This is a genomic window from Natrinema pellirubrum DSM 15624 (assembly GCF_000230735.2).
In the GTDB taxonomy this organism is placed as follows: Archaea; Halobacteriota; Halobacteria; order Halobacteriales; family Natrialbaceae; genus Natrinema; species Natrinema pellirubrum.
In genome coordinates this window covers 1,792,541-1,850,211 of sequence record NC_019962.1, presented here as the reverse complement: position 1 = coordinate 1,850,211, position 57,671 = coordinate 1,792,541, and the positions used below count along the sequence as shown (strand labels likewise).

Genomic DNA, 57,671 nt, shown 5'->3' with positions numbered 1-57,671 from the left:
AAACAGATCCGAAAACGTCGCCCCGTCCCTATTGGCTGGCTGCGGGAAACTCGAAGCCGGCGGTGTCGGTTAGTGACTCTCCAAGTCGGTAGTTTCTGATTGGACTGCCAGGTGAGCGTCTTCCAGTTCCTCACAGCGGTCTTCGTTGTCCTGGTGGACACGGACACAAATATATCCAAAAATAAGTAATGTATGAGTTAGTATATTGGGAATGTTTAATTAACAAAATCTCGCCCATTTGGCATCTATGTGCGATCTGGTTGAACAATCAGACAGTCCCTCGTCGATATTTTACGTACAATTGTCCGTAAATTATAGTGGTGGAGTCAAAACTGTTATTACATTCTCAAACCAACCTACTTTCAATTGGTAGCCAATGATAGCCTCGATGAAGAATCGAGAGGCACGAGCAATCCTACAATTAGCCACTTCGGCATTAGCACTAGCCCGTCCATTCCGTAACCATAGAATCGACTGTGTAAAGGTGATGTCAGGCCCTACCACTGTGTTCAGCTGTTAGAAATAATATGTCCGATCACACCTCGATTCCGATACGTAACGTCAGCGAATTACCTACTCTAAGTTCGGCAGTGACACACAGCCCAGTCAAGACTCCGTCATACGACATTTTGGTTCTGATTCCCGGAGACAAAGATATTGACCCCGATCTAGTGAATATACCACGGTTACTTCAAACACCACTTGCGGTTGCTGAAGATCGTGACGAGACTGTGACGATCGCCAGTATCTTGATTGCTCCGAGTGATATTGAACCTGAGGAGTTAGCTAACAACGAGAACGGAACGGGAATAATGGCGTCTGTGATCCAGACAGCAAAGCAGAAGTTGGCAATCTTCCTTGATATCGCCAACGACATCGGTGAGGACGTATCTGTACAGGGCTTCGTCGGTGTGGTTAAGGCTCTCGAAGCGGGACTAAATGAACCCACTACCGGCGATCAATATGATGCCATTTTTCTTGCACAAACCAACACGGATAGCCTCAAACTCTGGGATGAGCCCACTATCAGCTCCGTGCTTGACACTGTTCATTGTGCTGTTTATGTTGAAAATATAGGGGCGGACGAGGATCTGGTTTTTCAAGAATCCAGTAGAGGGACCGCACCAGACAGTGAGCCGCCATTCAATCAACCCACGGATATCCTGCTTGCAGTAGGGACCGGGCCTCATTCGGTTCTAGGGGCCGAAACTGCACGTGCGGTCGCCAAAGCGTCCGGTGCGAGCGTTCACGCTCTTCATCTAATCACAAGCTCCGACGATGGACCAGCTCGACAGAAGGGGAGAAAGGCCCTTTCCCTCGCTGAATACGTCCTCTCCGATCTCCCAAATGTAGAATGTGAAACGCGTGAAGTTGAGACCGCCACCGATGAACTCCTCACTGAGATAGACAATTACGACCTTTCCCTCATTGGTACACCCACTAAGTCCTCGCTTCTCAGCCGTCTGTTTGCACAACCAACTTCAGAGAAGGTAATAACACAATCCACAACATCTGTGATTACAGTACGCCAGCCTGCAGAAGCAATGGACTCGGTATACTATCGCTGGAAACGCGCAGTTGAACGGACTACAGATGTAGATATTTCACCAGCGGAGAAGGGGGAAGAGCTATGACAGACATTCCTAGGTCTGTGGCCGAGTCAGCCACGGATGTCCCGTTGGCTAACATTGTTGATGACTCAGAGGCAGATTATCAGCTGTTCCGAAATCTACTTACAACAGCTGACTCGGTCGGTGTCCTCTGTCATAATAACCCGGACCCCGATAGTTTCTCGAGTGCGCTCGCCTTGGCGATGATCGCAGAGGAGTGGGGCATCTCTAATGTCGAAATCCTATACGCTGGGGCGGTTACGCATCAGCAGAACCGTGCGATGATCAACGTCCTTGATATAGACCCCGTCCACATCGATGACCACTCATTAGAGCAGTTCGACCTGATAGCGTTCGTCGACCACAGTATTGCTGGCCGAAACAATTCTGTTCCTGAAGATTTTATTCCAGACATAGTCATCGATCATCACCCTACAGATGGGATTCGTGCCAAGTACATCGACCAACGGGCTGGCGTAGGAGCGACTGCTACGCTGTTGACACGCTACCTCCAGGCGTACGATATCGAACTGACGGAGAGGCTGGCGACCGCCTTACTGTTCGGAGTCCACAGAGAGACACTCAATTTCACTCGTGGAACGACGCCTGCAGAACATGCGGCCGCATGCTTCCTGCACCCTGCCGTAGATCATTCGACTATCGAGACATTATCCAATTCCGTCTTCACACCGGAGACGCTCGGTGGAATCGGCGATGCAATCATCAACCGAGAGGTCCGGGGATCGTGTCTGGTTTCCTCACTGGGCCGGGTCAGCGAGCGTGATATCCTACCACAGGCGGCAGATTATCTCCTGAAACTAGAGGGGATCAGCACCACTATCGTCTTTGGCATCGTCGAAAGTGAGATCCATCTGAGTGCTCGAACAAGCAACGCAAATCTTCATATTGGCAACTTGATGCGGGAGACGTTCGACGAGGTTGGAAGTGCCGGTGGCCATCACGATATGGCAGGTGGACAGGTTCCACTTGGACTATTAGGGGCAACCAATGACAGTGAGGATGTCGCAGTAGACTTGATTAATAAATCAGTTACCACTCGTCTGTTCGAAGCCTTATCCAGCTGGACGGACATATGACAGGGACAGCACCACCGCACGAGGGAGATCACGACGAGAGCGTCCACGATCTTGATGATGTCGACCGTCAGATCCTCGCTGACCTCGCGACCGATGCAAGAAATACCTCCTGCCCTGATATCGCCAACAAGGTTGACGTCACTCCCGCAACGATTCGGAATCGGATCGAGAATCTCGTTTCTAATGATGTAATCGAAGCCCATCGATCGGAGATCAATTACCGACAACTGGGGTTTCTCAAGGTTCTATTCATATGTTCAGTCAACTCGGGCCGATTCGGCGAACTCACGGTAGCGTGTCATAGAATACGTCTCATACCCTCAACTTGGCGATTATACAGCTTCCAATTCGCGTGTAATCCTATGAATTTCGTCAGCCATGGGTTTTGCTCAAGGGCGAAACCGTGAACAACGCCTCCTGAGAACTATTCTATGACACGCTCCACGGATCAACTGGATGCATTCCCTGAGGTGATAGAAATACGTGAACTTCTCAGTGGGAGTCATAATTTTCACGTTCTCGTAGTTGTAGACTCACAAGACCAAGCCGAGTCCGTCGAACATCGTCTTATTGACTGGGGTCTCGAAATTGAGGGGATTTCGCTGGTTAGCAACGACCAGCGCACTCCGTCGAGCATTTTCGATAAGGGGTGAGGCTCGGAAACCGACGATGCCTGATACTGTACTTTCCGAGTTAGTACTCCCCCTGAACGCCGATTATCCACGTCGTCTCACGGAACGAGAGCCAGACAAATCGCTCCGAAGCTAATCGCTTGCTCGCTGCCGTTGATGAGATACTGGTTGACGTTACAGAGACGTCTACCATCGTAGAGGCCGACGATATGAGCAATCAGATCCTCGAGATGTCGGGAGCATACGACCTCACTGGACTCGTAGCACCGACGACGAGTCTATGTCGTCGGTCTCCATTCCAGAGTGTACCCGATACTCTCATTGAGTCTGGTGACCACCTGATCCCGATCGTGAAACAAGCCGGAGATAGAGAACCGTTGTGATATCTCAAACCGAGCCGATGATACCAGGCCGAGGAAACTATTGCTGTGGCGACGGTGGAACTGGCTTGTCCGTAAACACCTCACGTCGGAGAACGAGATAGATGCCTACCAGTAGCAGGAGAACAGCGATGGGAAGCCCGAGAACGCCTTGGACGAGTGAGGTGACGATACCAACGACGACGAATGCGAGCGCACCTTTCCACGCCCACGAACGGGTTTTCCAAAGGCCGACACCCACCGCGACGTATGCAATAGAAAGGGTGATAATGAGAGTTATCGGCATCAACAGATCTGCTGAAAGAGATATCGATGTCAGTACCTGGCCCAGTTGAACCAGATTGAGGAGTGCAAACAGTATCCAGATGGCACAAATGACTTTGATGCTGAGAGGCGTAGCTGGTCGATCCATGCTCATTGTAGAAACTGGGCATGTATAACTGTTAAGACACTACGAGATAGGACCAGGTTGTTCATCCTACAAGCAGCAGGAAAGTAGAAATCCAATTGCCTGTGAAAGGGTGATTCGCAGTATTGCTCCACCAAACCCGAGAGCGATGAACCCAGAAAGTACTGCAAGACGATTTCTTTGGGACCCGAATCCGGTCAGAAACTGGTACAGTAAAAGCGAACCTGCGGACTGTACGAGCAATAGCCCCAGTCCCGTTAGTAAATTATAAAATATCGGGTCGTCGTCGAGAGAGAAAACTCGCCGAGGCAACCGAGCTCTCGGCGAGTAGAAGACCACCGCCGATAAGCAGATATGCAGCAAATAGCCCTGACACTAGAAGAAGTATGCGGAAGCTGAGAAGTACTGATCTTCGTAGAGCTGTTTCGAGTGTACCAGCTAAACCGGTGACACGCGAACGGGACAGTTCTAGTTCAGAGTCGTCTGATTTCATTGTTCTATGGATCACCGCGGGATTAGTATGGCAAGGATTACGACGACGATGCCAGCGATAACGAGCCGAACCGCATTCACTCTCCGGGAACTGTTATCGTGACCTAGCCGCCACCCTGTAGCGAAGAGAAGTGTGATTCCGATGAGCGTAGCCCAGTCCGTCGCCTGACGCATCGAGAGTAGTATCGACTCGAGCGTATACGGTCCAATAACTAGAGCGAGACCAATCGACATCCCCACTGCACGAGGGATCGCTTGTGACTTCGCCAGCTCGGCAGCCTCCGTGGCTGCGCTGGTGCGGTTTGGTGTAACTACTTCACCGACGGCAAGTCCTGCGAGCGTCGCGTACGCGAGCTTGATGACCGCACGACCGCTTTCGACGCCAATCAGGTGTGCCGCGATTACGAGTCCGATTCCCACAAACACACCTCGACAAAGCCCAGTCAGGGCCGTTTGCCTCGTTTCCGAGTCATCGAGTATCGAAACGCTCCGTTCGACGCCACTTCCGCCCATCGTTTCAGCTTCCCCGTCGGTTGGAGCGTTGCGATTGGTAACCGGTGTCCACAGTGAGGGTCCGAATGTCTCTCTCGTTCACGACACATTCACCGGCGAGCTTTGACTCCGTGGATCGATGGCGGCGTACACCTCCCCCGCTGACAAACGAACACAGATAGCTCTGCCAGGCAGGTTTCAAACGCGCTTGCTTTTGAGACACCGATTTGGAACACAGGACGGTATCGGATTCGTACTCCATCAGTGGTCACCTGCGATCGCGGAGGTCAACTGCGACGGTTCGGTCAACTGTTATCCATCGATCTTCCTGTTCGAGATCTGCGAGTACGTACTTGTCGCTGTCGAAAGCGCCCATCACGGAGCGAGCTGGATCGACAGTAGCGTCATTCGCCTTGGTAATATACATTGGTCTGAAACCATTCGGTTGATGTTGTTGTGCGCTCTGCGTCTACTCGACGGGTCCGGATCGCTCATCTGGGGGTGGCGACCACCCGGAAGCAGGAAGGTGGTTTACTGTGCCAGGCGTCCTTTAGTTATCTGGCGGCACCTCCCCCTGCCACTTATGCATCAGTATCGAACACTGTGCTTCACTGGCGATTTTATCAGTTTTGCGACCGAACAGGCTCTGCCGGAGCCACCACCCACGAGACGTTCCGATTACCATGATATCGTGGTCGGCAGACAACTCACCGAGCTTCTCTACGGGGCCTACCGAACTTGCGAGTTGCGTTTCGGCCTGCACGCCGTACTCACCGAGTCGCTCAACGGACCGGTCAAGGAGTTCTCGCCCGTCCGCCTCACTCCCCTCGTCGCCAGCGATATACGCGAACGTCACCGACGCCTCGGTTCGCTGGCTCATGATAGCGAGCATCTGGAGACGGTTCTCGTCGGGAGGTACGACGACTGGAACCAGAATCGAATCTGTATCGATTGGGTCCCGGTCGGCACTGAAGACGATGACGTCGCAGTTCGCCTTGCGGAGCAACCTGTCGACGAGGTTCGAGACGGAGTCCTTGTCAGTCCACCCGATGAGGATGGCGTCGGCGTCGTACTCTTCGAACTCTTCCAGGATTCCGTCCAGTGCTGACGAGGCCGTCCGGATCGTCCCTGTACTCTCAATACCCTCCTCACGGAGTGTATGCTGACTCTCGGCCACGCTCTCAGACCCGGTTCGCCAGTTCTCCTGTGACCCGACGAAGCTCCGGTCTGTGGTCACGTGTGTGAATCGAACGGCCCCGCGCCGCGGATCAACGAGAATGCTCGACAACTGCGTGAGCATGTTCGGATCCGACTTGTCACCGACTGGAACGAGTACCCGCTCGTATCCGATGTCATTATTCGCTACCATTAGCCGTCACCTTTGATTGTTGATTGCGTATCGACATCGCTGTTCTGGTCGGTGGCGTTTTGCTGCTGTTGGAGTTCCTCCCTAACCATGATGTTGAGTTCGAGCACGTTTACGCGTTCGTGACCCCAGACGCCGAGCCAGGGCTCTTCAGTCGCCTGCCCGATCATCTCGTGGAGCCGGTCTTCGGAGATACCAGTCTGGTTTGCGACACGAGGAACCTGATACCTCGCAGCTTCTAGTGAGATGTGGGCGTCGTAGGCGGATCCGGACTCAGCGACCAAGTTGGCCGGAACCGAGTCATCCGGCGTCTCGTACTGTGAGATACACCGGAGATCCTTACGGACACGCTCGGAGAGTTCGGGGTTATTCGGTGCGAGGTTTGTACTCCCCGACGTCATTGCGTTGTAGTCGATCGAGGACGGCCGTGACCAGAAGTATACGGCATCCTCTGGGTTCCCACACTGGAAGTTCTGACCGATCATCTGCGAGCCGACCGGGGCTTCCTGTCCGCCGACGTAGACGGGACTCCCGGCCGCGTTATTCGAGAATGCTACGGAACCAATGGCCATCAACGACCCCTGGTAGAGCAGCCCGCAGACGAGCAGGCCCACACCGAGGAGCCGGAGTGGCACGATGATGTCATTACGATTCATTATTGGAACACCCCCAGCGCGACGAACAGCATGTCGATCATCTTAATGAAGATGAACGGAGCGATGAGTCCGCCGCCACCGTAGACGATGAGGTTCTTTCGCAAGAGCTGTGCACCGCTCTGAGCCTCATAGTCGACACCACGCAGCGCGAGCGGGATGAGTAGCGGGATGATGAACGCGTTGTACACCAGCGTCGCCGTCACCGCACTCGCAGGGGTCGACAGGTTCAGGATGTCCATCGCAGCCAGTCCCGGGATCGCAGCCGCGAGGATCGCAGGCAGCAACACGAAGTACTTCGCCACGTCGTTGGCGACTGAGAATGTGGTCAGTGCACCACGGGTCATTAGGAGCTGTTTGCCGATCCCGACGACCTCGATAATCTTCGAAGGGTTCGAGTCGAGGTCGACCATATTGCCCGCCTCCTTCGCCGCGTTGGTCCCCGCATTCATTGCGAGACCGACGTCTGCCTTCGCGAGTGCCGGAGCGTCGTTCGTGCCGTCTCCGGTCATCCCGACGAGTTTCCCGTCGGCTTGGATATCTTCGACGAGTTCAATTTTCTCCTCGGGACCGAATTCGGCGTGGAACTCATCGATGCCAACTTGGTCGGCAACCCAACGAGCCGTCCGTTGGTTGTCCCCAGTCGCCATAATCGTCTCGACACCCATCTTCTGGATTTCGGCGATTCGGTCGGCAATACCGGGTTTCAGTTCGTCCTGCAGCTCGATGATTCCGACGACCTGCTTGTCGACCGCAACCGCAAGCGGAGTCCCACCACTTTCACTGATATCGTTGGAGGGTTGCCGTAGTTTTCCGGGAGCGCTATCGGCGTACTTCTCGACCGCATCGACGGCGCCCTTCCGAATTTCGGTTCCGTCAGGAAGGTTGATACCGCTCATCCGTGTTTCTGCTGAGAACGGGACAAAGTTCTCCTCAGAGAGGCTCTCAGTGCCCAGAGAGACGTCGACATCACGGGGTGCTTCCACAGCAGCTCCTGGTTCATCGACGGCATCGCCATCCGGTTGGCCACCGTCAGCCTTCGTCCCGTTCATCTTCTCTGCGAGGTCGATAATCGAACGGCCTTCCGTCGTCTCGTCGAACAGTGACGACTGGTAGCTCGCACGAATAACGTCCTCATCGTTCGCGTCACCGAGCGAGTGGAAATCCTGAGCGACACGCTCGCCGGTCGTGATCGTCCCTGTTTTGTCGAGGATGAGTGCGTCCAAGTCACCGGCCGCCTCAACCGCGCGACCGGACTTCGCGATGACGTTGCGGCGCGTAACACGCGTCATCCCCGCAACACGAATCGCGGCCAGTAACGCACCGATCGTGGTCGGCATGAGCGCAATCAACAGCGCCACGAGCTCAGCGATGTCCAGGCCAGCGAACCCAACTGTAAACGAAGCCAGATACTCACCGAAGAAGAACATCGTCGCGACTGCGACGACGAACACCAATGTCAGACCACTCAACAGGATCGTCATAGCGACCTCATTGGGCGTCTTCTGCCGCTGGGCGTTCTCAACGAGACCGATCATCTCGTCGAGGAACGACTCGCCCTGCTCCGAGGTCACTTCGACCTTGAGACAGTCTGAGAGAACTTCCGTTCCACCGACGACCGAAGTCCGATCCCCGCCGGACTGTCGAATGACCGGGTCGGACTCACCGGTAATCGCAGACTCGTCGACCGATGCGCTCCCCTCAATAACGGTCCCGTCGCGGGGTATGACGTCACCTTCATCGACGAAGACGACTTCGCCGGCCTCGATTTCATTGCTGTCTGCAATCTCGATGTCGCCATCGTCAATCTCTTCGATGGGGGTATCGGGTTCTATGAGCTGCTTCGCCTTGGTCTCGGTCTGCAAAGCGCGCAGACTATCCGCCTGGGCCTCGCCTTCGAGCTCAGCGTACGCCTCAGCGTAGTTCGCGAACAGCACGGTGAACGCGAGCAGTGCGGTGATCACGCCGTAGTAGACGCGCGAACCCGTCGCATCGAACAGTCCGGGAGCGATCGTTAACAGCAGACTGACGATCGTCCCCAGCTCGACTACGAACAGCACCGGGTTCCGAACTAAGTGCCGCGGATCGAGCTTGACGAACGAGTCTCTGAATGCCTGCTTCTGTTGTTCCGTATCTATTGTTATCGTGACTTCTGTCATGTTAGATGCCTCCACTCAGCAGTTCCCCGATCGGACCGAATACCAGCGCCGGCAGGAACACCAACGCGCTGACGATAATGATAATGCCGATCAGTAACCCCACGAATGCGGGCGTCTCAGTATCAAGGGATCCACGTGACTCGGGGCTGATTTTTTTGTTAGCCAGCAAGCCGGCAATGGCGAGTTGGGCCGTGATAGGCACATACCGAGCCAACAGGACCTGCATTCCATCTACCAGATTGTAGTAGATGGTGTTGTCAGCCAGTCCCTCGAATCCGCTCCCGTTGTTCGCGGACGCCGAGAAGAACTCGTAGAGGATTTCTGAGAACCCTCGGAACCCAGGATTAGCCATCGCGTCGACCGCCGGCTGGTACACGACTGCGTGCGCCAGTGGCAACAATACGATTATCGGAAGCGTTAGGATGACGACAAACACGTATCGCATCTCCTGCCACTCAAGTTTCTTTCCGAGATACTGGGGCCGACGGCCAATCATCAATGCCCCGACAAAGGCCGTGAGGATGACGAACATCAGGATGTTTAACAGGCCGGTTCCGACCCCGTTACTGATGTTGTTGGTTGCGAATGCGAACAGCAAGGAGAATGCACCGAGTGCGGTCCAGCTGTTGTGCATACTGTTGACCCCACCGTTCGTCGTCCCGGTAGTCGCGAGTCCCCAGATTGCACTTGCCGTGGGTCCGAATCTGGTCTCCTTACTCTCCAGGTTTCCGACGGATTGGTCGACCGTCAGGCCATTTTCCTGAACTTGCATCGCGGCGTTGGGCCCGGTCTCGCCTACGATCGCGACACCAGTCAGCGTCATGTAAATGACAATGAATGCCGCGACAATGGCGACTCCGTGTTTTCGGTTACCGACCCACGCACCCCACGCGTAGATGGCGCTGAACGTGCCCATCGGCATCGCGAGCGTCAGGACCAATGTACTGAGCGGCGTTGGGTTCTCGAACGCTGTTGCAGCGTTCGCTGCGTTGATCCCGCCGCCGTTAGTGCCGAACATTTTGATCGCCTCGATGCCAGCGTGGGGACCGACGCGGATGTTCTGGACACCCATCGTGAACGTCTCTGCAGTGAATTTCCCGCTCAGGATGGTCTGGACGGATCCTTCCGCCATCAGGATAATAGCGATCAGGAACGAGATGGGCAGGAGAAATCGGACCAACCCGCGCACGAGGTTGGCGAAGAAGTTCCCAAGTCGTGGGTCTTTCTCGTTGTTGAACGCCCGGGCAAACGCAGGCATGAGAGCCAGCCCGGTCGCGGGTGTCAGGAACATTGCGATTCCGATCCCGAACGTGTGAGTGAACACGGAGAGGTTCTCTCCGCTGTAGTGTTGCTGGTTCGTATTTGAGGTGAACGAACTCGCGGTATGGAACGCAAGATCCCAGCTTTGCCCGGCCACGTCAACGAAATTCATCGGTAAGCCGTTCTGGAAGTACAGGACGACGTACAGTAGCGCCCAGATGAACGCGTTGAACACGAAGACTGCTTTGACGTATCCCTTCCAGGTCATCTCCCGTCTAGGGTTGATCCCCGATAACCGGTAGATGCCATTTTCGATAGGTGTGAATACGCTATCAAGCCGTTTTAATCCCGTTAGGAAACGAGGCAGGTCATAGTCACTGTTCGCCTGATCGCGGTATATCCACGCGAGGTACTCGCCAAGCAGGTAAATGAGGATGGCGAGTATCACGAAGAATACCGTGTATTGCACAATTGGTGGTGGACTTCCCATTGTTAGAACCTCGTTGGGTACACCATGACGTACGTCAAGTACGCCATGACCACTACAGTCGTTACTGCCAGTACCGCTTCGCCGATTAGCATGTGCAATTTCTCCCGAATACTCTGGAGTATTAAAACGTTCCTGTTCTGAGCCCGATTTTTACATTCAATTGGTTGTAAGGCAGTTCCAAATCCAGGCCGAGTATGAGGGGATAACAAAGTCGATCAGCCACATATTGAGGGTGTCATAGAAGTCTTCTCACACGGAGATCACTGTACTTCCTGGATTGTCTCCACGTTCATAATTGGTGATCGCAACGACGAGACAGGGACATAGAGCAAGAAACACTTGCGCTCGTGCATGGACGCGGCCTCGGGCTCGAACGTGCCCGAGGCCGCAGTCCTTGACTGCATTGTTGGTTCGTTCAACTCTTGTACGGCGGTTGTACGTCTCGTCTAACGTCGACTGCTTCAGCTGAACATCCTTACTGTACCCGGTGATGCGGTCTTCGACCCTGTACTCGATATCTTTCGGGTCGTCAGTGTTTCGTGCGTTGTATGGAGCGACTGGTACGACCCCTGCGGCGAGTAGGTGGTTGTGCCAGTCAAGCGTGTCGTAGGCACTATCACCGACCATCCAGATCGGCTGTTCGACGGCGAGCGCGTCACGCGTGACGCATCGCCGTCTCTTCTGGTGCTTGTTTGCTCCCGGTGAATTCCGCAGCGATAGGGATCTTTTGTCCGGTCGAGACGATCGTACAGCCGTAACCGTAGTAGTATTCTTCAGCGGGTGGATCGTAGCATTTCGACGCATCTTGATCGGCTGGCATTGTTCTCACATCAGTCGAACCGATGCAGTAGGTCAAGTCAATCAGGCCGCCCGCCGCGGCCTGCTCGACGAGGTGGCCGAAGATTTCGTCAACGACGTGTTCGAGATCGGTGAGAAAGCGATCGACCGCGTCTCTTGACGGTGGTCGATCGAAGCCACAACTGAGCCAGACAACAGTATTCTGAAGCTCTCGTTCAACGGGACGGATGCCGTAGATGTCTTTGTAGTAGCAATGGAGGAAGCCACGCATCAGCTCTGGTGGCTCGTGATCTCGTGTTCGCCCCGTCTCCGCCGGGGCGAACACGTCGAACTCTTTGAGAAACTCGAAGGAGAGATGCTCAAACAACGCTAGCGTCTCTGTCTCCACGACATTAAAGAACGTCTCTACTGAAGAAGGCTCTTGCAGGGTCACTGGGCTCATCCACCACAGCGTTCACCCTGCTCTTTGGTGTGCTACTCGTTCTATGACACCCTCACATATTATCAGGGCGAACCAAGAGTCGTCCAACCGATTGTAGCGACGAGACCTAGACCTACTGGGAGACCTCCAATCACTGAAGATGGCAAATAACCGGCAGAGGGGACTGATAGCTTAGTTTCGGATCGTAGCTTGTCGTTCCGATGGATTATAATGCCCTGGGAGTGAGACGTATCATATGCCCACAGTTATCGTCGGAGCCGGCCGCATAGGGTCAAGTGTATTGGAAATGGCGATAGAGGCTGATATCGACCTGACGGTTATTGAGCGAGAGCCAAAGCGTGCTCACGAGTTGGACTCGTCCGATAACTTCCGGGTCATCAACGATGACGCCACAGAGCGGGACACACTGCACAAAGCTCAGGTCGACGGGGCTAACGCGATCATCGCGACGACAGAAGAGGACGCTACCAACCTGATGGTGCTAATGTTGGCTCGTGATATGGGATGTCAGACGTTAGTCAGCGTGGTCCACGAGGAGACGAATATCCCATTATTCGAGCAACTCGGAGCAACTATCATCGAAAACCCTCAACGACTCATCGCTGAGTATCTATTTAGGGGGATTCAGGATCCCGGTATTCAGGACTTCATGCATGTCGGTGATGCCGATAGCGACGCTGAAGTGTTCGAACTTGTAGTGGAGGAAGGAGCGCCAATTATCGGAAAAACGCTCGAGGAAGCTGATGTAGCTGGACTTCTTCCGCCGAGTATGATCGTAGTCGCAGTCGAACGGGATGGGGAGGTCATTATCCCACGCGGCCATACACGGGTCGAACCTGGTGATTTCATCACTATATTCTCGAAGGATGGAATCAGTCAAGAAGTCACTTCTCCGTTCGGGCCACATGCCGGCAGTATCTCAGAAGGAGACGATTTTGGGGAGTGACTTTACAACCAATATTTTGTAAAATATTCCGGCTTCAGTGTGGCGTGTTCAGGAAAAGATAGTCTCAGCAGGGACGTGCGTATACTCGTCTGACAATGCCTCGGCGTCTTCCGGAAGCAGTGCTACGATCAGATATGGGACAAATTCGGCGAAATAGTTGACGAGCGCCGCAATACGCTTCGAGTCGATAGCTTCCAAAGAGTCGAGAAGCATCAATGGGACGACTTGGTGGACGTCGTGAACCACATAACCTGCCAAGGCTACAACGAGACCAACGACGTTTCGCTCGCTTTCGCTCAGATGTTCCACGGTATCCTCATACCCTTTCCCGTCATCCGTTTCGCGAATGAGATGTAGTTCGAATCGAGTTGCTGACCCCCCACGATACCCACCGTGACTGGATTCGAACTCCGCACCTGTTTTGCGTTCGATCCACACCCGAGTGATGTTACGGTAATCAAGAATATCTAAGATATCGTCCATATGATCGTTGAACGCCGAAATAGCGTTTTCTTCGAGGTCCCGAATCTGAGTTCGCTGGTTCTCCAACTCCTCCCGAACTTCGTCCTGTTGGGCTTCCAGTTGTTCGTGTTCTTCTTCAAGACGATCCAGTTCTGCGAGATCCTCACGAACCGTCGATAGTTCTTCTTCAAGCTGTCCGCGTTCGTATTCGAGTTCGCTCAACTGTTGATATTGGTCGGTGAGTTCACTCTTCTGCAACGATTCATGTTCGGAAACGAACTCCTCAAGCTCAGCAAGTCGCTCTCTGATATCCTCTCGCTCCTCCTGTAGAGCGTTTAATTTCGTCTCTCTGCGTTGCAGTTCGGTATCGATTTCGTCGAGACGTCGTTCGATCTCTTGGCGTCGGTCACGTTGGTTCTGAAGCTCACGTTGCGTCTCACGGAGGTCCTCAATCTCCGATTGCACGTCGGACCGCTCTTGCCGTTTCTCTTCGACTACATTCCGGAGTTCGTCGAGCCGGTCGGCAATTTCACCCCGTTGAATTTCGCTCCCACAGGTCCAGCACTGCACGGTCTCGGCCATCGGGTCGAGTTGTGCTGTCGGAGAGTTCGTGGAATTCTCGGTTCCGAGAAGCTCCGGATCGGCATCCGAAACGAGATCTTCATTGAATTCCACGATGGCAGACAGGTCGTTAATCGTCGTAGCAAGCGATCGTTCACGTGATGTGAGTTCCGAGAGTCGAGTCTCCACTCGATTCAGTTCTGTCTCCGAGGTCTCCAGACTATCGAGTTCGGTCCGAAGTTCGTTTTGCTCGTCCCGGAGTGCCTCGGACGTGTCTTCCTGTGTCCGGATACGGTTCTGTACCGAGTCCAACTCTTGCTTCCGTTCTTCGAGAGACGTCAGCGCCTCCTCCACGGCTTCAGCTTGCTCTGGTTCGGCGTCGTACTCTTTCAGGCGCTCCCGGAGGTCATCGATCTCTTGATCCTTTTCTTCGAGTTCCTGTTCCACCGTTTGCTTTCGTGAGGCGAGAGTTGTTCGCCGGTCAAGTTCGCTTTCGATGGTCCGTATGCGTTGGCCGAGACGATTCCGTTCGGACTGGAGTTCCTCGATACGTCGCTGGATGGCGTCCGTATCGACAGGTCGCATAATGATGTCTCGTAAATCCCCATCCTGCATAATGGATCGACGGGTGGGATTGGATTCTGTGAGAGAGACGAACAGATCGATGAGATCGCTGCGGTCTGAGAAGGATTGGCCAGTGCGCCGTATCTCGTTTCCCTCTCGTTCGAATTCCTGTCGATAGGTCTCTCCATCAATGTCCAGCTGGATGAACCCTTCATCGGCATCGGCTTTGAGTGCTGGCGGAGAGCCGCCCAGTATTCCAGTTATTGCAGTAAGCAATGAGGTACGGCCAGTGGCATTTCGGCCCTCCAAAATAGTGACCCCCTGATAAAAATCCACCTCGCAGTCGCTGAGACCCCCAATATTTTCTGCGTGTACCGTGACAACATCTTTCGGGCTACATTTGTTCATACCCTCTTTACTGTATAGGAGTAAATAAGCAAACCGACCTCTGGACTGATTCAACTCGGTTCGTTGCTGGTCTGACAATCACATCCTCCTTGGTCAAGATAATCCTCAATTCTATACGTCGACCCACAGGCTGAACAGCCGACTCGAACTGATTGAGTTACTTCTGTTGGGACATCCGAGATTTCGTCTGCGTTGCGGAGCCGTTCAAGCGTTTCTTCAATTACTCCTTCAGATCGTGCTTGCGCCCATTCGATCGTCTTGCGTGCACCATCAATATCAGCTGTGGACTCCCTTCCTGTATCAATACCCTCACAATCGTGAAGGTGGTTGCGGACCGTCTGATGAGACACGAAATCCTCCTCGATACTGTCTATATCCACATCGTTCCGTGACAGCTTTGAGCGTAACTCAGCTCGTCGACTGCGGCTCACACCGTCACCACGCAAGACATCATAGATGCTGTCAGCATCTCCAATCACTTCACGAGTAGCCGAACTAAGCGCTACCGAGAGAATCTGTTTATTCAGATATGTCGCCAGATCCCGAAGGCTATCTCCCTGATCGCGACGCTTTAGAAGTTCTCTGTCCAGATTTGGGATGTGATAGTCCTGGGTGATACGACCGATTTTACAACAGGGCTGGGAATCTGAATTCATTATCGTAACCGACGTTATCCTCTTTTAGGAGTGTATCGGTTGTCTCCACCCGACATCTGTCGTGGGAACTCCGGAACCGGGTCAAATTGAGGAGCTTCTAGAATGTGGAGTCCTCTGAATACGCGATGACACGGGAAAACAACAATTGGCTCTGGTGAATCGCATGACTGCGTAGACCTTGATCGTCAGAACTAGGGAGTTGAAGCGGGAAACGGCGGATGATCTATGTCCAAAATCTCCCGCTTCACTGGGAAAGTGGTGACGTTAGCTAAAAATGCTGTTGGTGGTCGAGGCGGATCCGCCGCCCCGCAGGGTGGCGGCGGATTCGCCGACTACGCCGTTGTTTCGCTCCATTGTCTCCGAATTTACCTGGAGAAATCCTACCGCGAAGCGCTCGATCTCTTGAGCGAGATGCCGCAAATACTCGCCAAGATAGGCCTTGACGCGGCTGATCTCCCTGATCATTCGACGCTAGTGAAGGGGTTTGACAGGACCAAAATGGCGGTCTGGCGAGTGGTGCTGCGCCTGTCGGCGCAGCTCCACGAGCCATCTGGTCATACAGCGATGGATGCGATGTTTTTCGACCGCGAAAACGCGAGCAAGCACTACTGTCGTCGCACGAATTATCGCGTTCAGACGCTCAAAACAACCGCGCTCGTCGATACAGCGTCACAAGCTGTCCTCGACGTTCACTGCACGATCAGGAAACGTCACGACACGCAGATCGGCTGGCAACTCGCCCGCCGCAACGCGGGCGAGTTGCACAGCCTCGCCGCCGACAAAGGGTACGACTGGCAGCGGTTACGTGATAAGCTCCGGGAAGAGGACGTAAGACCGCTGATTAAGCATCGAGAGTTCCGTCCCATCGATCACGCGCACAACGCGCGGATCGATGGGTCTCTATGGCCAGAGAGCGTTATCTGAGACCGTATTCTCGGTGATCAAGCGCACGCTCGGCGACGCCGTGCGTGCGCGAAGCTGGTACCGTGAGTTCCGTGAAATCGTCCTGATGTGTGTCGTCTACAACATCAAGCGTGCCGTCAACTAGCGAAATCAAGCGCCGTATGGCGATTTACCACGGCCCTCATCTGGATTGACCGGGCCTTTGTATTTCGATCTCACTTTTTCTCCTTCCCTCCACTGCCAGTAGTAGTAACGGTTGTCGTTGATTTCTTTGATCGTGATCGTCGCCTTTGCGGGGACATCGTCCGGTAGGTCGTCTGGTCGTTCCCCCACCTGGTCTCGATCTGCTTCCTCCTCGAGACGAGCCTCACGTTCCTTGTGTTCGGCTAGCTCTTCGGTATACGTGGCAACATCACGGAGGCGCTCTGGAGTAGATTCATTGAGCGTGGAGACTATCTCCGTTGGGAGGTTCGCCGGCGGGGTCGGTGACTCGTAGGACATCAGCTGTTTTCGTGTTAACCAACATGGAACGCCAATCTATAGTTTTGTTGGTTAAGACCGCAATGTTGGTTCCCCATCCGCTTTGGAAAAGACCTCACGAGTGATCTTCGAGTCAGAGATGGACACCGTCAGATGTTGTGTGACCGGGAAGGGTACGACCCGGTCTCAACTCGGGCCGTCTAGGAGTTCCTCGCAGAGCTCGAAACACTAGGGATTATTTCGCCGACCGAGACTAACCGCGGCAAATCCGGTGGGAAGCTCAAAGAATATGAACCCGAACAACCTCGTTCGTCCGAAAGAAGAACATAGAGAGGTTAAGTAACACTCGCCATATTGACGATTCCGATTTCCGAAAGTCGGTAGTTGTGGATACACCCACCCCATCGTGTCCAGTGTCTTTACGCGCCGGTTTGATCGGAAAGCTGTTGTAGTCACTTCAGCCCAAGAAATTAATCCACTTACTGCTGCGCTAGCTATCGTTCAGACTGGTTCATGGATTGGGAAGTTAAACCTTTCCTTTTAGAGTTCTTCGTCAGCGGGTCTCCCTTGCTATTCCGGGAAGACACTGGACACGATGGGGTGGGGGAGAGGGGGAGAAAACGCGACACTAGACACACTGGACACACTCGACACGATGGTTTTATGTTGGTTCCCAAATACGCTAAGGCAAGACCACTATGGGCTTGTTCCAGCCTGACACGGATATCTTTCAGGAGCGAGATGTCCTTCGGGAAGATTATCAACCAGAAGAGATTGTCGGTCGCGATGAAGAGCTACAGCAGTATATTTCGGCCCTGCAGCCCGTTATCAACGGCGATCAGCCTGCGAATATCTTTCTCTATGGCAAAGCCGGCGTCGGGAAGACCGCCTGTACGCGCTATCTTCTTCGGGAACTCAAAGACGACGCGGCTGAATACGATGTCGATCTCACGACTATTCGTACGAACTGTGAGGATCTGAGTACGAGCTATCAAGTCGCGATTCAACTAATCAACGATCTCCGCGACCCAGAGGATCATTTGAAGCCGACCGGATATCCCCGACGACAAGTCAACGAATGGCTTTGGGAGGAACTCGACGCGATCGGCGGCGCCGTCATCATCGTATTTGACGAGGTTGATCACATCGACGATGATTCGATTCTGTACCAGATCCCACGCGCTCGAGCTAACGGCAATCTAGAGGAATCGAAGGTCGGAATCATCGGTATCTCAAACGACTTCAAGTTCCGTGAGTCGCTGAGTTCGAAAGTCCAGTCGAGCCTGTGCGAAAAGGAACTCCAGTTCCCTGCCTACAATGCAAATGAACTCCGTGATATCCTTCGCCAACGCGCTGATATCGCGTTTTTCGACGATGTCGTGCCGCATGAAGTCATCGCGAAGTGTGCGGCGTTCGGTGCGAAAGACGCCGGAGACGCCCGACAGAGTCTGGATCTGCTTATGGAAGCAGGGGACGTAGCTGTTGAACAGGACGCCACGCAGGTAACCGTCGACCATGTTGACCAGGCTCGAGAGTCCCTCGAGCGGAGTCGGATCGTCGACGGCGTTGCTGGTCTCACCCAGCAGGGACATCTCGTGCTGTACGCCCTCCTGATGTTACACGAAGAGGGTGATACACCGATTCGAGCGCGTGACGTGCAGGATCGATACGAGATTATCTGTGGTCGAGCTGCAGTTGACCCGCTCGTTCCCCGAAGGATGCGTGACCATCTCGGTGAACTTTCGATGTTAGGGATTGCAAGTCGTACAGAGCGGAACAGAGGTGAATCAGGTGGTCGGTACTACGAATATGCTCTCGACACAAATCCTGATCTCCTACTCGAAGCACTCGACGAGACAGTGGACATGGTGGGGGTAACTGACGCTGTTCAGCAGCGTCTCGATCAGGACCTCTGACACCCGAAAGACACTGGACACAATGGGGTGTATTCTGTCGCCTGCTGGTGATTTGGACACTGGACAGAGTGGGGTGTCCTGCTACTCTCGAACTATCCAAGACACTGGACGTAGTGGGGTGGGGGTGCAGTTCAATTCGCAGATTGTGAGAAGACACTGGACACGATGGGGTGTGGACACTGGATTAGGACTCGAGATCCAGATAGTCGGTAAGCGTCACGTTCGGCACTGGATCTCGAGCGCTGTTCTCGGCGACCGTCTTCTCGTTGTGACAGTCCGCACAGAGCGTCTTGGGGTTCGATTCCTCAAGTGGGTGACCGCTGTCCGCGATTCGTTCGATGTGATCAACCTCCATCATTCGATAATCGAGATTACTGTACTGCTCCCAGAGATCGGTCCAGTTGTCTTCATCGCCGTTCCGTTCATTGTCAGGGTCCTCGGCTTACCCTCGATCGTGCTGTATATTTCGTCGTGACGGGTTTCACCATCCACTCTGACAACCTCGACTCTCACTCTTCAGCGTCTTGAGTGACTATGCTCAGAGACTTACAACTCGAAAACGGGGGTGTGGCATACGATTCTCTCGTTGTTAGTACCATCAATTATGAGGACGTCATGGAGAAACGATGGAAACGCGGGGTGTGATGAAGGGGGCTCACACTACGTCGGACACGACGGAAATCCGGGGTGGGTTACGGAAACGGTTTCAGCAGGACCGTTGTAGGGTTGAAGCGGCGGGCCCGACGGTGGCACGACGCAGCTGACCATCCGTTTCAGCAGGACCATTGTAGGGTTGAAACTACCCAGACTTATCGGGGTTCAATGCGACGGCTATTGTTTCAGCAGGACTGTTGTAGGGCCGAAGAAATAGGTACAGTAGGTAGAATAGGTACAGTAGGTAGGGCTTTAGCAGGACCATTGTAAAGGAAGCTGTCTGATCATTTGATACCGATAACACGGATATAGAATCGGACTCGAACGATTATTCGATGGTCTATAGCAAATCAACTCTCGAGAGCAGGCCACTATCTCTTCCTCTAATGGACTCTGGAATCAGCTAGTACTGTTTATCGCCCCAGAAGCGGTGAAGGGGCTGATCAGTTGTCCCTTCGGAGCTACTGATGGCAACGAGAGACATCTCCACGATTGCGTTCGATGAAGACGTCCAGACGACTGCAACTGACTGCCGGACTGTGGCGGCAGCGTTCGAACGACTGACCGGGAGACGATCTGCGAGGATTGTAGCCTCATCCTCGAGGACACTCAACTCGATCGAGGACCTGACTGGGGTCGACATGACGAGCAAGGATCCAAGAGGCGGACCGGCGCACCGCTAACACCGACACGTCACGACCGAGGCCTCTCCACCGAGATCGGATACAAGCGAGACGCGAACGGAAACACCCTCTCGAGTACGAAGCGTCGACAACAGACCCGGCTGCGTCGCGAACAGTCCCGTGTTCGGTGGCAGTCGAAAGGCGAAGGGAACCTCGTGTATGGACTCAGTGAAATCCGGCGGATCATCGCGAGTCTCGGCCTCGCACAGAGTATCCGAGATCAGGCGTGTTCGCTGTTTCGAACGGCACAGTCCGAACAGCTCTGTCGCGGACGATCGCTCGAGGCGGTGGCTGCAGCCAGTGTCTACGCAACCACTCGGTGTAACGGACTCGGACGATCACGGGGCCTGTGCGCGCTGTGATCAGAACAGACTCACCAACGCCTACACCGCGATGAACGTCGAACTCGAGTTACCGACACAGCCGGTTGCAGCAACAGACTGGATCCCGAGGCTTGCGACAGGACTCAAGGTCCCGAACCACATCCGTCGACGGGCACTCAAGCTCGCACAGCAGGCACGCGAACGCGGACTGACGATCGGCTGTCAGCCGAGTGGTATCGCAGCGGGCTGTCTATATCTCGCTGCCCAGCGAGTCGGCTTGTGTCTCTCGCAGCAGCAGATCGCCGATATCGCAGGGACATCGCCGAACACGCTCCGAAGTCGGCGAGACGAGTTACTCAAGATTGAAGCCGAAGCCTGATCGATGCAACACAGATGAGACGCTTGTAACGGAGTCGATCGAGCGCTCCCTCGAGTGTGTGTTTTTCTCCCCCTGAAGGGGTGAGGGGCGTTCCAGACTGGAGCGTCCGTCGTCAAAAAACGATGACTCCGAGTGACTGTTCGCAGGTGTCCTTCGACGACTCGGACACCAGACGTGAGGAGATGCAGAGCACAATGGCAGCATGGGTCGAAGACCTCGTCGACGAGGTCGAGGACGCAGTCTCGAGCGACGAATTTCAGCGGTGGCTCAATGTACAGAGTCGCTTTCACGACTATTCACATCGAAATACGCTGCTGATCAATCGCCAGTATCCGAACGCGACCCGCGTCGCCGGCTATCGGACGTGGCAAGACGAGTTCGATCGGCATGTCAAAGAAGGCGAGAGCGCGATTTGGATCTGGGCACCGATCATCGCAAAGCAGTGCCCGGAGTGCGAGAACTCACCATCGTACCACAATCGAAGCGACTGCGAATACGATGAGACACCTCCTGAGGAATGGTCGAAAGGACTCGTCGGCTTTCGGCCAGCGGCAGTCTTCGATATTTCGCAGACGGAAAGAGAGCCCTTGCCCGAACTCGAGACCGAAGCGACTGGAACTGCCGGTGAGCTCCTGCCAGCGCTTCTCGAGGCAGCCTCGTCACTCACGGTGGAGGTGGCGGTCGTCTCCCGAGACGACTGGCCTCACGGCGATGCCAAGGGCGTCTGTCAGTATCGCTCGCCTCCAGAACGACCACTCGTCGAAGTACGTGACCGTGAGAACAACGCTGATCTCGCCGTGACGCTCGTCCACGAGTACGCGCATGCACTCTTGCATAGTGGCATCGGCGACGAGACTGAACGGTCGAAACGCGAACTCGAGGCGGAAGCAGTCGGCTACATCGTCGGACGGTACTTCGGGCTGGATACGAGCGGTTCGGCATTCTACCTCGCTGCGTGGCGGGGCGACGAGCCGGAAGTGATCTTCGACCGACTCGAGCGGATCAGTTCGACCGCTGCGGAGATTATCGACACCGTCGGCGAGGCGCTCTCAGATGAGTGATCAGGACCTCCTCTTCGAAATCGTCGACACGCTCGAGACGGTGGGACTCAATCGCGACGAGTACCAGCTCCACCGGGTGATCGATATCGAAGCACTCGAGCAACTCGTGAACTCGGCCGACTCACACGCTGGGCTCGAGATCAGATTCTCAGTGGGTGAGTTTCGGCTCTGCGTGACGCAGTCCGATGTGCGGGTTCTTACTTCGGAAGAAGAAGACAGCTGAGGGGCCCTTCCTCTGTGTCAGTGGAACGGATCGATAGCGATCAGTGACAGGTACTCCGCAGTCGCTATAGATGCTTATCGATCAGCCTCAGAGAACGGAATAGACACCACTTCTATATGTTCACTTGGCCTCGTTTACTCTATCGACGATGAATGATCAGGGTAGTACAGAGGAAGTGTCGATCCACTGTACCGAATGCGGAACAGTCTATCCAGCGTTTCGGCTTCCTGATGAGACATTGACACGAGCCAGCAACAGGCCATCTTGCCGGTGCGGAAGCAACTCATTTGTTGAATTGCAAAGTGAGAACTAAGTGGTCTGCTTCCGGTCTCTATCAGTAAGGCCGAATTCTATATTCCCGAATTCTCGTATTACACGTGAGTTTCTGATGATGTCACACGGAGTTCCCCATCAACCGAATAGAAGTATCCTCGCTCGAGCAGTCGGGTGAGTGCGTGGTCTGCGTCCTCAGGCTCGAGAGATAGATCCGTATCAGTGAGAAGAACCGTGAGGGCTTGCTCTCGAGGGACCGACTGGACATCTTCCTCATCGACTGGGTTGAAACAAGAATCACAGAGGACCTCGTACACGTCCACGATCCACTCCGGCAGTGGCGGCCGCGGATCAGTAAGATCGTTCATCGCGGGTTCGGTACCAGAATCGTCGGTAGTGAACGGCTTAAAAATATCCCTCACAGCAACTGGGAGTACCACCGTTGTAAGACTCTTCGAAAATTTGAGACGTAGTCGATAAGACTGTACGTGAGGGTGTCACAGAACAAGTCGTATGGCATTCTTTTCGCTCTATGTGGACTGGACTAGCTGTTCACTACAGATGCAAGTCTTGCACAGGCAGACCTACTAACTCCCAGACAGACCCGTTGTTTTGTTGTCTTCGGTAAGATCCTCGGCGTTTGCTCCAGGGGGGCGGCGGCACACACTCCTTGTTCGTCGAGCGCTCTCGTGGCGGGTATTGGCCGTGAAGTCCCAACAGATGCTGGAATTCGAGCGCGCCGTTGTTCCACAAAACATATGGCTAGTTATTCTGTTTGTTTGTTGAATGGGTACAAGATGAACGAACCCGGCCCAAACGAAGACGCGCCTGCTGGCGACGGAAGTAAACCCCCGAGAACGGGGCGCTTTCGCTGGTTCGAGACTATCGATACTCGCTTGCTCTTAGTGGGCGCGCTCGCCGCGGGCGTCGCCATCGGCGCACTCTTCGCCGGTGGAGTACCGGCTTTGGAGGAGTCACCGCCCGATCCCGAGATCGAATCAGTCGAAGTTCTCAACGCGGGTTGTCACGACGATGTGCGATCCCGGGCAATGTCGAGTTCTGATGGGATCTGGGTCAGTACGATCAATAACACCTCGAAGGATACCGAGGTATCCGCACAGATTCGTCGAACATCTCCTCCGGATGCGACGGTCGCCGCGTATCGGGTGGATCTGGAAACGCACAATACGACGATTGAGTCTGATGAGTGCCCAGGCAAGATCGTCTATCGTGTCGAGTACGACGCACCCTACCCTGACGCTGCGGACGCGATGCGGACAGAACGGTACGTTGACGGTGAGTTCCACACCTGTGGTAGCTCAAGCAGCGGTCCGGAGGCGGGCTGTGTCTCGTTATATGAGGAACGACCAACCCATTACTCGAATGGCACCGTCACATATGAGTCGCCCTGAACCGATTTGGTTCGGTCACCGCCCTCTGAACGCGTCTTAGATTCCACCTTCGGTAACTGGTTCACCTGTACTTACCGTTCGTCGGGTAGTCACAGAATAGGTCTACGAGCCATTCTATGACTCCTTCTCGGACATTCGAATCAGACTGACTCCTCCACTACGTACCGGTCTACACGGTGTTTTTTCGCGCCTGACAGGTGAGGCGCTCTCATATGTGCCTCGAGATTTGCTATGAGTACAGATCAGCCGATCCACCGAGAACAGCACCACGAACAACACGAGTACAGCGATAGCAGTGACCGGGAACAACACTATTCTGGAGACACTGCTCGACTAAACGGACATGAACTCATCGCGATCGACGAGTGGCTCCCAGGCAGGGAGCCAACACCCTATGGCCTGGACCTCACTGACGGGTACGAGTACCGAACACGCTACTGGCGCTGTCGGAATTGTGGTCAGGAACGAAACCGTCGCGACGAGTTTCGAAACCAGTGTGAGGCGCCAGCACCACCGACCCCGCTCGAGGCGGAAGGGTATTCGATCAATGACGCGCGAACATGCCGTGCATTGAGCGAGGAGATGGACGTCCGCTTCACCGCGGCGGGCCCGATCTATGAAGTCGATAGTGAGAGCGGGAACACATACGAGATCGACATCGAGACAGAGACCTGTAACTGCCCAGACTTCGAACAGCGTCAGCCAAAGAGTGGCTGTAAGCATCTTCGACGTGTCGATCTCGAGATTCGAACCGGGCTCGTGCCTGCTCCGGATGGGACATTCGTTCGATAAGAGAGGGACTCGCTCATTTGAGGGTGTTTCTCTCCCCCAGAGGGGTGCAGGGGACGCGAACACAGTCCACTGTACAGTATGAAATCGAGATTCACAGCAACAGCATTCGGCAGCGCTGAGACGGCTCAATTCCGGAAACGAGGTATCACCAGATGACTGACCGCGACGGGTGCCGAGTACCGACCTGTACAAGACTTGCCCGTGATCAGGCAGGGTACGCTGGCCGCTTCTGTTCGAACAGGTGTGAAATCCGCTATGAGCATCTCCAAGCGGACGCTCGAGACGCCGCTCAGGAGGATGTATACTAATGCTCGAGAAGATCGGTCACCGCGGTAAGCGCTTCACGATCAATGGCAACAGAATTGTCGGTAGAGCTGCAGATGAGCGCTGTCGGCAGGCAAATGCACGTAAGTATCCAACAGTGACTATGTGATACCGTCCTATTCGTCGCTCAGTTTTGTTTTGGTCGTTACGTCGACTACGTCACCAGCTTCAACATCAGCGTGCTCGAGGATTTCCACGACCTGTGTGTCCGCACCATCACTCAACACGCGGGCTGAAACCATTTCCTCGGATCGTTCAAGCGTCGTTTCGATCGGCTCGAGACGGGCGAGAACGTCTGCTTCGAACGATCGATCGGTCTGTCGGTCGCGATCCAGCTGCTGGGTTTCTGCATGGACTCACCGAGAAACACGATCTCTCCGACGCTACGTTTCTCGTCGATGGTGCTGGCTATCTGACTGCCCTCTCTTGATTAGGATTGAGCGGTCACCTCGACTACGTTGATCGAAACCATATCGAAAAGTGGTTTCATACGCTCAAAGTGCGGATCGACCGCTTCCATAACTCCTGGGTCGGCAGTCGGGTGAGCGTCAGAGAGTGGCTTGAACAGTTCGTACACTACTATCACACACAGCGACCGTACCAGTCACTCAACGGACAGACGCCACCGGCGGTGCTAAACTAGACAGTGCAGGGATTAGTGTCTTGTAGGTGCTAGCGATATTAGGGAGGATTGGTCTTTATAAGTTGTAAATACGTGCTTTTGACTGATGACTGATCCAAAGGAATCCATCAATATTGAAAATGTGGTGGCATCAACCAGTATTGGACAAGAACTTGAACTTGAAAGCGTTGCCATGGATCTCAAGGGGGCCGACTATGACCCTGAACAGTTCCCCGGCCTCGTCTATCGCACCCAGAATCCCAAGTCCGCCGCATTGATCTTCCGGTCAGGAAAAATCGTCTGCACTGGCGCAAAGAGTACTGACGCAGTCCACGAGAGTCTGCATATCGTTTTTGATAAGCTTCGCGAACTACAGATTCAGGTTGAGAAAAATCCAGAAATCATCGTCCAAAACATCGTCAGCAGCGCCGATCTCGGCCGCACCCTCAATCTAAACGCGATTGCGATTGGCCTTGGACTCGAGAATATCGAGTATGAACCAGAACAATTCCCCGGGTTAGTGTATCGCCTTGACCAACCGGAAGTCGTTGCACTCCTCTTTGGCTCTGGGAAATTAGTCGTCACTGGCGGGAAAAAGGGTGATGATGCCAAACAGGCTGTTGATGTGATCACTACCCGTCTTGAGGAACTCGGCCTGCTCGAGTAAAACAATTCATATCCCACTCTCTATTCTTCATCAATAGTTCCACATAAAATGACGCCCGCCCCCCAAGGTGGGCGTACTGGGGTAGGACGAGATCTTCAAGTGGTGATCGATCTGGCGTAAGTTCACAGACCAGTCCAGATCTCGTCACCACTAGCCTAGCGTGTCATAGAATACGTCTCATACCCTCAACTTGGCGATTATACAGCTTCCAATTCGCGTGTAATCCTATGAATTTCGTCAGCCATGGGTTTTGCTCAAGGGCGAAACCGTGAACAACGCCTCCTGAGAACTATTCTATGACACGCTCCTAGCCTGTTAGCCACCCATCACAAACATATTGGCTAGTTTATATTGGAAATCACCAATCGAGATGCTTAGTTCGCAACCCTACGCACCGGCCAGTTTACCGAATGGGGGACTGAAAATAACTCTGTGTGAATCGTTCTATGACTCCTCAGTAGTTGCTAGCGTGGGTTCTTTATTTTGTTTGGAGTATAACTGAACCTGGCAGAATTAGTTAGTGGGTATGCGGGTCTGTCCCTACGGTGTGATTATAAGTTCCAAGAGAGTGCCGATCAGACTCAGACAGGCAGCAGCGATCAGTGCAAGAAATGCACCCGCAGAGATTTCGAACTCGACTGGGTCGGTCGATAGCGACTCATAGACAGCGCCAATAGTCATTCCACTTGAACCGACTGCGATTAGTAGTAGCGGAATGCTCCGCTCGCCAGCGGCCAGCGAGGGCAGTGCATTAAGTCCTAATGAAATGCCAAGGACGGCGAGCGCACCGTTGTATGCGTAGAGGCGCTCCATATGTTCGACACTCTTCGCAGTCTCAGTCGATCACATCGAGAGGCTCACGATCTCCGCCAGTAGGCACTGAATCTACGTCCGTGATGTCTGGATAGCCTTCAGAACGATGGTGGTGGCAGGATCTGACATCAGTCAGTCGCTGTCGGCGGCGGATCGTCGCCGACGCGACAGTGTAACCACTTACGAGCGCAGCCCCAATTCAGGGACAGCTACCGGAAGAACTGGTCGTCGGGTGGTTGATTCTCTGGGACAACTCTGCACACACCGAAGGCTGTCCAGGCAGCACGAACCACCATCTCACAGAACTCCGTGAACGACCACTCCCAGAGGCGGCGCCCCCCACGGCGGGGCGCCGCCACGTACATCCAGTGGAGGTATCGCCAGACGTTCTGCAGCAACAGACTCACGACAAACAGCAATAACCGAAGCCCAGCGTCCCGTGAACTGGTGAGATCGAGGCTCTGCTTGGCTAATCGGTAGCTTGATTCGACGCCGAAGCGCTTGCGATAGTGTTCTCGTGCATCCTGTGGTGTGTCAATGAACGGCGCGTCAACGGCGTAGCCGTGACGCGCCACCCCGTGCTCGTCGTATCGTCCTCGCTGGTAGATACAGTCGATAAACACAGGGAATGTTACCCGTCCAGCGAGTTCGTGTTCGATCACGCGACTCCAGCCTCTGCTGAGTTCGTCTTGAATCGTCTCACCCCACTTGACGATTGGCATGATGTAGGCGTAGTTATGCGCGTACAGCAGTTCGAGACAGGTGCTGTTGTAGAATCCGCGATCAAGGTAGACGGCCTTGACGCGCAGGTCAAGGCCGTCGAGGAGTTCGAGGAACTCATCAAGAGCATCGCTGGTGACTTCGCCAGCGACCAGCTGGCGAACCGCCAATGTGTATCGCTTGTTACGCCCCGTGCGTAGAGCGTGACGTAGGCGTGAAAGGCAGTGGTTCCTCGTTTCGCCTGCGAGAAATATAGTGACTCCGTCTCGTCCTCGTCACCGTAGTAGGGATCGAGGTGGAGGTCGGCGACGACCTCCACCGGTCGATCTGGAAGCGTCTCAAGAATATCCCTTGAAGGAGCGTGTTCCCAACCGCTTCAACAGTATCAAGATCGAACTGATCGGTAAGATATCCACGGACGGTATTGGTGTGGGGCGAGTCGTTTGTTTTCTCGCAGACGTGATTGATTGAGGTCCCGCCGGCGCTGGCGCCGGCGAGGACCTCGTACAATTCCTCCGTCGTGACCGCTACATTCTCCCCGAACTCCAGCGGAAGTTCCTCATCGAGACTGTTGACGACAAAATTGAGCAGGTACTCTTCTTTTAGCTCGTTGTCTGCTTAGGTTGCTTTCACACCTTCGCCAAGCAGACACTCATCCTAATACGATGTGATCGACTGAGTATAGCGGACAGGCGAACGCGAAGTAGAAGAATCGGGGTCGTGTTTAGTTAAACGTGAGAAGTGAGGCGTGCTGATTTTCAGCCGGTTCATGGCAGAAATCGCACGCCTCAGTGGTAGTAGCGATGGGATTGATTGAGACTTTGTGGAGCAAGAGCGGACACCGCGGCAGCTGATGGAGCTCGGTATTTGATTCCATCTCGCTGGATTATCGCTTTCGAATACCATTCGAGAATTGTAGAAATTTGGTGTCAAGCGATCACAGAAGGCAATTCACGATTGGGTGCAGAAAGCTGATCTACAGCCAGCAACTGATGCGAACCCGAATCACATTGCGCTTGATGAGACTGTGATTCGGATCAACGGTCACCAGTATTAGCTGTCTGCTGCAGTCGATCCTGAAACGAACAGGATCCTCCATATTCGGCTGTATTCAACAACTACAACGGCCCTAACTGAACGCTTCCTGCGAGAATTAATCAGGAAACACGATGTCGAAGACGCTGTATTTCTCGTTGATGGTACACAGCATCTCCAGACAGCACTCCGCCGACACGGGCCCCGATTTCAATACGAAAACAGGGAAATCGGAACGCTATCGAACGTATCTTCCAAAAGATAAAACGGCGTATCTCCTCGTTCTCAAACTGTTTCAGCCACGTCGAACCGTCAACTGCAGAATCATGACTTCAAGCCTTCGCCGTCTGGAAGAATGCTACAAACTAAACACGATCCCGTAGCCAGTGATCACATTCTACTACAACCGGTCCCGTAGTCAACTACTCGCTGAAGGGTTACTCGCCGGTATGATCGATCACTGCCGACCGTGCTTCATCGGTGAGATTTGCTGCGACACCGTGTTCAGGATCGAATTCCTGCATTACGAATTTCGAGGATGTCGAGTTGACCCCATCAATAGCGACGATACGCTCAATAATGTTGTTCAGTTGATCGCGCGATTGGACTCGACTGACGACGACGAAGTCGACGTCACCCATCGTATAGTAGACCTTTTCGACACCATCGAGTTCGACCAGTCGCTCACCAATATCTTCAGAGTATCCGCTCTCGTGGGAAACCATTACATCGGTGATTGCAGCCATCTCCAGACCGAGCATGAGAGGATCGATGTCAGCCGTAACACTCTGAATTACACCGCCATCTTTGAGTTTGTTAAGGCGATAGTGAACGGCGGATTTCGAGATGTCGAGTTGGTCCGCAAGCGTTTCGAGACTGACGTCGAAATCATCTTCGATGCGCTCAAGAATCGCAAGATCTGTTTCGTCTAGATCAGGGGCCGTACGGAGCGTGTCGTTCATACCAGAGGATTAGATGGGGCGCCTCAAGAAACTTTGTTTCACCGACGTGCGGCGCTCAGCATTAGGCGCATACTGCGACGTGAAGGGGTCAGTGCTCCATCGCCGCATCCGAGACATCAAGACCGGCGTCAATCGCGGCGATTGCCTCGTCAATTTCGGCTTCGGTGATTGTCAATGGCGGTGCGATGATCAGTGTGTTGATCATGTTTGCAACATAGGTGCCGTGTTCGGCTGCAGTGGCGGAAACCTCGTCAACGACAGTACTCCCGGTGCTGATCTTGTCCTCTCGCTCGCCGAATGGGACGCGCTTACCAGGATGTTTCGTCAGTTCGATTCCCCTAAATAGTCCAACACCGCGGGTATCGCCAACACTCGGGTGCTTCTCCGCGAGCGCTTCAATTCGGTCGCCAAGATACTCGCCCATCTCGCTTGCCCGCCCGATAAGGTTCTCTTCCTGGTAGGTTTCGATCGTTGCAAGCCCGGCAGCAACGGCGGCAGGGTGCCCTGCATAGGTATGGCCGTGACAAAGCATATTCTCCTCAAAATGTTCAGATATCTTGGAGGAAACGATTGTCGCACCGAGGGGCTGGTATGCGCCGGTCAGCCCCTTTGCCATAGTCATAATGTCTGGAGCAACGTCGAAAACGTCACAGCCAAACCACTCGCCGGTGCGACCAAAGCCAGCCATCACTTCGTCGCAGATGAGCAATGCGCCGTGATCATGGGCGATTTCTTTCAGTCGTGGGAGATACTCCTCGGGCGGCACCAAGATACCATTCGACCCGACGATTGGTTCGACGAGGATAGCCGCGACCGTGTCGCCCTCCAGTTCGAGCATCTCGTCAATATACTCGACGCTTTCCATCGGGTCGAGTGTTGACCCGTAGGCGTAGGGATCGGGCGCTTTGATTGTCCCGGGAATGCCGGGTTCAGATTTTAGCCGGCGTGGGTCACCAGTAACGCTGATCGATCCGTACGTCGCACCATGGTACGAGCGGTATCGCGAGATGATCTTCTGTTTACCAGTATAGAAGCGAGCTATCTTGATCGCTGCCTCGACGGCCTCTGTACCACTCGTCGAGAAGAACGTCTTTGAGAGGTCACCAGGAGTGACATCCGCGAGTTTCTTCCCTAGTTTCGCGCGATTTTCTGTCGTGTAACTGGGCGAAACGTACGCCGCATTTCGTACTTGCTCGGCGATTGCATCAGCGACCTTGTCAGCGGAGTGGCCAAGGTTCGAACACATTAGCTGGCTCGAGAAGTCGATGTATTCGTCACCGTCAGCCGTAGTGAACCGGACGCCGTCCGCATCGACGACCTCCGTTGGTTCAACTTCCTTCTGGTACGACCATGTCCCAAAGACGTACTCTTTGTCAGTTCGTTCGATCTCGTTCAGACCGGAGTCGGCTGCAGGTTCCTGTTCTGCCATCTGCATATACTCCATCCACCCCAGTGTTGATTAATCTTTTGCCTGAAGGGGTTTTTCTAGAACAATATTTGGCCGACACGCACTATTAGCGAATTTCATACTCTATAATCGGCTATAGTGAGGAAACTATGGAAAGCTTTATTGCCAAGGGGGGAGAGTTCGAGATGTTAGATGTCACTTACCACCACCCCACCGTGGGACGACGTACAGAACTACATTGACGGAGACTGGCGCGTACCATCGGACGACGGCCAGGATGTCGTCAATCCGGCGACCGGCGAGACGGTTTCGTATGTCGGGTTTAGTTCGGAAAATGACGTAGACGAAGCCGTTCGGGCCGGACAGGAGGCGTTTGAGGACTGGAGTACGACTCCCGTGGAAGAGCGTATCCAACCGCTGTTTGAACTCAAGCAACTACTTGAGGCCCACCAGGACGAACTGGCGGAGGTACTTGTACAAGAACACGGGAAGACGCTTGCTGAGGCCAACGGCGAACTTCGCCGTGGCATCGAGAACGTCGAAGTCGCTTGTGGGATCCCGTCGATGATGCAGGCGGGCCACTTGCCGAACGCCGCTCCCGAAATCGATGAAACGGCAGTTCGCAAGCCGCTAGGCGTATTCACTGCGATCACGGCGTTCAATTTCCCAGGAATGATCCCGCTGTGGTTTCTGCCGTACGCCGTCGCAACTGGAAACGCGTTTGTCCTCAAGCCCAGCGAACAGGATCCAGTCGTCGCACAGCGGATCTTCGAACTGATCGACGAGGCAGGCTTTCCGGACGGGGTTGTCCAACTCGTCAACGGCGGTGTCAACACGGTAAACGCGCTGCTCGATCACAATGGAATTCAGGGCGCATCGTTCGTCGGCTCGACGCCAGTTGCAGAGACCATTTACGAGCGTGCGGCCGCAAACGGCAAGCGTGTTCAGGCGCAAGGTGGAGCGAAAAATCACATCATCGTAACGGAGACAGCAGATCTTGACTTTGCTGCCAAGAAGACGGTGTCGTCGGCGTGTGCCTGTGGAGGAGAGCGCTGTCTCGCCAATGACGTTGTGGTCGTCGAAGAAGGTGTCTACGATGAATTTGTCGACCGCGTCGTTGAAGTAGCCAGCGATCAGACGGTCGGATATGGCCTTGACGATGATATCGACATCGGCGCACTCATCACGCCGGATCACGAGGCCCGCGTACGTGATATGATCGCCACCGGCATCGACGAAGGTGCTGACCTCCTTCTCGACGGGCGAGATGTCACTGTTGAAGGCTACGAAGACGGGAACTTCCTCGGTCCAACCGTATTCGGTGACATCGATCCAGAGATGACGATCGCTCGTGAGGAAATCTTCGGCCCAGTACTCGGACTCATGTCCGTCGATAATATCGAAGAGGCAATTGACGTGATGAACCGCAGTGACTTCGGGAACGCCGCGAGCCTGTTTACCGGTAGCGGGGCCGACGCACGCAAGGTTCGTCACCAAGCTGACATCGGCAATCTTGGTGTCAATGCGGGTACGGCTGCCCCAATGGCCTTCTTCCATTTCGGCGGCCGCAAAGACTCGTTCTTCGGCGACCTGCATGCTCAGGGCGAAGATATGATTCACTTCTACACGGACAAAACAGTCTACATCGAGCGCTGGCCTAGCGCCTGATTGCCAGCACAACATCTGGTGTTGATCAGGCACCTGACCGAAATTCTTTTCGAGACCGGCTATGGAACCGCGGTATGTACCATAGTAGCTGGTACCACGGGAAACGTGATGTGTCAGCCGAAAAGTGAGTCAAATTGCTCTCGACAGGCTAGTACAAGAACAATCGGACCAGGGGTAACAAGCGCGGTATCGTCGGCCATAGGCAGCGACAAGACGTCATCAGAACTCCGACAATTCATCTGGTTGCTAATTGGTCTGAGTACACTAAAGCACATCTTTCCACCTACGGCAGTCGTGTCGACGAAGAATACATTGGCATTAGATTGAATTCCGTTATCGGTGCAACGACTAAAGAGGGGGGATTCACCTGAGCGTAACAGCGTCCGGAACCAGCCACCTACGCGACCAGTGGAATTTAACAGCTCGATCGTAGTACTGCTCGCTGCCTTGATTGCGTTGCTAACAAGAAAGTCGTGACTACCACTGTTTCAAGGGGGTCATCCAAGTCTTCTCACACCGCGATTACGGTACTTCTTGGATTGTCACTACGTTCATAGTTAGTAGTCGAAATGACGGAGTAGAGACACAAAACGAGGAGTTCCTGCCCTATAGTTCATGGACGGGTCTCGAGCACGTCCAAGTCGGAGGGCACCGTCCTTAAGTTCATTGTTACCTCTTTCCTGCGATTATATCATACATGATACTCTCACCGTCTCGGTACTGTCTAGTTCTGCACCTCCCCAACCGGCGTCTTTCCCTCGGGAGTTTGGTACTGTCTCTGACACTTGTAGCAGTGCATAAACTGTTCAAACCACTTGCGGACGCTCGCCCGACTGCCAACCCACGAGTTATGGAATCGGTCGATCGGCATTTTGAGGGTATGAAATCACTTTTAGATCAGATTCCAGTCGGTATAATTAATCTGATATCTCAGTCCTAATCGAGAGAGGGAAGTTGGATAGCCGAACTGATCGACGAGAAACTCAGCCTCTGAGAGATCGTGTTTCTCGGTGAGTCTATGCAGAAACGCAGCCGCTGGATCAGTGCCGTGCCGACCAAACAGCGCGACATCGAGAATCAACTTTGTCTCGGTGTCTATTGCAGTATACAACTAAGACCCCGTTGATTGCCAGCGGTCTCGTCAACCGCGCCCCTTGACGGCATCGTCGTCGTCGGGTCACAACCGCTATCAGCTAACCGATGTACCCAATTCCAGACCACTCCATGTGAACATTCAATGCCCAATTCAGCGAGAATTGTTGTTGTCTCCGGCTTCATTGAATCCGCAGAGGGCAATGGGGTTCATTGTTTGACGGCTTGTTCGACGTTGTAGACGGCAGCGGCAAGTGTGATCTCACGGAACTGGCGGTACCATGCTCGCGCTCGGACAGCGGAGCCGTACGAGCGCTTAATCACCGAGTTCACGGTCTCACACACCGACCGCTGATTGTAGAGGTCGTCTTCGATACGCGCGTTGTGCGCGTGACCGTAGGGAGCGAAGATACGGTGCTTAATCAGCGGTCTAACGCCCTCAGCGCGAAGTTCTTCGCGGAAGCTCATGTCGTCGTAGCCTTTGTCCGCAGCGAGACTCCGCAGGTCGCCTGCGTTCCGCAGGGCGACCTGCGGGCCGATGTTCGTGCCGTTTGCCACTTCGTGCTGCAATGGACGTCGATAACCGCGCCTTGCGCGGTATCGACAAGAAACGTGGCTTGGATAGTTTGTATTTCACGGTCGCACCGTGTGAGGTAGTGATTCGACGCCTGTCGGCGGTCGAAGTAGGTGGCGTCGATGGCGGCGCGATCGTTCTGGTCGAGCAGCTCCGACGAGAGTCGGAGCAGCTCGTGCCAGATGCGCATCGGCGCTCGGTCGAAGGACTTACACAGCGCGGATGGGCCGGGGAACTCGCCGCGCTCTAAGACGAGCGCGGCTCGTACCCTCTCCATCTCCTCGGCCCAGTCGATCACTTCTTCGAGCGTCGCCTCCATGTGAAGCCGAAGAAAGTGCAAAACGGCGTGCTTCCAGCCGGCAACTCCGTTGCCGGCAGGATGACTGATCTGCATCACCGCTGCATCAGTAAGTTTTCGTGCTATCGAGACAGCCTGTTTAACGAAGCGGAAGAGTACCTTTTGCACAACTGTACTCTCCCGCTTCATCTCTAACGTTCTGACGGACTACCGCTACGCCGTCGGTGGATTCAATAGAACCGTTGTCTCCCGAAGCGAACAACCGGTCTGATAGAAGCGGACGGCTCTGTTGAAATCCTTTAGCGTTGATATTCAGAAGAGCCACTCTTCCCACCGGGTTCCGCGGATCCGATGCGAAACTAGCTTCTGAGCAAATCGCAAGACGGCAAGAGGGTTTCAACAGAGCCAAGCGGACAGCGAACGCCCTGGCGGATGTTGCCGTCCGTTCGTTCTCCCAAGATTCTTCTAAATCTGCTGTATAGATCTTGCTGAGCAGGTATATGAGCATCTTACCCAAGAAACTCAACGATCTGCTCACTTCTCAAACTGGCTCAACTAGATATTCACATGATATTCTTGTGGTATCAGTTGAGATAGATTCGGTGGAACTCCCCAGTGACGGCGTCAACGATGTACGTCAACTGTTGTTCCGCGGTGGTCGTGCACGTTACGACGTGAAATGGACGATAGATGCGGATATCATCGACGACAGTTAGATCCGGAGCCGAACCAATGCGCAGTTCCTTTCGAGCGAGATTCACCAGATGACGTCGCGCCGTCCGCTCCGGGTCGATAGACTCATCCGCCGTGGGCACGACCGCGTCCTCGGCAATAACTGTCTCGGTGGGATCTGGTGACTCATCGATGAACATCTCCTTGTTATTGCAGAGATCGACCCCGCAGTACACACGGTCGTCGAACTCGTCAAGAAGTGCCTCTGCGTGGAGGTCGAACTCGAACACGCGGTAGGGATAATACACCAACTTCTCAGCCGTCGCATCAGCCATTTCTGCGTCCGTCTTGACGAGCGTCTCCTCCGCGTCCGTCGACGAGACGTCCGTCTCGAACACCGCAACTGTCGTGTGTGGGGAGGTAGTTGCCATAGTTAGTCGTCTGCTGGCTGTTGGGTGACCGCCGAACTATCAGTGGCCGTCATCGAGTGAGTGTTGTCAGCGGCAAGATATTCGCCGATTGATCGCGCCTCAGGGGCAAGCGATCGCGCCGATTTTTGGGCGGTACCCTGTGGCGCCGATTCGGCTCGACGAGCACGCTGGACGATCGAAATAGCTTGACCGGCCGGTGGTTCCGTGATTAGGGTTACCACAATCATCAACAGGGCTGACCCAAGAATCCCTGCGAAAAAGGGATGGATTGCGGACACGGACTGGAGGTCTTGCACTGTCCAGATTATATTGGTCCCTGCCCCACCAATCATCGCCGCAAGCGCACCTTGCCAGTTAGCACGATCCCAGTAGACGCCAGCCACATTCGGAACTAAAAACGCTGTCCCGAGTCCGCCGAAGGCGAACACGACTAGATCGAAAATTCCTGGTGGTTGCACAGCTGCGATAATCACTCCGACGACACCGATCGTCAGCACGAGCATCCGAGACCAGAGGAACATTTGATCGTCAGAAAGATCGTCAGCGGCGAACCGCTGGACAACGTCGCGTGAGAGGATCGACCCCGCCATGATGAGTAAGGAGTCGGCGGTACTCATGACCGCAGCCATCAGAGCTGCGAGAATAATAGCCGCCAAAATACCCGGTAGTAGGGACGTGGCAAGGCGGATCACTGCCATCTCAGGATCCGAAAGATTCGGCAGAAGAACGATCGCCATCAAACCGAGGATGTAGGGCTGGTAGATGAAGAACGTGTTATAGAACACGTTCCAAATAGCCGCTCCCTTTGCTGTGTCCGGGTCTTTCATGCTCAGGTGTCGGACAACTGCATGGGGTAGACCCATGTACCCGATAGAATAGATAAGGACAGCACCCGCAACCACGCCCCACTCACCTGCGTGGGCGAATCCTTTCCCCCAGATTGAGAGATAAGTTGGGTCTTTCGCCGCAATCTTGTTGACAAGTGAGCTGGGCCCGCCGACTTCGATAATTCCTGCGATCAAGATCACGTTCATTCCTATCGCCATCACGATCGCCTGGAACGCGTCGGTCCAAGCCACCGCCAAGTATCCGCCGACGAACGTATATAGGACGATAATCCCTGCGCCGATACTGAGGCCGTAAATAAACGGAAGACCGCTAATCGCTTCAATGGCTTTGCCTGCTGCGATAAACTGTGCAATCACGTACGCTGAAAGGAATATAATCGCGATCGTGGCACCAACAACACGAACACTCGCGTGCATGTAGCGGTCTTCCAACCACTCAATCGGAGTGAGGGATCCGAGTGCTTCCGTGACCCGACGCAGGTTCCGTCCGAGAACGGCGAGGTTTACGAGACCGCCACCAAAATCACCTGCTGCGTACCAGAGAGCCCAGAGCCCTTGTTTAAACGCAAGTGCGGGGCCGCCCATGAACATGAATCCGCTCATCGACGTTGCTTGTAGCGTAAGAGCAGTAACGCCACTTCCGATTGTTCGGCCACCGAGCAAGTAGTCGCTGAGGTCGTCGAGTTTTTGGCTGGCAAGATAGCCGAAGCCAAGGAGGCCCAATAAATACCCCACGAACGGAATGACGAGCATCCAATTCGTCATACCGCATCCACCTCCTGCGCCCGATTTTCAGCGCGTTCGTCGTTCTTTCTCATCCGATAAAGGGTGATGAGCGCAACAGCCCACCAGAACGGGATCCATCCGAAGATGATAACCCCCGTACTGAGGTCGAGTCCTGCACTCATCAGTATTCCACCCCGATGGCAAGTATTCTCCTATTTGGCAACTTTTCCGTATACTGTCCTCCAATTATGCCTTGTTTTTGCATATTGTCCTCCACCCTGAGTGTGGGTACCATGGGTCATAAAAGTTAGGGTTAGAGAGAGAATGTCAACTCAGTCGACTATCGAGCTGGTATCGATTCTTTCTGGTGAGGCCACTGTACTGACTCCACAGCCTCTACAAATGAAAACACCATTTGAACCATGAAAATTGGCACTGACTTCCCCATCCGCAGTATTTAATCTGGAAATCAGTTTCAAACTCTTTAGAGCCGATCTACTATCGGTTTAAAATGAGTTGGATATTTTCCAAAATAAGGTCCCAGCGAAAGCCGTAGATGAATCGACGATTCGACTCCCCTTGGCGGTCGATCAAGAGAAGTCGTTGACCGTCCACACTGACGACTTGCGAGCGTACGAGCCACTCAAAGAGGACGACGCATTCATCCGTGAATACGTCTTCCACGATGACGGTGAACACGCCGACGAAGGGGTCCACGTCAGTACCTGCAAAAGCTACCGTCGCGTCAGCAACGCGTGGCTCTCGCTGCATCGAGCTATCTCGAAAGATAAGCAGACATAGTCTATCAGAGCGTTCCAGCTTTGACGAGAAGGCTCTGTTGAAATCCTTAGTGAGTTACAGGTTCAGTCGGTAGTTTGAGTAGATGCAGACCCTCCCAAAGTCTTGGTTGCTCCGATTTGTTGAAGAAGCATAATTCAGCGTTTCACGGAAAGACTACGTTAGAGAACTAGATACCCCTAGTCTGGATTTTTTCGTTTTCAGGTAGTTCAACGTTCGCGTCGCCCTTCATTCCCTTGCCGAGGTTCCTCGAGGTTTCGGCGAGTCGTTCGGGGTCATCCCAGTTGTTCACGGCCTCGACGATGGCTTCGGCCATCATTGGTGGGTTCTCAGCACCGAAGATGCCGCTGCCGACGAAGATACCGTCACACTCGTGATGCATCATGAGCGCGGCGTCGGCCGGCGTCGCGATGCCGCCCGCCGCAAAGTTGACGACCGGCAGCCGACCGCGTTTCGCAGTCTCGTGGACCAGTTCCACGGGCGCCTCGATCTCGCGGGCGTATGCCTCGCGCTCTTCGTGGGTCATTCCCTCAAGCTTCCGGATTGCGCTTTTGATATTGCGCTGGTGATGGACCGCTTGGTTGACGTCGCCGGTGCCAGCCTCGCCCTTCGTACGGATCATCGCAGCGCCCTCTGAAATACGTCGGAGGGCCGCGCCGAGGTTGCGCGCGCCGCAGACGAACGGCGCGGTGAACTCGCGTTTGTCGATGTGGTAAGCGTCGTCAGCAGGTGTCAGCACTTCGGACTCGTCGATCATGTCAGCGCCGATTACCTCAAGGATCTGAGCCTCCTTCGTGTGGCCGATACGAGCCTTCCCCATCACTGGAATCGAGACAGACCCAACAATCTCCTCGACGTCGGCAGGGTCGGCCATTCGGGCGACGCCGCCGCGCTTCCGGATGTCCGCGGGCACCGCTTCCAGGGCCATCACGGCGACGGCGCCCGCTTCTTCGGCGATACGTGCTTGTTCGGGATCGACGACATCCATGATAACGCCGCCCTTCTGCATCTGGGCAAATCCTTGTTTAACGAGATCTGTTCCATACTTGAGGTCATTGAGGTCATTCATGAGTACCTTATATATTTATATCATTGTAAAATCTACAATCTTATTCGAATATTTCATTAATTGCAGAATCAAGAACTGATATAGCTTTATTTATCTTGTCTGAATTAATGCAGAGTGGCGGACTCAAAAGGACCTGAATGTCAGGACGGCCACTGCCAAATAGGACACCATTTTCCGCAGCGATTTCGCGAACCTGTTTAACTGGATTTTCACTATCCTCAATACGTGGATCAACAAACGGTTCACCTGTTTCTGGGTCCGTGAATTCGACGCTCCACAAGAAGCCGCGTCCGTGGACAGACCCAACAGCCTCATATCTTTCTTCGATCTTTTTAAGTTCATTCTGGAATTCGTCTTCCAAAAGTTGAACATTTTCGATGAGCTCATCTTCGTAGACATCTAATGCCCCAAGTCCGGCTGCACATCCAACAGGATGACCCGCAAATGTCTGGCCGAGTTCAAACCCTGTCTCCTTGAGCCAACTACCGATTTCGTCGCTTGCGAGCACTCCTGCGAGTGGAACATAAGCGCTTGTAACTCCCTTTGCAAAGGTTATCATATCTGGCTCAACGCCTTCAGTCTGAATACCAAACCAGTCCCCACATCGACCAAATCCAGCAATGACCTCATCCGAAATTAAGAGAATGTCATATTTATTACACAGTTCTCGAACACGTTCAAAGTATCCCGGTGGTGCAGGGTACGCACCACTCGTACCAGCAACCGGTTCAGTAAGAATTGCTGCGATCGAGTCAGGTCCTTCGTTCCGGATAACAAACTCGAGATGGTCTGCTGCTTGCTGACCGATTTCCTCTGGTGTATCGCCATCGAAAGGAGACCGGTGGATCATGGGAGGAAGGAATTTTGCAGCACCAGTTACTGCAGCATGACGTTCAACAGTGGCCCGTGTCTCTGGATCACCAGTGAGACTGGCAGCTCCATATGTCGATCCGTGATACGACCGCCATCGGGTGAGAACTTTCTGTGATCCAGTATACTCGCGAGCAATCTGGATAGCAGTTTCATTTGCTTCACTACCGGAGATTGAGAACATCACATCCGAAAGGGATTCTGGAGCAATATCAGTCAGTCTACGTGCGAATTCAGTCCGTGTTTCATTTTTCTTGGCTGACGACACATATGGAATTTGTTGGAGTTGTTCAGTTATTTTCTCAATGATTCTCTCCTCATTATGACCTGCGTTCACGCAGTATAACTGAGACAAGAAATCGAGGTACTCAGTTCCATCTTCGTCGTAGACATATGCCCCTGATCCATCATTAATTGAAATAGAATCATCTTCAGGACTATACCAGTGGGGAATTGAATCGATCGGCGTATCAACGATTTCTGGCTGTGTGTTAGGCGCCATGTGTACATAGAAATTATCCATCCTAATAGTATTTTCCCATATATTGTTCAACTGGACCCAATATAGTTCGTATAACATCCGCCCAGATTGCTGGTTTAGAAAATATTATTATGCACCGCGGTAGTTTTCGAGTATGCCAGTACCATCCGTCTTTAGTTAAGACTCACACCTCGGTTGTGTAGCGGTAGCGAGCGTCTCTTGTAAGATTGGTCGTTGCTTGTGGATCTTTTGAGCGTCTTCGATCAGCCGGTCGAGCAGCGGCGGCGGTGAGTAGCCGAGGAACTCACCGAGTTCGTGGAGAATAAGCTGGGCGTGCGACCGAAAGGTCGCCGCCCAGCGCTCTGTCGGAAACACAAGCTCATCATCCGCCTGCTCAGTGACTAGATCCAACAGATCGCGGCTTACAAGCAGCGACAGCAGCGCTGCGTACAATAAGATCCTCACCACGTGTTCGTCACTCGTGTCGAACTCGTCCAATTCGTACTGCGTCTTCAGCTCCCGGAACAGTAACTCAACTTCCCACCGACAGCGGTAGATCTCCGCTAAATCCGCCGGAAAGAACTCTTTCCTCGCTAAATTCGTTATGTACAGGTGGTAGTCGTCGGCGTCCTCATTGTGGACGCCGACGACGCGAAATCGCTTCGTATCCAGCGACTGTGTCCCATTGTACGGCCCTCGTTTGAATTCGACTTCGACCTCTACATCGATGTATTTCCGGTCAAGATCATTGAGAACAGCTCGGAGCTGCTTGCCCTCTAAGGGAATGGCGCGGCCGCGCCATTCCCGTAACTCCCCCGTAATCAGCGGATTCGCGTTCTGCTTCAGCCGACTCACGAAGTAGCCGTCGTTTTCGTCGATCAACGCAAACCGGCGGTACTTGAAGTACGCGAGATCGAACAGCAGGAGGCGATTCTCAAGCCACGGCCCTGTTTTGAACAAGGTGCTGTCGTGCGTTTTCTCGTTAGCAGTATCGAGCCGTTCAATCGTCTGCTCTGTGGCATTATGGAGCAGGTGGAGCTTCGCTCCAGCCTGCTCCTCGTGGCGGGCTTCGAACTGGTCTGAGAGAAATTCGTGTAACCGTAACACCGTTCCATCAGCGATCATCACGTCTCTAAATCGGTCGAGATCAGCGTCAACAGCGTTAGGAACAGCGACCTCGTCGAGACCATGCTCGACGAGGTCGCGGAGGTACTCCGCAAGTGTCGGTGTCAACCGCTGATAGAATCCACCCGGAGAGATCGTCTCATCGGCAGTAGAGTTGTAACAGCGTCTAAACCCAGCGAGTGTTCGGCTTTCGCCTGCGGCGAAGCCGAACACGAACGCCCAAACGAAGGCAGGGATCTGGAGCTTGCGGTCACGTTCGACCACGCCGAGTTCCTCGGCGTGCTCTTCGAGGAACTCAGAGGGAAACAGTGTAGTGAGCCGACGCATAATCCGAGATGAGGAGTCCTTGTCGTGCACAGACTGGACTTCCTCATTCCTTCCGAAAGATGCCTCGATAAGCCGCCGCTATCACGCGGTTTCTCGCTTAACTAAAGACGAATGATGCCAGTACTCCTGCTTACCAGTGAGGAAGTCGCCGAGAACGCGCGCATAGAAGACGTGATCCCAGCAGTAGAGGATGCATTTAGAGCATATGATCAGGGAACTGCACAAATGCCGGCAAAGTCATACATTGACCTCAGCCAGTATAATGGCGATTTCCGATCAATGCCGGCATATTTAGCTGCGGACGAATGGGATGCAGCCGGCATTAAATGGGTAAACGTCCACCCAGATAATCCTACCGACCATGGTCTTCCTACAGTAATGGGAACAATGATCTACTCGGATCCTGAAACAGCCCGACCACTCGCGATTATGGATGGAACAGTCTTAACAAGGAAACGGACGGGTGCAGCCGCAGCAATTGCAACTGATTATTTAGCTGTGAACGATGCTACAACACTCGGTATTGTTGGCGCTGGGGTTCAGTCCTATTCGCAAGTAGAGGCAATCGCTGAGGTCCGCCCAATTCAGGAGATTACAGTCAGCGACCATGATCAAGCTCAAGTAGCTGAATTCATTGAATATTTTGACGATCGATTCGATATCCGAGAAGGAGAAATTCAAGATGCAGCATCGTGTGATGTCCTCTCTACCGTAACTCCTGTTCGAGAACCGATTATCTCTCGGGACGATGTTAATGATCACACCCACATCAATGCGATAGGCGCTGACGCAGAAGGGAAGCAGGAACTTGAGACACCTCTTACCCTTGACGCGAAGTTAGTTATCGATGATCACTCACAGACAACACACTCTGGTGAGATCAACGTTCCCTATTCATCAGGATCGCTAACCGATGACGATATTTATGGAGAACTTGGTGAAATTGTCACTGGGAATAGAGCAGGGCGAGAAGCTGATGACACAGTCACTGTCTTTGATAGTACTGGGTTAGCGATTCAAGACGTTGCTGCCGCACACGTTACATATCAGACTGCCTGTCAGAACGATAGCGGCTCTGAATTCGATTTACTGGGTGTAAATTAACCAAATATCTATTATAATATATGTGGCGTAATTCTACGCTCACCTTGAGATAGAGGCACCACAAACCGCTCTGAACGCGAGGCGTAGTCGCGACGTTTATACACCTCGTCAATCCGTTCAAGGGGCTGTGTTGAATTGCCATACGGCGTTGGATTTCACTGTTTGACGGCCCGCTTGATGTTATAGACAACACACATCAAGGCGATTTCACGGAACTCTCGATACCAGGTACGTGCTCGCACGGCGTAGCCGAGCGAGCGCTTGACAGCTGAGTTGACGGTTTCGGCCATTGACCGCTGAGCGTACCGATCGTCGTCAATGCGGGTGCTATGTGCATAATCGTACGGAGCGAAAATTCGGTGTTTGATCAGTGGGCGAATGTCGAGTTCACGCAGTCGTTCTCGAAGTTGTTGCTTGTCATAGCCTTTGTCAGCAGCAAGTGACCGCAGATCGCCCGCATTCCGGCGGGCGATCTGCTCGGCAAGGTCTGCGTCGCTTCCTTCTAACGTCGTCGAACAGTGGAGATCAAGAACGGCTTGCGTTGCTGTATCGACGAGCTTTGTGACTTTGAGCGTTTGAACGCGGTAATTCGTTCGGTGGCAGTAGTGGCGGCTCGCACGATTACGTTCGTAGAATGTTGCGTCGATAGCAGCGTGTTCAGAAGGGTTGTACAGCTGCGCCGAGTGGCGCAGCAGCACTCGACAGACACTCATCTCGATTCCATCGGACGCGCTGCGAGTCTGTCTTTTCATCAACAATTGTGATTCACTTTCGGCGTGACATGTCCGGCCGCTCTCGCGGCTAGCACGTAATGGTTGCGGCGAGATCCCAATATGTCGTTTTCTATCTCTCAAATTGGTCTATGAGCGTCTGTCGGAACTGTTCTTATGGCGATCATATTCGTAGTATCAGTATAGGATTCCGGCGGCTGGCATACGCGAGCCGGCCGGAATCGGGGGGCCGATGCAATGAGTACCGACCAACAGGCGCCACGTCTGATCGGAAGGGTACAACTACACGACTACGACCCGCTGGCAGACGTCGACGAGGATCAGGTCCTGCGGTGCCGGGGCCCCGAGACCGACTCCATGCTTCCAGACGACCACGATCGCGAGCGCCAGCACAGCTCACCACGTGAGCAAATCGATGCTCTCGCCGAACAGTACGGCGTCGACGTCGACGACCTGTTGATCCAGAGCCGCCGCCGCGACCCGATGTACAAAGGAACGAGCGCGGATCACGCGAAAGCCGAGTGGTTCGCTCGGCTTTGGGAGCAAGCCGTCGAGCAACGCGAGAGTGACCATATCCACGTCCGCGGCGTCCACTACACGGTCTACATGTCCGATATGGACGTGGAACCGCCGACGGACTGCTCGTGGGAGACCTACGACAACACACAGAAGTGCTACGACTACCTCGAGGAGTGTGCCGTTCTCGCACGGATCCTCGGCTACATCCCGCTCGACGGAATTATCGACAAGCGCGCCGATACCAGGACTGTCACCGAGTACGGCGACCACAGTCTCGAGCCCGACCCGGAGGGGTTGACCGCCCCGACCGGTGTTTCGACGCCCCAGATTCCTAGTCCCGAAGCCCGTGCCGGCCTCGTCTTTGATCCTGAGGAAACCGAGTACTCCGAGTGGGCTGCCGAGCGCGTGGCCTCGAGCGCCCGCGAGCAACTGTCGTTCGACGAGGTCCGACAGTCGCCGTATCACATCGAATTGTGGTCCGAGAAGACGCTCCCCGATTACATCCGCGATGGGGGCGGGCTCGCAGCGGAGTGTGGGTTTAATGTCATGGTCGAAGGCGAGGGCGACCTGTCGCTGACCGTCGCTTACGAGCTAGCCCAGCGGATCGAGGCCGCGGGGAAACCGGCCGTGATCCTGTATCTCGCCGATTTCGACCCTAAGGGCTACGATATGCCAGCGAACATGGCAGGCAAACTCGCGTGGCTCAAACAGCGCGGCGACCTCAAGCAGCGTGTCGTAATCGAACGGCTCGCAGTCATGAAAGCCTAGATCGAGGCGCTGGACCTCCCACGAAAGCCGATCGAGGAGAGCAGGGCGACCGGCACCGGCGGCATCGCGTACAACCGCCGAATCACCGAGTGGGAGCAAGAACACGGCGCGACCGAACTCAACGCTCTCGAGCAACACCCCGACAAGTTCCGCTGGATCGTTCGCTCGGCGCTCGAGCGGTATACGGACCCGGACCTTTCCCACAAGAACGAACGGCGCGGCGACGAGTGGGTACACGACGTTCAGGCCCGCATCGAAGAGCGGCTTCGCGAGGCCGGCGTCGACGATCAACTCGAAGACATAGAGCAGTGGCTCGAGGACTTCAACGAGGCGTATGCGGAGGTCGCCGACGTTTTCGAGCGCCTGCGCGGGATGCTGGACGATGAGTCGGCGATCGGCGCGTGGGAATCGATGGTCCAAGAGCTACTCGGTGGGATCGAGTACCCAATCGCGACGGTTCCCGACGGCGAGGCTGCCCTTCCTGAGGACTCGATCTACGACTCAAGTCGCTCCTACGCGGAGAACAAAGCCCGGATAGACCGGTATCGGGCGTCTGAGTAGACGTCTGTCGGCGACGCCGTCCAGAACATCCGCGAGCAGACCTCGAGAATCGCCGAGCGCGTATGACCATTCCTGAGTGCGACGCTGCTGACCGCCTCTGCAGGCTTGGGACGAACAATGGGATTGTTTCAGCAGATACTGTCGCGGTTCCGAGCCTGTTGGAATCTGGGCGGGGTTGATAACATTCAAGCCGAACATATCCGCTGTCACGTTCCCATAGCGCGACAGCAACCAACAAGACACCCACCCGCCCTACTGATCCACCCCGGTCTTGTCCATATCCGCCCAGCGGCCATCCCTTTGTGCCCGTCTGGGCGGCCTTGAGGTTTCCAACGGCGACTATCACAGTCAAATATCCTGAATTTTCATGTATGGGCCCACCGATCGAAACGAGACCAGCCTTTATTTCCATGCCAGAACCAGACCCATCTGTTCGGGCGATACTCACATTCACTGTGGCACCTCCCCCCCCCACCACCCCCATGCCCGGGCAACCACTGAGTCGTCCCAAGCGTTCACTACGCTACCGTGTAGGAGTATAGTCGTTGAGCTAATACCGTTCACTCGAAGAGTTCATCAACGACTTCGGCGGGCTCGAGGTTGTACTCAACGAGGGGTCCGCTGCGAACTGTCACGCGTGTTCGGCAAGTTCGGGATCCGCGGCTTCGTAGTAAACGCTGAACTCGGTCAGTGCAACTACGACGAGGAGATCTTCGCGACGATCGTCCAGAGGCATCACTATCGCTGGCCGCGGCTTCTGGCATGAAGGTCAGAGTCGCCACTGCCAGTGTAGTCGGCCGCAAATAGTGAAGATGAGATGGTTATGAAGGGGTACCCTCTCCGTATCCGATCTATTATATTAGTCTTGGAACAATGCTTCTCCGAATTCGTGTGATTATCGCGCATCACGCTCGGAGAGAAACTTGAAAAGTTCCTTTCGTTGAGGACGGAACATACATTCCCGCGGCAGTTTTATATACTAGTTTCTCCCCCTCTGGAGAATTGATCTCAACCACCCTTCTAAACTACTCTCCGGCGCAAATCACCGATAATGCGATATCTCCCCCCGAAATTTCAGGTGCATAGTGGATACACGCGTAAAATGAGTGGGACCTCCAAGACCAGTCAGGCCAAGACTGAAGATCTGACCTTATCGCGGCCGCATTAGGATATGAAAGTCTCGTTAACGTGACACACGGTAATGCTATCGAAGATACCTCCGAGAATCAAGACTCAGAGAACGTATTCGCAAGGAATCGGGACTCATGTTCAATAGCGAAAAGAACCAGTCTACAATATCTTGACATTCACGGTTAATATACGTCAGTAAGTGTGGTGAAGAGTCTCTTGCACGCCGATTGTATCAACTACTGCGGGACCTATGGAGTCAAGTGAGGTAGACAATGGGCATCATGGCGGTCAGTCTTCAAGTAATTCTTCAGTTAGGTCCTCAGCCCTCTTTTGTCCGATCCCATCTACCTCCTCAACCAAGGTTTCGGGGTCGGCATCATAGAGGTCCTGAGGCGTTTCTATGCCGAGGTCGTGGAGTTGATCAGTGTTATTCTCGGTGATTCCATTGAACTGAGTCAACTCGTCACCGTACTGGTTCTGGATCAAGGCTTCTCGGTCAGTGTATTCTCCGTAGAGATCGACAATGGAACTTCTGAACTCTTTCCGGGTGTTCTTTCTTTTGTCGGGTCCAAGATTGCCGGGGTCGTAGCCTTCGTCACGACGTTCGTATTCCTCAACGATGGAGAGGTCAAAGGTGGTCTTTGGGCTTTGTTTGAACTGAAGTTTGACCTCGATGGAGTCCGTTGAGTCTAAGCCGTCGAATAAAGCCCGGACTGAGTTGAAGTAGAAGCCGTTGTCCAAGCAGTCCTGCACAAACTGGTTTTCTCTAAGGCCGCTGCCCTTGAACACGGCGTCGGTGATGCCTCGGAGTTGTTCGTCTAGCTCTTCTTCAATCTCTTCTTCTTCTTCGAACTCGGCTTCTTCCACCTCTAGGACGCCGCCAGTTTCACCTGTTTGTTTTATCCCCAACTCAAGGACTTCTTCAAACCTCCATTCGCCCGGTGCTTCTTGAAGAAAGGTGTTGAACATCTCGACGCTGTCCTCTGCCGGGATAGTTTTCAGGTTGAAGTTGATTCTCTTGATGCTCGGCTTCCGTTCTTTGAGCCTCTTGCTTTCCCAGTCGTCAAAGAAGTCGCTTGCTGCGTTGAACTCGTCTGAGTAACGGTACTCTTGTGTTCCCTGCCAGACCTCGTCGTCTTCCGTCTGCGTGAGAGAGACGGTGATAGAACGTGTCTGTGTGTTTTGCAGCGGACGTCGGGATGGGCTGCGGTCCTCGTACTGGAGGTTAATATCGAAGCCGTCGTCGGTGCTGGCTACGCTCTGCACCTCTAGTTCTTTGTTCTCGTTGTACTGGTAGTTCGTATTGATAGTCCTCTCTAAATCCTGTACCAGGTCCTCTTCGTCGGCTTCAGTCTCGAAGATGAACGCGGTTGCCTTCTTGCGTTTGTCTTTCTCCAGAACGTCTTCTTTCAGCGATGTTGTCTGGTCATACCCGAGGAAAATTCGGCGTGTTAGGTTGGCGAGATCCTCTGTCTCACCGGAGTGTACTAATACGTGGGAGTGCCGCCGAAAGAAGCTCTGTGCCTTGTCTCTTCCGTACTTTTCATCAACAATACTTTTGTAGTCCTGGTCGCTGGGATACTCCTTCATACTTAGTCCTCCGTGAGGTCTTCTGCGTAGGATTTGTACTCTACCTGCGGCAGCTCGGTGAATCGGAAACCCTTGTCTGGCGGCAGAATATTCTCTAGTGAATCAACGGCTGAGTCGTAGGTCTCGTCAGCATTTTCGCCTCCATTAGGTAAGTACGAGTATACCCATACTTCGTCGGTGTCAAGCCCGTCGTTGTCACGCAGCGAGTAGTACAGGAATTCCAGGCTGTCTTGATTAATTCCACCAGAGTTGAAGACGATGCTGACGTCAGTTGTATCGGTATCGGTGCCGTTGAGCTCTGTTTTCTGAAGTTTGGCGTATACGTAGTCGGAGAATAGATACTCAAAAGAGATTGTGTCACGGCGTTTAGGAGCGGCTCTCGGTTCCTGAAGAGATGGATAGTAGAAGTTGAGCTCGGCTTCTACAATATTATCGCCCTCTGTGTGCTTCTCTTTGATTTCCCTGTATTTGTTCTGGATGCTGGCAAGACGGTTCAGTTCTCTATTCCCGAGGACCAGAATGTGGCTGGGCCCTCCACCTCTCTTGACCTTGCAGCTTTCAACGTAGGCTTGGAAAGCTTCGTGGTCGTATTCATCGTCGTTGGTGAAGGCTCCTAGGATCGCTGTGTCTCTCCGCCTGTTCTCGTAGTTGTTCAGCTTCTTATCAAAGTCCTCTGACCTAGTGGAACACTCTAGGGCTGTCCGGACTTGCTTGGCGTCGCTCTGCAATGAACTCGGACCCCAGCTTTCCCACTGCTTGGATTTTGACTCCACAATGACACCTCTCTCGGCGGAGAGGTAGGGGTCCTCATACGCCATATAGCCGTCAATGCCGTGTTCGTCTCTTTCGTGTTTCCGGGAGGCGCAGTCGATGTCCCTTCCACCACCGATATACTCCCAGTTGAACTCTTGCAGTAGAGCGATCAGCCTATCTTCGGCTCTGTTGCCTGTATTGCGGACTTCTTCACCCATCGTATGCCTCCCGAGTAATTTCCTTTACTTCAGACCACAGCGGGTCCTCCGACTCCAGGCTGGAGTACAGCCTCACGGTACCACTCTGGAAAAATCCGAATGTCGCTTCTTGCGACGGGGTCTTGATGTTTGCACGCAGGATGGTGATGTCGCTGCTGTGTGAGTCAATCAGTTCGCGGATACGCATATCTCCGACATCCTTGACGCTGTAAGTCCCGGAAAGGCCGCCCTCAGCCTCGAAGTTCTGTATGCGTATGCTGGACACATCAACCGCCCACTCTCTGTTCTGTAGATTTGCGTATATCCGGTCTATCGGGAGCTGTGTCTCGGTTATTGAGAAGCTAAAATCGCTTGCCTCACCGATCCTAGAAATCAATTTGTTTGTATCGCTCTGGTCGGAAAAAATAGAGAGGAGACCGATATCAAAATCAAGCTGGAAAGGTATCAAGAGTGTCTGATTAATTTCTCTGTCTACAACCTGCTGTGTGGACGCGTCAAAGGTCTCTGTCTTAACAGGGGTCTTCTCAACGAAGTGCCCGGCAATAGCCATTTCACCGGAGTTTGAGATGTTGAATCCGTATGATCGACTCTCTGAGAATGGTAGGCTTTCAAGTCCGTTCAGAGCTGCTTGATGATTTTGCTCACCTGGCTCCAGTATCGCCAAGTTAGCGTTGAAAGGTGACTCTGTGATCACGATGCCTTGTACTACTGTTACCCCCTGAATATATCTTGTCACTATAAATTGCTCTGAGGCAAATAATCTGAGAGATGGGAGGATCCAATTAGATCTAGTTGCTCAAAGGTATCCGTCGTCGTTTCTTGCGTGGGTTTCTAATTCCTCACGCCGCAGTTCTCGTTTCTCCTTATCAGTGAGCTCGCTGTAGTGTTTCTCAATAGTTTCCTCGGACACGTCGCACCGGTCGCTGATCGTGTGTAGCGAAACCCCCTGTCTTCGTAAGTTGGAGATGTAGCCATGTCGGAGAGCTACAGGAGGCTTGCTGAACGGGCACTTCACTGCACAGTCGCTGGACTCTATTGCCTCACACTCTTCCTTGGTTCGACCTTCCGGGCATCCATTCCCAATCACACAGGGCCGACTCCACTTGTAGACGTACTTCCGAATGGAGGAGTCCGACAATCGACCGTGAGTTGTGGTAAGGAGGGGAGAACGGCTGTTCTCAGTAACATCGACTCGGTTAGTATCGATGTAGTCCTGAAGGACTAAGGCAGCAGATTCAGCCAAATGAACCGTGTTCTCGCTACTTTTCTTGTTTTTGAGCCGTGTTTCGGCCTCTCCATCCACGCGGTGGTGGAACTCGATGTATGCCTCATCCTCATCTAAGTGGACGTCCTTGAGGTCAAGTGCGCGAAGTCCACTGGGACGCCTCCCTGTTGCAGCGAAGAGTACCCAAACAGCGTGTTCACGGGTTGCGTACTCGTATTTTTCAAGATGTGTGAGAATCGAGTTGAGTTCGTCGGAAGCGAACTCGATATCTCGTTCTCCTTCACCTGGATCGAGCGTCGGGATCTCGATCTTCGCATACAGACGGGGAGTTACCGCGTCAATCGACTCCAGGAATCGCAGGAACTTCCGGAAGAGGTACATCTCATCTCGCATCGTCTTGTTCGACAAGGATCCTTCACCGTCATGTGCCTTATCGCGCCGCCAGATCTTGAAGTCATGAATGACACGGCCATCGAATTCGGTGGTATCTTCGACATCGTTCTCATCACAGAAATCCACAAATCGGGTCAGTTCCCGTTCGTACTCATCAAGCGTATTTGGGGCCAATTCCGACTTCTCGTTCGCCAGGAACTTCTGCACCGCTTCGTTGGGCGAAAGCGGCTTCAGGTTGGGACCAAATTCTTGGAGCACCCGCTGAAGCTCGTTCGAGAGCTCGGAATCGGCCGACATCAGCACCCACCTCCAGAGAAGTGCTTGTTTTTCGCGCTGTACTGTCGCTCACGAGTTGTGCTACGTCGCATGCAAGCGACGAAAATCTTGAAAAGTCCCTTTGGGTGAGTACCAAAACCGCTTTGAGACCTCTCTTTTATAAGCCAACAGTATGGTCGAGCACCTCTGGGACCTTAGTGAGACAGACGCCGATGAACAGCGTGTACTGAGTCAAAAGGAGCGAGAATTCCTGATGACCGGTGATTCAGGCACGTACACGTACGCGGAGATGGAACGCCGTGTCGCTACAAAAGCGGCGAAACTCTCGGACCGCATCCAGCAACTGATTGACGACGTATCCCTGCTATACTATCGTGGAAACCTCAGCGGGGAAGACGTCCAAGTCTGGGAGGATCTCTCCACCATCAATAACAGATCACGGGACGTGCGAGATTCCCCCGTCGCTCGAACAACGCATCAAATTCCCGGTGATGAGACAGATCTCGGGTTCGAACTCGGAACTCTGATACGGATGATCCATGAAGAGCCAGTCCCCGCCAACCTCGTATGGGGGACCATCGTTGGACTAATCGGCGAACCGAGTGAGGAATGGGAACGCGAAGCTGGCCGCCTCGTAGACCTATTCGACCAGTTAGAAGATTACTACGAGTGGCGACTAGTCTCCGCAGGCACACAGGCCCACGAAGACGACGGATTTCAGGAAGAACGAGACGAAATCCGAGAGATCCTACGAGAACACGAATTTGCGCCGGCACCCCCGGTTGTGGACGCGATACTGGAGGAATACACTAAGAGTGGGCCAAGTGGTCGGTTTGAAACCACCAAGAAGTCATGGCAAGCGGATCCATCTCAAACCGAACACCCAACTCCACCTGACGAAATGCCGTCTGAAGCTGAGATGCGTCGAACCACCTTCGAGACCATCATAAGCAAATTCGCCGACCAGACATCACTCCCGGCTGTAGATCGCCTAGCCAAAGACCTGAGGGAGGACGCGATCCGCATTCAGAACCGTGAATGGCGAGGGGTTGACCCCGACCAAGCATTCCAATTGGTGGGTCGAAAGGGTGAAGCACAAATTCAGGAGTTCGAGCAAACAGAGACGAAGGGTCAGAACAACATGACGACTGCCCTTCGAAGACTTTCGAATGACGATTCAAACTGGGTGAACCGTCCGGCCCTTCGAGAGAATCAAGGCGAGAAGTCGTTGTGGCAATTCACACCGTATGGAGAACTACTCTATGAAGCACGGATTAAGCATAATTGCTCCACGAACTGGATTTACGAATTCATTATCAATCCAGAACAAGTCAATGAGGGCGTATATCAACTCATTTCGGATGTCTTGAACGGATCGTAGTTCTATCTAGACAACCTAAAACACTTAGTGAATACACAGAGCGAATCGTCCGATCGGACTTACCAAAGTTTCAACGGCCAAGATTGGGACAGCGAATAGGCGGGTAACACGTTCATCTGGGACGTCGTCGATGGATACGAGCTACAGCGAGTCTGCTTCTCCCATCAGGTACAGCCACCCGAACAAGACTCCAAGCGTGAACAGGTAGTGTACCAGCAGGGAAATGAGGACTGTTGACGTGAACGTCAAGACAAGAGGGACAACCTGCGTCATCAGATTCGCCTGCGTCCACTCCACAATCGACGGGTTCTGACTAGTGTTCACACATCTATATCCTGTATTCAGCAAGTCGAAGAAACGCTACGACACCCCTCCAATTATTACGCCCACAGCCCTACAAAGACGTATGACCCTCCCCGAGTACCTCCGTCGGCACCACGCTGCGCTTAACCAGCTCCACCGAATGTTCGGCGACCCGCCCGCCGACGCCTCTTGTACGGGAGAGACCAGTCCGGAAAAAAAGACGGTACTCTTGATGCGGAAATTGAAGAGTTAGAAGCTGAATTGAAGTCAGAGTTGAAATAAGATTGTTTGAGGCTCTGTTGACCTTCCTGATAGAGGTCTTATACCGACATAGTATCAATATCCCTGCTACGGAAGTCATCACGTTTATTTAGGCGACTGGATGGTCATTGCTGCGATGAAAGGCTACGACAAACGCTTAGCTGCATCACACTTGAGATAGACGTTGATAAGCGGCTCATCAAACAAGGACCCATATCACGAAGTCACACCCGAGTATACTGCCTTCGGAAAGTTTTATGCACTGCCCCAACAGTAGTGTATGTATGGCAACTGCGAACCCGAATGGGACTCCGACTAAATCCCTCGCAACAGTGGTTAATCCGGAAACGGATGATTTGACCATTGAGTTGGAGTTCTATGACGAAACTATGGAAGGAGTTGAGGGGGTCAGTATGCCGGATCCCCCTGAAGAATAGTAACTGCGTTCTTTGTTTTAGCTGTACAGAGAGATTTGGCTTGCAGCCTGTTTGATAGCTTGCCGACCGTGACTTTGGATGTGTTTGCTTTCTAGTTCATTAGAAATCGATTTATAAAATGAATCACTCCTCTCAATTGAGTCTCTCAACAGAAGAATGTCTCCTTTCTGGTAGTTTGGGAAGTAATCACTAAACGCTGCGTGCTTACCACCCCAATTCCCTCGTTGTTTCAACCGCTGAACCGGAACTGCTAATTCATTTTTGTTGGGGATGTAGTTCACACCAACTGGGCCAGCATGCTGCATACAATTCCGTAGGGCAAGCAGTTCGGGCGCAGTATTCATGAGAGAATACTGGTTTCCATTGATATAGGGGTCACATTGCACCACAAAACCCCAGAGTGCGTGTAGAGTATTGATATAATTATAGACTTCCCACTGGGCTTCGAAAATCCGGAGGTACTTTACTTCGGAATCGGCAAGGAAATAAGAAGTATCATCAGTAGTTTTAACACTCTTGATTTTCCCAATGCATTCACTACGACGGGATCGGAGGTTCATACAAAGCGCCTCCATTTCAATAAGTTCCTGTGCAGCCTTCTGGACACTCGCCATAATGTCTTGGTTTAAGTCAACCAGAATAAGCCTGTGGAAAGCTCGCTCCCATTCAGTCGTCCTATTGATACTATATCTGTCTCTTAGAAATCGTCCAAGTAGTCCCTCCGTTGTTCCATTTTCTCTACCTCTGAACGCGAATCATAGTGCATCGAGAGTACTGTTTCTGAGACGTTCGCACGATCCCCGACCGCCTTCATCGGCCATCCTTCCTGAAGCGCGTGAGTGATACCTCCCCTGCGTAGTGCGTGGGGGCTCTCCACAGACGGGCATCCAGAAGCTCCATCGTACGCTGTTGCTTCACACTGTTCGATCTCACGACCATGAGGACACTCCCCAGTCACGACACAGGGCCTCGTGAACCGATAGCAGTCACCGCGTAGCGTTGTCGTATGAGCACGCCCCTGGGATGTCGCAATTAACGGTTCCCGACCGTGCTCGTCAGTCACCGACGGTCGAGTATGCTCCAACCAATCATCCAGCAGCTCACAGACGTGATCTGAAAGGGCGACGAAACGTTCCCCTTTCCCCTGATTCTTCAGCGTCGTTCCCGTGCCGGGACGGTGGACCACCTCCAACGACTGCTTGGCAGGGTCGTAATCAGCACAGTCCAGTGCATGGATTTCACCCACCCGCATCATCGTATGCCACATCAGCGTGAGAACGATGTGTGGCCGCGACGCGTATTCGTACTTCTCCAAGTAGTTCAGTATCCGGTCTGCCCGTTCGGAACCCAGCATCTCATCGCGGATGTTGTCGTCGCCGGTCAGATTCGGTGACAGAACCTTCGTGTGCAGATCCTGTTCGACGCCGTCAATCGACTCCAGCCACTTGATGAACACTCGCAGTGTATCCATCTGGGTCTTTTCAGTCGCTGGTGAGAGGTCACCCTCCATTCGCCGCCAGATTCTGAACTCGTGAAGCTGGCGTCCAGACAGCTCGTTCAGATTTGTGATCCCTTCGTCGTCGCACCACCGGATGAAGTGACCCAGTCGTGAACGATGGGAGTAGATGGTTGCTTGGGTGACGCTGTTTTCGCGGTCAGCGATGTACAGTTCGAGTGAGCGGTCGGGTTCGATGGGTTCGAGATTCATTGGTTGTTTCCACGCGAACCCCCGCTGGAACCACTGTTTTCAGCCCCTCGAATTCGGACGCCTCACACCTCAAAGGACGATTCGTTCGATAGTCGAACCGGAGCCTGCAGGGCCCATCCAGAATCTGATTGATTATGAGCCAATGGAATCGGCAGCCAGTAGCCCTGAAACCCTAATTTTAATCGATCGTCAGGATTTTCCGGTTCCGTCTGCTGTTGGAGTTCAACCATACGTTACACGCGGGTTACCGCCTTCCCGGCTTCTACGATATATGATGCGTGCATCAGACAAAATCTATCACCCGTTGCGCGCATTGTAGGCCTCGGCGTTTTCTCTTGTAACAGTAGTTGTGAACGCGATTTCCCCTTTCAGAGTTATACCTCAAACTGGATCGCTGAATCGATAAGTAGATGTTCGTACTTACCGCTGAACATTCTACCAATTCCAATATCTGTTCGCGCTGCCGTGCAAGATACAGGGCGCGAATGTCGAACGAGATTCGGCTCGGTTTGCGAAGGTGGTGATCGCTCAGTACAGGACAATGATGGGACAAATATACCTAGTCAACACCCCACTCAGATCCCCACTCTGATTTCTTTTCATCGAACTGTGGCCCCTTCTTCACAATGTACTCATCCCTATCCCACTTCACTAATCCCTCCTCCTCTAGTTCTGAAAGGGAGTAGTGGCGCAGTTGAAGGCGGAGTGTTGCCACCTCTTCATCCGCGGACGGAGGCTCGTTGCGTGGCTCATGTTCAGTGGATTTGTTTTCATCCATAGGCTATTAGACTATGAATCCGAACACGAATTAACTCTTGAGTATTTTACAAAATCCTGTTGTTTTGATTAACTGAGTGATGGCTGAGATACGTTCAATTCGCACGTTTAGTGAACAGACTATTCATCCTCGATAGTCCTGAAATAAACCAGCTTGTGAACAGTTCTATGACACCCTGTTGGGGCAACAAGTGCGTTCTTCCCCAATAATTTTACATTTGGGTCCACACGACACTGTCTAGTTTAGCACCTCCGCTGGCATCTGTCCGTTGAGTGACTGGTGCGGTCGCTGTGTGTTGTAGTAGTGTACAAATTGTTCAAGCCATTCTCTGACGGTCGCCCGACTGCCCACCCACGAAGTATGGAAGCGGTCGATCCGCATTTTGAGCGTGTGAAACCACTTTTCGATGTGGTTTCGATCGACATAGTCGAGGTGACCGCTCAATCCCAATCGAGAGAGGGCAGTCAGATAGCCAGCACCACCGACGAGAAACTCAGCGTCGGAGAGATCGTGTTTCTCGCTGAGTCCATGCAGAAACGCAGCAGCTGGATCGGTACCTCGCCGCCCAAAGAGCGCGACATCGAGAATGAGTTTCGTGTCGAGGTCTATTGCAGCGTACATCCAAGATCGGTCGCCGTTAATCCTGACAGCGGTTTCATCTACCGCGACCCGCGACGGCTTCGCCGTCGGCGGGTCTGGCACGCTGTCAGCTAGCCGATGCACCCAGTGCCAGATTGCTTGATGAGAGCGTTCAACGCCGAGTGAGCGAAGAATCGCTTGTGTCTCTCGGAGCGAACAACCAGTCGCGTGGAGCTGGACGGCGAACGCCCTGACGGGCGTCGCCGTCCGCTCACGCTCCCAACATTCATCAAATTCCGCCGCGTAGCTCTCGCTGAGCAGGTCTGCGAGCATTGATCCAAACTAACTCTACGACCTGCTCGTTCCTCAAACTGCGCTAACTAGACGGTGCCCACTAAGGTCAAAACTCAATTCTTCGAAATTCCTTTTCGTCTTGGAAATATCGGTTA

At 53.5% G+C, this 57,671-nt stretch carries 48 protein-coding genes and 10 pseudogenes; 22 read left to right on the top strand and 36 right to left on the bottom strand.

Annotated elements, in window-relative coordinates:
- Positions 1 to 527: 527 nt before the first annotated feature.
- From NATPE_RS21225 to NATPE_RS21220, 3 genes are read left to right on the top strand one after another with little or no spacing between them, the layout of a single operon-like run.
- Entirely contained in the window at positions 528 to 1,634 is a 1,107-nt protein-coding gene (locus tag NATPE_RS21225) for a universal stress protein (protein WP_015298953.1), read from the top strand.
- Entirely contained in the window at positions 1,631 to 2,707 is a 1,077-nt protein-coding gene (locus tag NATPE_RS08920; protein WP_015298952.1) for a DHH family phosphoesterase, read from the top strand. Before NATPE_RS21225 ends, NATPE_RS08920 begins: the two co-directional genes overlap by 4 nt.
- Positions 2,704 to 3,114 carry a winged helix-turn-helix transcriptional regulator gene (locus tag NATPE_RS21220; protein ID WP_006182317.1) on the top strand — a complete coding sequence of 137 codons (411 nt, stop codon included), beginning with the start codon at positions 2,704 to 2,706 and terminating at the stop codon, positions 3,112 to 3,114. Before NATPE_RS08920 ends, NATPE_RS21220 begins: the two co-directional genes overlap by 4 nt.
- Before the next feature lie 645 nt (positions 3,115 to 3,759).
- On the opposite strand, the gene NATPE_RS08910 is transcribed toward NATPE_RS21220, so the two are convergent.
- The 9 genes and pseudogenes from NATPE_RS08910 to NATPE_RS08875 form a co-directional block, all read right to left on the bottom strand.
- Positions 3,760 to 4,137: a hypothetical protein gene (locus tag NATPE_RS08910; RefSeq protein ID WP_015298951.1), complete on the bottom strand. Its 378-nt coding sequence runs from the start codon at positions 4,135 to 4,137 to the stop codon at positions 3,760 to 3,762.
- Between the two features lie 495 nt (positions 4,138 to 4,632).
- Complete coding sequence (locus NATPE_RS08905) at positions 4,633 to 5,040, bottom strand: hypothetical protein (RefSeq protein ID WP_152422598.1); 408 nt, start codon at positions 5,038 to 5,040, stop codon at positions 4,633 to 4,635.
- A 340-nt stretch (positions 5,041 to 5,380) separates the two neighbouring features.
- Positions 5,381 to 5,539 (bottom strand): DUF7556 family protein, encoded by a 159-nt coding sequence (locus tag NATPE_RS23555; RefSeq protein ID WP_449406626.1) that lies wholly within the window; start codon positions 5,537 to 5,539, stop codon positions 5,381 to 5,383.
- A gap of 123 nt (positions 5,540 to 5,662) precedes the next feature.
- Positions 5,663 to 6,481: a universal stress protein gene (locus NATPE_RS08900; RefSeq protein ID WP_006182314.1), complete on the bottom strand. Its 819-nt coding sequence runs from the start codon at positions 6,479 to 6,481 to the stop codon at positions 5,663 to 5,665.
- Positions 6,481 to 7,134 carry a potassium-transporting ATPase subunit C gene (locus NATPE_RS08895; RefSeq protein ID WP_006182313.1) on the bottom strand — a complete coding sequence of 218 codons (654 nt, stop codon included), beginning with the start codon at positions 7,132 to 7,134 and terminating at the stop codon, positions 6,481 to 6,483. The genes NATPE_RS08900 and NATPE_RS08895 overlap by 1 nt, the downstream gene beginning before the upstream one ends.
- Positions 7,134 to 9,290, bottom strand: a complete 2,157-nt coding sequence (gene kdpB / locus NATPE_RS08890; RefSeq protein ID WP_015298949.1) for a potassium-transporting ATPase subunit KdpB — start codon at positions 9,288 to 9,290, stop codon at positions 7,134 to 7,136. Before kdpB ends, NATPE_RS08895 begins: the two co-directional genes overlap by 1 nt.
- A 1-nt stretch (position 9,291) precedes the next feature.
- Positions 9,292 to 11,040: a potassium-transporting ATPase subunit KdpA gene (gene kdpA / locus NATPE_RS08885; protein ID WP_015298948.1), complete on the bottom strand. Its 1,749-nt coding sequence runs from the start codon at positions 11,038 to 11,040 to the stop codon at positions 9,292 to 9,294.
- Between the two features lie 2 nt (positions 11,041 to 11,042).
- Complete coding sequence (gene kdpF, locus NATPE_RS08880; protein WP_015298947.1) at positions 11,043 to 11,132, bottom strand: potassium-transporting ATPase subunit KdpF; 90 nt, start codon at positions 11,130 to 11,132, stop codon at positions 11,043 to 11,045.
- A 157-nt stretch (positions 11,133 to 11,289) separates the two neighbouring features.
- A pseudogene (locus NATPE_RS08875) lies at positions 11,290 to 12,280 on the bottom strand (transposase).
- Between the two features lie 235 nt (positions 12,281 to 12,515).
- On the opposite strand from NATPE_RS08875, the gene NATPE_RS08870 reads away from it, so the two are divergent.
- Positions 12,516 to 13,226, top strand: coding sequence for a potassium channel family protein (locus NATPE_RS08870; protein ID WP_006182309.1), 711 nt, complete (start codon positions 12,516 to 12,518; stop codon positions 13,224 to 13,226).
- Positions 13,227 to 13,274: 48 nt separating this feature from the next.
- Here the strand turns inward: NATPE_RS08870 and NATPE_RS08865 are convergent, their stop codons facing one another.
- Positions 13,275 to 15,221 (bottom strand): archaea-specific SMC-related protein, encoded by a 1,947-nt coding sequence (locus tag NATPE_RS08865; RefSeq protein ID WP_015298946.1) that lies wholly within the window; start codon positions 15,219 to 15,221, stop codon positions 13,275 to 13,277.
- A 50-nt stretch (positions 15,222 to 15,271) separates the two neighbouring features.
- Entirely contained in the window at positions 15,272 to 15,877 is a 606-nt protein-coding gene (gene rdfA / locus NATPE_RS21215) for a rod-determining factor RdfA (protein ID WP_015298945.1), read from the bottom strand.
- 225 nt (positions 15,878 to 16,102) lie between these two features.
- Between rdfA and NATPE_RS08860 the strand changes: the two are divergent.
- Positions 16,103 to 16,925 (top strand): annotated as a pseudogene (locus NATPE_RS08860) (IS5 family transposase).
- Positions 16,926 to 16,930: 5 nt separating this feature from the next.
- Here the strand turns inward: NATPE_RS08860 and NATPE_RS08850 are convergent.
- A complete protein-coding gene (locus NATPE_RS08850; protein ID WP_006182304.1) occupies positions 16,931 to 17,281 on the bottom strand; it encodes a hypothetical protein in 351 nt (116 codons plus the stop codon).
- A gap of 677 nt (positions 17,282 to 17,958) precedes the next feature.
- Here NATPE_RS08850 and NATPE_RS08845 point away from each other — a divergent pair.
- A complete protein-coding gene (locus tag NATPE_RS08845) occupies positions 17,959 to 19,176 on the top strand; it encodes an orc1/cdc6 family replication initiation protein (protein ID WP_006182303.1) in 1,218 nt (405 codons plus the stop codon).
- A gap of 184 nt (positions 19,177 to 19,360) precedes the next feature.
- Here NATPE_RS08845 and NATPE_RS21210 read toward each other — a convergent pair whose 3' ends face one another.
- A complete protein-coding gene (locus NATPE_RS21210) occupies positions 19,361 to 19,534 on the bottom strand; it encodes an HNH endonuclease signature motif containing protein (RefSeq protein ID WP_152422596.1) in 174 nt (57 codons plus the stop codon).
- A 1,134-nt stretch (positions 19,535 to 20,668) separates the two neighbouring features.
- Between NATPE_RS21210 and NATPE_RS23440 the strand changes: the two genes are divergently transcribed.
- The 4 genes from NATPE_RS23440 (at position 20,669) to NATPE_RS08830 (ending at position 22,499) form a co-directional block, all read left to right on the top strand.
- A complete protein-coding gene (locus NATPE_RS23440) occupies positions 20,669 to 20,875 on the top strand; it encodes a hypothetical protein (protein WP_157557354.1) in 207 nt (68 codons plus the stop codon).
- Positions 20,814 to 21,215 (top strand): transcription initiation factor IIB family protein, encoded by a 402-nt coding sequence (locus NATPE_RS23435; protein WP_006182301.1) that lies wholly within the window; start codon positions 20,814 to 20,816, stop codon positions 21,213 to 21,215. The genes NATPE_RS23440 and NATPE_RS23435 overlap by 62 nt, the downstream gene beginning before the upstream one ends.
- A 122-nt stretch (positions 21,216 to 21,337) precedes the next feature.
- Positions 21,338 to 22,276, top strand: a complete 939-nt coding sequence (locus NATPE_RS08835; protein WP_015298942.1) for an ArdC-like ssDNA-binding domain-containing protein — start codon at positions 21,338 to 21,340, stop codon at positions 22,274 to 22,276.
- Positions 22,269 to 22,499 carry a hypothetical protein gene (locus NATPE_RS08830; RefSeq protein WP_006182299.1) on the top strand — a complete coding sequence of 77 codons (231 nt, stop codon included), beginning with the start codon at positions 22,269 to 22,271 and terminating at the stop codon, positions 22,497 to 22,499. Before NATPE_RS08835 ends, NATPE_RS08830 begins: the two co-directional genes overlap by 8 nt.
- A gap of 371 nt (positions 22,500 to 22,870) precedes the next feature.
- Here the strand turns inward: NATPE_RS08830 and NATPE_RS08825 are convergent, their stop codons facing one another.
- Complete coding sequence (locus NATPE_RS08825; RefSeq protein ID WP_006182298.1) at positions 22,871 to 23,140, bottom strand: hypothetical protein; 270 nt, start codon at positions 23,138 to 23,140, stop codon at positions 22,871 to 22,873.
- Between the two features lie 429 nt (positions 23,141 to 23,569).
- Between NATPE_RS08825 and NATPE_RS08820 the strand changes: the two genes are divergently transcribed.
- The 4 genes and pseudogenes from NATPE_RS08820 to NATPE_RS08810 all read left to right on the top strand — a co-directional run bounded on the left by NATPE_RS08820 (position 23,570) and on the right by NATPE_RS08810 (position 26,589).
- Positions 23,570 to 24,184 carry a hypothetical protein gene (locus NATPE_RS08820; RefSeq protein ID WP_006182297.1) on the top strand — a complete coding sequence of 205 codons (615 nt, stop codon included), beginning with the start codon at positions 23,570 to 23,572 and terminating at the stop codon, positions 24,182 to 24,184.
- A 231-nt stretch (positions 24,185 to 24,415) separates the two neighbouring features.
- Positions 24,416 to 24,976: a hypothetical protein gene (locus tag NATPE_RS23010; RefSeq protein WP_006182296.1), complete on the top strand. Its 561-nt coding sequence runs from the start codon at positions 24,416 to 24,418 to the stop codon at positions 24,974 to 24,976.
- 646 nt (positions 24,977 to 25,622) lie between these two features.
- Positions 25,623 to 25,943, top strand: a pseudogene (locus NATPE_RS21195) (IS6 family transposase); the annotation flags it as partial.
- Between the two features lie 85 nt (positions 25,944 to 26,028).
- Positions 26,029 to 26,589, top strand: a complete 561-nt coding sequence (locus tag NATPE_RS08810; RefSeq protein WP_006182295.1) for a TATA-box-binding protein — start codon at positions 26,029 to 26,031, stop codon at positions 26,587 to 26,589.
- Positions 26,590 to 27,129: 540 nt separating this feature from the next.
- Here NATPE_RS08810 and NATPE_RS08805 read toward each other — a convergent pair.
- Together NATPE_RS08805 and NATPE_RS08800 are read right to left on the bottom strand one after the other, a co-directional pair.
- On the bottom strand, positions 27,130 to 27,402 hold the full coding sequence (locus NATPE_RS08805; protein ID WP_006182294.1) for a hypothetical protein: 273 nt from the start codon (positions 27,400 to 27,402) through the stop codon (positions 27,130 to 27,132).
- A 209-nt stretch (positions 27,403 to 27,611) separates the two neighbouring features.
- Positions 27,612 to 28,713 (bottom strand): annotated as a pseudogene (locus NATPE_RS08800) (ISH3 family transposase).
- A 232-nt stretch (positions 28,714 to 28,945) separates the two neighbouring features.
- On the opposite strand from NATPE_RS08800, the pseudogene NATPE_RS21190 reads away from it, so the two are divergent.
- Positions 28,946 to 29,487 (top strand): annotated as a pseudogene (locus tag NATPE_RS21190) (IS6 family transposase).
- Positions 29,488 to 29,594: 107 nt separating this feature from the next.
- On the opposite strand, the gene NATPE_RS21185 reads toward NATPE_RS21190, so the two are convergent.
- Both NATPE_RS21185 and NATPE_RS08790 read right to left on the bottom strand, forming a co-directional pair.
- Positions 29,595 to 30,119: an Lrp/AsnC family transcriptional regulator gene (locus NATPE_RS21185; protein ID WP_006182292.1), complete on the bottom strand. Its 525-nt coding sequence runs from the start codon at positions 30,117 to 30,119 to the stop codon at positions 29,595 to 29,597.
- Between the two features lie 88 nt (positions 30,120 to 30,207).
- Positions 30,208 to 31,548, bottom strand: a complete 1,341-nt coding sequence (locus tag NATPE_RS08790) for an aminotransferase family protein (RefSeq protein ID WP_049804934.1) — start codon at positions 31,546 to 31,548, stop codon at positions 30,208 to 30,210.
- A 171-nt stretch (positions 31,549 to 31,719) separates the two neighbouring features.
- On the opposite strand from NATPE_RS08790, the gene NATPE_RS08785 reads away from it, so the two are divergent.
- Positions 31,720 to 33,195, top strand: coding sequence for a CoA-acylating methylmalonate-semialdehyde dehydrogenase (locus NATPE_RS08785; RefSeq protein WP_006182290.1), 1,476 nt, complete (start codon positions 31,720 to 31,722; stop codon positions 33,193 to 33,195).
- A 724-nt stretch (positions 33,196 to 33,919) separates the two neighbouring features.
- Here the strand turns inward: NATPE_RS08785 and NATPE_RS21180 are convergent.
- The 6 genes and pseudogenes from NATPE_RS21180 to NATPE_RS22680 form a co-directional block, all read right to left on the bottom strand.
- A pseudogene (locus tag NATPE_RS21180) lies at positions 33,920 to 34,464 on the bottom strand (IS6 family transposase); the annotation flags it as partial.
- 33 nt (positions 34,465 to 34,497) lie between these two features.
- A pseudogene (locus NATPE_RS08780) lies at positions 34,498 to 35,348 on the bottom strand (IS5 family transposase).
- 217 nt (positions 35,349 to 35,565) lie between these two features.
- Positions 35,566 to 35,667: pseudogene (locus tag NATPE_RS23550) on the bottom strand (IS6 family transposase); the annotation flags it as partial.
- Positions 35,668 to 35,743: 76 nt separating this feature from the next.
- Positions 35,744 to 36,262, bottom strand: coding sequence for a hypothetical protein (locus NATPE_RS08775; protein WP_015298938.1), 519 nt, complete (start codon positions 36,260 to 36,262; stop codon positions 35,744 to 35,746).
- Between the two features lie 2 nt (positions 36,263 to 36,264).
- Positions 36,265 to 37,875 (bottom strand): sodium/proline symporter, encoded by a 1,611-nt coding sequence (locus tag NATPE_RS08770; RefSeq protein ID WP_015298937.1) that lies wholly within the window; start codon positions 37,873 to 37,875, stop codon positions 36,265 to 36,267.
- On the bottom strand, positions 37,872 to 38,018 hold the full coding sequence (locus NATPE_RS22680; RefSeq protein ID WP_006182284.1) for a hypothetical protein: 147 nt from the start codon (positions 38,016 to 38,018) through the stop codon (positions 37,872 to 37,874). Before NATPE_RS22680 ends, NATPE_RS08770 begins: the two co-directional genes overlap by 4 nt.
- A 355-nt stretch (positions 38,019 to 38,373) precedes the next feature.
- Between NATPE_RS22680 and NATPE_RS22185 the strand changes: the two are divergent.
- Positions 38,374 to 38,634: pseudogene (locus NATPE_RS22185) on the top strand (IS1595 family transposase); the annotation flags it as partial.
- Between the two features lie 169 nt (positions 38,635 to 38,803).
- On the opposite strand, the gene pdxS reads toward NATPE_RS22185, so the two are convergent.
- From pdxS to NATPE_RS08750, 3 genes are all read right to left on the bottom strand, one after another.
- Positions 38,804 to 39,703 (bottom strand): pyridoxal 5'-phosphate synthase lyase subunit PdxS, encoded by a 900-nt coding sequence (pdxS, locus tag NATPE_RS08760; protein ID WP_015298936.1) that lies wholly within the window; start codon positions 39,701 to 39,703, stop codon positions 38,804 to 38,806.
- Between the two features lie 40 nt (positions 39,704 to 39,743).
- Positions 39,744 to 41,075, bottom strand: coding sequence for an aminotransferase family protein (locus NATPE_RS21175; RefSeq protein WP_006182281.1), 1,332 nt, complete (start codon positions 41,073 to 41,075; stop codon positions 39,744 to 39,746).
- A gap of 156 nt (positions 41,076 to 41,231) precedes the next feature.
- A complete protein-coding gene (locus NATPE_RS08750) occupies positions 41,232 to 42,506 on the bottom strand; it encodes an IS4 family transposase (RefSeq protein ID WP_015298935.1) in 1,275 nt (424 codons plus the stop codon).
- Between the two features lie 114 nt (positions 42,507 to 42,620).
- On the opposite strand from NATPE_RS08750, the gene NATPE_RS21170 reads away from it, so the two are divergent.
- On the top strand, positions 42,621 to 43,610 hold the full coding sequence (locus NATPE_RS21170) for an ornithine cyclodeaminase family protein (RefSeq protein ID WP_006182280.1): 990 nt from the start codon (positions 42,621 to 42,623) through the stop codon (positions 43,608 to 43,610).
- 155 nt (positions 43,611 to 43,765) lie between these two features.
- Here the strand turns inward: NATPE_RS21170 and NATPE_RS21165 are convergent.
- A pseudogene (locus tag NATPE_RS21165) lies at positions 43,766 to 44,341 on the bottom strand (IS5 family transposase); the annotation flags it as partial.
- Positions 44,342 to 44,578: 237 nt separating this feature from the next.
- Here NATPE_RS21165 and NATPE_RS23000 point away from each other — a divergent pair.
- Positions 44,579 to 45,628, top strand: a complete 1,050-nt coding sequence (locus NATPE_RS23000; RefSeq protein ID WP_015298934.1) for a hypothetical protein — start codon at positions 44,579 to 44,581, stop codon at positions 45,626 to 45,628.
- Positions 45,629 to 46,000: 372 nt separating this feature from the next.
- Entirely contained in the window at positions 46,001 to 46,189 is a 189-nt protein-coding gene (locus NATPE_RS22995) for a hypothetical protein (protein WP_015298933.1), read from the top strand.
- 1,419 nt (positions 46,190 to 47,608) lie between these two features.
- On the opposite strand, the gene NATPE_RS08725 is transcribed toward NATPE_RS22995, so the two are convergent.
- The 4 genes from NATPE_RS08725 to NATPE_RS08710 form a co-directional block, all read right to left on the bottom strand.
- Positions 47,609 to 48,910, bottom strand: coding sequence for a helix-hairpin-helix domain-containing protein (locus NATPE_RS08725; protein WP_006182277.1), 1,302 nt, complete (start codon positions 48,908 to 48,910; stop codon positions 47,609 to 47,611).
- A 2-nt stretch (positions 48,911 to 48,912) separates the two neighbouring features.
- Positions 48,913 to 49,881: a hypothetical protein gene (locus tag NATPE_RS08720; protein WP_006182276.1), complete on the bottom strand. Its 969-nt coding sequence runs from the start codon at positions 49,879 to 49,881 to the stop codon at positions 48,913 to 48,915.
- Positions 49,874 to 50,575, bottom strand: coding sequence for a hypothetical protein (locus tag NATPE_RS08715; RefSeq protein ID WP_241432767.1), 702 nt, complete (start codon positions 50,573 to 50,575; stop codon positions 49,874 to 49,876). Before NATPE_RS08715 ends, NATPE_RS08720 begins: the two co-directional genes overlap by 8 nt.
- Positions 50,576 to 50,677: 102 nt before the next feature.
- Positions 50,678 to 51,796, bottom strand: coding sequence for a tyrosine-type recombinase/integrase (locus NATPE_RS08710; protein WP_006182274.1), 1,119 nt, complete (start codon positions 51,794 to 51,796; stop codon positions 50,678 to 50,680).
- Between the two features lie 151 nt (positions 51,797 to 51,947).
- Here NATPE_RS08710 and NATPE_RS08705 point away from each other — a divergent pair, with 151 nt between their 5' ends.
- Both NATPE_RS08705 and NATPE_RS22175 read left to right on the top strand, forming a co-directional pair.
- Positions 51,948 to 53,156 carry a hypothetical protein gene (locus NATPE_RS08705; protein ID WP_006182273.1) on the top strand — a complete coding sequence of 403 codons (1,209 nt, stop codon included), beginning with the start codon at positions 51,948 to 51,950 and terminating at the stop codon, positions 53,154 to 53,156.
- An 848-nt stretch (positions 53,157 to 54,004) separates the two neighbouring features.
- Positions 54,005 to 54,157 (top strand): hypothetical protein, encoded by a 153-nt coding sequence (locus NATPE_RS22175; RefSeq protein WP_015298930.1) that lies wholly within the window; start codon positions 54,005 to 54,007, stop codon positions 54,155 to 54,157.
- A 17-nt stretch (positions 54,158 to 54,174) separates the two neighbouring features.
- On the opposite strand, the gene NATPE_RS22170 is transcribed toward NATPE_RS22175, so the two are convergent.
- From NATPE_RS22170 to NATPE_RS08690, 4 genes are all read right to left on the bottom strand, one after another.
- A complete protein-coding gene (locus NATPE_RS22170; protein ID WP_015298929.1) occupies positions 54,175 to 54,771 on the bottom strand; it encodes a hypothetical protein in 597 nt (198 codons plus the stop codon).
- 83 nt (positions 54,772 to 54,854) lie between these two features.
- A complete protein-coding gene (locus tag NATPE_RS08700; protein WP_006182272.1) occupies positions 54,855 to 55,865 on the bottom strand; it encodes a tyrosine-type recombinase/integrase in 1,011 nt (336 codons plus the stop codon).
- 559 nt (positions 55,866 to 56,424) lie between these two features.
- On the bottom strand, positions 56,425 to 56,643 hold the full coding sequence (locus NATPE_RS08695) for a hypothetical protein (protein ID WP_049804929.1): 219 nt from the start codon (positions 56,641 to 56,643) through the stop codon (positions 56,425 to 56,427).
- A gap of 237 nt (positions 56,644 to 56,880) precedes the next feature.
- A complete protein-coding gene (locus tag NATPE_RS08690; protein WP_006182271.1) occupies positions 56,881 to 57,555 on the bottom strand; it encodes an IS6-like element ISNpe9 family transposase in 675 nt (224 codons plus the stop codon).
- Positions 57,556 to 57,671 lie beyond the last annotated feature (116 nt).

Coding starts and splice junctions, on each gene's coding strand:
- NATPE_RS23555 (WP_449406626.1), bottom strand. CDS start 5,539: ATGTATATTACCAAGGCGAATGACGCTACTGTCGATCCAGCTCGCTCC.
- NATPE_RS08865 (WP_015298946.1), bottom strand. CDS start 15,221: ATGAACAAATGTAGCCCGAAAGATGTTGTCACGGTACACGCAGAAAAT.
- NATPE_RS22170 (WP_015298929.1), bottom strand. CDS start 54,771: ATGGCGAGTGTCCAGAAGGCTGCACAGGAACTTATTGAAATGGAGGCG.
- NATPE_RS08695 (WP_049804929.1), bottom strand. CDS start 56,643: ATGGATGAAAACAAATCCACTGAACATGAGCCACGCAACGAGCCTCCG.
- kdpB (WP_015298949.1), bottom strand. CDS start 9,290: ATGACAGAAGTCACGATAACAATAGATACGGAACAACAGAAGCAGGCA.
- NATPE_RS08910 (WP_015298951.1), bottom strand. CDS start 4,137: ATGAGCATGGATCGACCAGCTACGCCTCTCAGCATCAAAGTCATTTGT.
- NATPE_RS22995 (WP_015298933.1), top strand. CDS start 46,001: ATGCTGGACGATGAGTCGGCGATCGGCGCGTGGGAATCGATGGTCCAA.
- NATPE_RS08805 (WP_006182294.1), bottom strand. CDS start 27,402: ATGGAGCGCCTCTACGCATACAACGGTGCGCTCGCCGTCCTTGGCATT.
- NATPE_RS08835 (WP_015298942.1), top strand. CDS start 21,338: ATGACTCCGAGTGACTGTTCGCAGGTGTCCTTCGACGACTCGGACACC.
- NATPE_RS08725 (WP_006182277.1), bottom strand. CDS start 48,910: ATGAAGGAGTATCCCAGCGACCAGGACTACAAAAGTATTGTTGATGAA.
- NATPE_RS08705 (WP_006182273.1), top strand. CDS start 51,948: ATGGTCGAGCACCTCTGGGACCTTAGTGAGACAGACGCCGATGAACAG.
- NATPE_RS08785 (WP_006182290.1), top strand. CDS start 31,720: ATGTCACTTACCACCACCCCACCGTGGGACGACGTACAGAACTACATT.
- NATPE_RS22175 (WP_015298930.1), top strand. CDS start 54,005: ATGGCAACTGCGAACCCGAATGGGACTCCGACTAAATCCCTCGCAACA.
- NATPE_RS08790 (WP_049804934.1), bottom strand. CDS start 31,548: ATGGCAGAACAGGAACCTGCAGCCGACTCCGGTCTGAACGAGATCGAA.
- NATPE_RS08920 (WP_015298952.1), top strand. CDS start 1,631: ATGACAGACATTCCTAGGTCTGTGGCCGAGTCAGCCACGGATGTCCCG.
- NATPE_RS08820 (WP_006182297.1), top strand. CDS start 23,570: ATGAACGAACCCGGCCCAAACGAAGACGCGCCTGCTGGCGACGGAAGT.
- NATPE_RS21210 (WP_152422596.1), bottom strand. CDS start 19,534: ATGATGGAGGTTGATCACATCGAACGAATCGCGGACAGCGGTCACCCA.
- NATPE_RS21175 (WP_006182281.1), bottom strand. CDS start 41,075: ATGGCGCCTAACACACAGCCAGAAATCGTTGATACGCCGATCGATTCA.
- NATPE_RS08775 (WP_015298938.1), bottom strand. CDS start 36,262: ATGGCAACTACCTCCCCACACACGACAGTTGCGGTGTTCGAGACGGAC.
- NATPE_RS08895 (WP_006182313.1), bottom strand. CDS start 7,134: ATGAATCGTAATGACATCATCGTGCCACTCCGGCTCCTCGGTGTGGGC.
- NATPE_RS08850 (WP_006182304.1), bottom strand. CDS start 17,281: ATGTCCTACGAGTCACCGACCCCGCCGGCGAACCTCCCAACGGAGATA.
- NATPE_RS21185 (WP_006182292.1), bottom strand. CDS start 30,119: ATGAACGACACGCTCCGTACGGCCCCTGATCTAGACGAAACAGATCTT.
- kdpF (WP_015298947.1), bottom strand. CDS start 11,132: ATGCTAATCGGCGAAGCGGTACTGGCAGTAACGACTGTAGTGGTCATG.
- NATPE_RS08870 (WP_006182309.1), top strand. CDS start 12,516: ATGCCCACAGTTATCGTCGGAGCCGGCCGCATAGGGTCAAGTGTATTG.
- NATPE_RS08810 (WP_006182295.1), top strand. CDS start 26,029: ATGACTGATCCAAAGGAATCCATCAATATTGAAAATGTGGTGGCATCA.
- NATPE_RS08900 (WP_006182314.1), bottom strand. CDS start 6,481: ATGGTAGCGAATAATGACATCGGATACGAGCGGGTACTCGTTCCAGTC.
- NATPE_RS08825 (WP_006182298.1), bottom strand. CDS start 23,140: ATGAACGATCTTACTGATCCGCGGCCGCCACTGCCGGAGTGGATCGTG.
- NATPE_RS08845 (WP_006182303.1), top strand. CDS start 17,959: ATGGGCTTGTTCCAGCCTGACACGGATATCTTTCAGGAGCGAGATGTC.
- pdxS (WP_015298936.1), bottom strand. CDS start 39,703: ATGAATGACCTCAATGACCTCAAGTATGGAACAGATCTCGTTAAACAA.
- NATPE_RS08710 (WP_006182274.1), bottom strand. CDS start 51,796: ATGTCGGCCGATTCCGAGCTCTCGAACGAGCTTCAGCGGGTGCTCCAA.
- NATPE_RS21225 (WP_015298953.1), top strand. CDS start 528: ATGTCCGATCACACCTCGATTCCGATACGTAACGTCAGCGAATTACCT.
- NATPE_RS23010 (WP_006182296.1), top strand. CDS start 24,416: ATGAGTACAGATCAGCCGATCCACCGAGAACAGCACCACGAACAACAC.
- NATPE_RS21220 (WP_006182317.1), top strand. CDS start 2,704: ATGACAGGGACAGCACCACCGCACGAGGGAGATCACGACGAGAGCGTC.
- NATPE_RS22680 (WP_006182284.1), bottom strand. CDS start 38,018: ATGAGTGCAGGACTCGACCTCAGTACGGGGGTTATCATCTTCGGATGG.
- rdfA (WP_015298945.1), bottom strand. CDS start 15,877: ATGAATTCAGATTCCCAGCCCTGTTGTAAAATCGGTCGTATCACCCAG.
- NATPE_RS23000 (WP_015298934.1), top strand. CDS start 44,579: ATGAGTACCGACCAACAGGCGCCACGTCTGATCGGAAGGGTACAACTA.
- NATPE_RS08830 (WP_006182299.1), top strand. CDS start 22,269: ATGAGTGATCAGGACCTCCTCTTCGAAATCGTCGACACGCTCGAGACG.
- NATPE_RS08700 (WP_006182272.1), bottom strand. CDS start 55,865: ATGAATCTCGAACCCATCGAACCCGACCGCTCACTCGAACTGTACATC.
- NATPE_RS08750 (WP_015298935.1), bottom strand. CDS start 42,506: ATGCGTCGGCTCACTACACTGTTTCCCTCTGAGTTCCTCGAAGAGCAC.
- NATPE_RS08690 (WP_006182271.1), bottom strand. CDS start 57,555: ATGCTCGCAGACCTGCTCAGCGAGAGCTACGCGGCGGAATTTGATGAA.
- NATPE_RS08770 (WP_015298937.1), bottom strand. CDS start 37,875: ATGACGAATTGGATGCTCGTCATTCCGTTCGTGGGGTATTTATTGGGC.
- NATPE_RS21170 (WP_006182280.1), top strand. CDS start 42,621: ATGCCAGTACTCCTGCTTACCAGTGAGGAAGTCGCCGAGAACGCGCGC.
- NATPE_RS08720 (WP_006182276.1), bottom strand. CDS start 49,881: ATGGGTGAAGAAGTCCGCAATACAGGCAACAGAGCCGAAGATAGGCTG.
- kdpA (WP_015298948.1), bottom strand. CDS start 11,040: ATGGGAAGTCCACCACCAATTGTGCAATACACGGTATTCTTCGTGATA.